Annotated in this window: 53 protein-coding genes and 1 other RNA gene (2 of these 54 running past the window's edge); 11 read left to right on the top strand and 43 right to left on the bottom strand. The window is 49.3% G+C overall.

Annotation, left to right across the window (positions count from 1 at the left end; genetic code table 11):
• The 20 genes from argJ to rsmI form a co-directional block, all read right to left on the bottom strand.
• Positions 1 to 593: the 5' end (the start) of a bifunctional glutamate N-acetyltransferase/amino-acid acetyltransferase ArgJ gene (gene argJ, locus F5I99_RS04345; protein ID WP_151053823.1), read on the bottom strand. Its footprint begins 628 nt before the window's first position; 593 of the gene's 1,221 nt are visible here — the first part of the coding sequence; its start codon is at positions 591 to 593; its stop codon lies beyond the left edge, outside the window.
• Positions 594 to 620: 27 nt separating this feature from the next.
• Positions 621 to 3,368, bottom strand: a complete 2,748-nt coding sequence (gene secA, locus F5I99_RS04340; RefSeq protein ID WP_151053822.1) for a preprotein translocase subunit SecA — start codon at positions 3,366 to 3,368, stop codon at positions 621 to 623.
• Positions 3,369 to 3,578: 210 nt separating this feature from the next.
• On the bottom strand, positions 3,579 to 4,493 hold the full coding sequence (lpxC, locus tag F5I99_RS04335) for a UDP-3-O-acyl-N-acetylglucosamine deacetylase (RefSeq protein WP_151053821.1): 915 nt from the start codon (positions 4,491 to 4,493) through the stop codon (positions 3,579 to 3,581).
• An 87-nt stretch (positions 4,494 to 4,580) separates the two neighbouring features.
• On the bottom strand, positions 4,581 to 5,741 hold the full coding sequence (ftsZ, locus tag F5I99_RS04330) for a cell division protein FtsZ (RefSeq protein ID WP_151053820.1): 1,161 nt from the start codon (positions 5,739 to 5,741) through the stop codon (positions 4,581 to 4,583).
• A gap of 61 nt (positions 5,742 to 5,802) precedes the next feature.
• Entirely contained in the window at positions 5,803 to 7,071 is a 1,269-nt protein-coding gene (gene ftsA, locus F5I99_RS04325) for a cell division protein FtsA (protein WP_151053819.1), read from the bottom strand.
• Positions 7,061 to 7,876, bottom strand: a complete 816-nt coding sequence (locus F5I99_RS04320) for a cell division protein FtsQ/DivIB (RefSeq protein WP_151053818.1) — start codon at positions 7,874 to 7,876, stop codon at positions 7,061 to 7,063. Before F5I99_RS04320 ends, ftsA begins: the two co-directional genes overlap by 11 nt.
• Positions 7,877 to 7,878: 2 nt before the next feature.
• Positions 7,879 to 8,838 (bottom strand): D-alanine--D-alanine ligase, encoded by a 960-nt coding sequence (locus tag F5I99_RS04315; protein ID WP_151053817.1) that lies wholly within the window; start codon positions 8,836 to 8,838, stop codon positions 7,879 to 7,881.
• Entirely contained in the window at positions 8,835 to 10,283 is a 1,449-nt protein-coding gene (gene murC, locus F5I99_RS04310; RefSeq protein ID WP_151053816.1) for a UDP-N-acetylmuramate--L-alanine ligase, read from the bottom strand. The genes F5I99_RS04315 and murC overlap by 4 nt, the downstream gene beginning before the upstream one ends.
• A complete protein-coding gene (gene murG / locus F5I99_RS04305) occupies positions 10,280 to 11,365 on the bottom strand; it encodes an undecaprenyldiphospho-muramoylpentapeptide beta-N-acetylglucosaminyltransferase (RefSeq protein ID WP_151053815.1) in 1,086 nt (361 codons plus the stop codon). The genes murC and murG overlap by 4 nt, the downstream gene beginning before the upstream one ends.
• Entirely contained in the window at positions 11,362 to 12,585 is a 1,224-nt protein-coding gene (gene ftsW, locus F5I99_RS04300) for a putative lipid II flippase FtsW (RefSeq protein WP_225307548.1), read from the bottom strand. The genes murG and ftsW overlap by 4 nt, the downstream gene beginning before the upstream one ends.
• Positions 12,582 to 13,928 carry a UDP-N-acetylmuramoyl-L-alanine--D-glutamate ligase gene (gene murD / locus F5I99_RS04295; RefSeq protein ID WP_325063020.1) on the bottom strand — a complete coding sequence of 449 codons (1,347 nt, stop codon included), beginning with the start codon at positions 13,926 to 13,928 and terminating at the stop codon, positions 12,582 to 12,584. The genes ftsW and murD overlap by 4 nt, the downstream gene beginning before the upstream one ends.
• An 18-nt stretch (positions 13,929 to 13,946) precedes the next feature.
• On the bottom strand, positions 13,947 to 15,029 hold the full coding sequence (mraY, locus tag F5I99_RS04290; protein ID WP_151053813.1) for a phospho-N-acetylmuramoyl-pentapeptide-transferase: 1,083 nt from the start codon (positions 15,027 to 15,029) through the stop codon (positions 13,947 to 13,949).
• Positions 15,029 to 16,411 (bottom strand): UDP-N-acetylmuramoyl-tripeptide--D-alanyl-D-alanine ligase, encoded by a 1,383-nt coding sequence (locus F5I99_RS04285; RefSeq protein ID WP_151053812.1) that lies wholly within the window; start codon positions 16,409 to 16,411, stop codon positions 15,029 to 15,031. The genes mraY and F5I99_RS04285 overlap by 1 nt, the downstream gene beginning before the upstream one ends.
• Complete coding sequence (locus F5I99_RS04280; protein WP_151053811.1) at positions 16,405 to 17,904, bottom strand: UDP-N-acetylmuramoyl-L-alanyl-D-glutamate--2,6-diaminopimelate ligase; 1,500 nt, start codon at positions 17,902 to 17,904, stop codon at positions 16,405 to 16,407. The genes F5I99_RS04285 and F5I99_RS04280 overlap by 7 nt, the downstream gene beginning before the upstream one ends.
• Positions 17,901 to 19,610 carry a peptidoglycan D,D-transpeptidase FtsI family protein gene (locus F5I99_RS04275; protein WP_151053810.1) on the bottom strand — a complete coding sequence of 570 codons (1,710 nt, stop codon included), beginning with the start codon at positions 19,608 to 19,610 and terminating at the stop codon, positions 17,901 to 17,903. The genes F5I99_RS04280 and F5I99_RS04275 overlap by 4 nt, the downstream gene beginning before the upstream one ends.
• A complete protein-coding gene (gene ftsL, locus F5I99_RS04270) occupies positions 19,594 to 19,929 on the bottom strand; it encodes a cell division protein FtsL (RefSeq protein ID WP_225307547.1) in 336 nt (111 codons plus the stop codon). The genes F5I99_RS04275 and ftsL overlap by 17 nt, the downstream gene beginning before the upstream one ends.
• A gap of 23 nt (positions 19,930 to 19,952) precedes the next feature.
• The gene (rsmH, locus tag F5I99_RS04265) at positions 19,953 to 20,891 is read right to left on the bottom strand and encodes a 16S rRNA (cytosine(1402)-N(4))-methyltransferase RsmH (protein ID WP_151053809.1); all 939 of its coding nucleotides are present in this window, start codon (positions 20,889 to 20,891) and stop codon (positions 19,953 to 19,955) included.
• Between the two features lie 36 nt (positions 20,892 to 20,927).
• Complete coding sequence (gene mraZ / locus F5I99_RS04260; protein ID WP_151053808.1) at positions 20,928 to 21,380, bottom strand: division/cell wall cluster transcriptional repressor MraZ; 453 nt, start codon at positions 21,378 to 21,380, stop codon at positions 20,928 to 20,930.
• A gap of 271 nt (positions 21,381 to 21,651) precedes the next feature.
• Positions 21,652 to 22,006, bottom strand: an RNA gene (gene rnpB, locus F5I99_RS04255) — RNase P RNA component class A.
• 38 nt (positions 22,007 to 22,044) lie between these two features.
• Positions 22,045 to 22,884 carry a 16S rRNA (cytidine(1402)-2'-O)-methyltransferase gene (gene rsmI, locus F5I99_RS04250; RefSeq protein WP_151053807.1) on the bottom strand — a complete coding sequence of 280 codons (840 nt, stop codon included), beginning with the start codon at positions 22,882 to 22,884 and terminating at the stop codon, positions 22,045 to 22,047.
• Positions 22,885 to 22,917: 33 nt separating this feature from the next.
• On the opposite strand from rsmI, the gene F5I99_RS04245 reads away from it, so the two are divergent.
• The 4 genes from F5I99_RS04245 to F5I99_RS04230 are packed head-to-tail and all read left to right on the top strand — an operon-like array spanning position 22,918 to position 26,252.
• On the top strand, positions 22,918 to 24,717 hold the full coding sequence (locus F5I99_RS04245) for a penicillin-binding protein activator (RefSeq protein ID WP_151053806.1): 1,800 nt from the start codon (positions 22,918 to 22,920) through the stop codon (positions 24,715 to 24,717).
• A 3-nt stretch (positions 24,718 to 24,720) separates the two neighbouring features.
• Complete coding sequence (locus F5I99_RS04240; protein ID WP_151053805.1) at positions 24,721 to 25,071, top strand: YraN family protein; 351 nt, start codon at positions 24,721 to 24,723, stop codon at positions 25,069 to 25,071.
• 23 nt (positions 25,072 to 25,094) lie between these two features.
• Positions 25,095 to 25,682 carry an SIS domain-containing protein gene (locus F5I99_RS04235; RefSeq protein WP_151053804.1) on the top strand — a complete coding sequence of 196 codons (588 nt, stop codon included), beginning with the start codon at positions 25,095 to 25,097 and terminating at the stop codon, positions 25,680 to 25,682.
• Positions 25,683 to 25,685: 3 nt separating this feature from the next.
• Positions 25,686 to 26,252, top strand: coding sequence for a BON domain-containing protein (locus tag F5I99_RS04230; protein ID WP_151053803.1), 567 nt, complete (start codon positions 25,686 to 25,688; stop codon positions 26,250 to 26,252).
• A gap of 54 nt (positions 26,253 to 26,306) precedes the next feature.
• On the opposite strand, the gene F5I99_RS04225 is transcribed toward F5I99_RS04230, so the two are convergent.
• From F5I99_RS04225 to glcC, 15 genes are all read right to left on the bottom strand, one after another.
• Entirely contained in the window at positions 26,307 to 26,759 is a 453-nt protein-coding gene (locus F5I99_RS04225; protein WP_325063010.1) for a ClpXP protease specificity-enhancing factor, read from the bottom strand.
• Positions 26,760 to 26,791: 32 nt separating this feature from the next.
• Positions 26,792 to 27,424, bottom strand: coding sequence for a glutathione S-transferase N-terminal domain-containing protein (locus F5I99_RS04220; protein WP_151053802.1), 633 nt, complete (start codon positions 27,422 to 27,424; stop codon positions 26,792 to 26,794).
• Between the two features lie 90 nt (positions 27,425 to 27,514).
• Positions 27,515 to 28,291, bottom strand: coding sequence for a cytochrome c1 (locus F5I99_RS04215; RefSeq protein ID WP_151053801.1), 777 nt, complete (start codon positions 28,289 to 28,291; stop codon positions 27,515 to 27,517).
• Positions 28,291 to 29,547, bottom strand: coding sequence for a cytochrome b (locus F5I99_RS04210; RefSeq protein ID WP_151053800.1), 1,257 nt, complete (start codon positions 29,545 to 29,547; stop codon positions 28,291 to 28,293). The genes F5I99_RS04215 and F5I99_RS04210 overlap by 1 nt, the downstream gene beginning before the upstream one ends.
• Positions 29,547 to 30,143 (bottom strand): ubiquinol-cytochrome c reductase iron-sulfur subunit, encoded by a 597-nt coding sequence (gene petA / locus F5I99_RS04205; protein WP_151053799.1) that lies wholly within the window; start codon positions 30,141 to 30,143, stop codon positions 29,547 to 29,549. Before petA ends, F5I99_RS04210 begins: the two co-directional genes overlap by 1 nt.
• A gap of 238 nt (positions 30,144 to 30,381) precedes the next feature.
• Positions 30,382 to 30,774 (bottom strand): 30S ribosomal protein S9, encoded by a 393-nt coding sequence (gene rpsI, locus F5I99_RS04200; protein ID WP_151053798.1) that lies wholly within the window; start codon positions 30,772 to 30,774, stop codon positions 30,382 to 30,384.
• Positions 30,775 to 30,787: 13 nt separating this feature from the next.
• Positions 30,788 to 31,219 (bottom strand): 50S ribosomal protein L13, encoded by a 432-nt coding sequence (gene rplM, locus F5I99_RS04195; protein ID WP_151053797.1) that lies wholly within the window; start codon positions 31,217 to 31,219, stop codon positions 30,788 to 30,790.
• A gap of 233 nt (positions 31,220 to 31,452) precedes the next feature.
• Positions 31,453 to 32,436 carry an acrylyl-CoA reductase (NADPH) gene (gene acuI, locus F5I99_RS04190; RefSeq protein WP_151053796.1) on the bottom strand — a complete coding sequence of 328 codons (984 nt, stop codon included), beginning with the start codon at positions 32,434 to 32,436 and terminating at the stop codon, positions 31,453 to 31,455.
• A gap of 68 nt (positions 32,437 to 32,504) precedes the next feature.
• Entirely contained in the window at positions 32,505 to 33,611 is a 1,107-nt protein-coding gene (zapE, locus tag F5I99_RS04185; protein ID WP_151053795.1) for a cell division protein ZapE, read from the bottom strand.
• Positions 33,612 to 33,706: 95 nt separating this feature from the next.
• Positions 33,707 to 34,594: a LysR family transcriptional regulator gene (locus F5I99_RS04180; RefSeq protein ID WP_151053794.1), complete on the bottom strand. Its 888-nt coding sequence runs from the start codon at positions 34,592 to 34,594 to the stop codon at positions 33,707 to 33,709.
• Between the two features lie 42 nt (positions 34,595 to 34,636).
• Entirely contained in the window at positions 34,637 to 36,301 is a 1,665-nt protein-coding gene (locus F5I99_RS04175) for a GMC family oxidoreductase (protein WP_151053793.1), read from the bottom strand.
• Between the two features lie 14 nt (positions 36,302 to 36,315).
• Complete coding sequence (locus tag F5I99_RS04170) at positions 36,316 to 37,815, bottom strand: CoA-acylating methylmalonate-semialdehyde dehydrogenase (protein ID WP_151053792.1); 1,500 nt, start codon at positions 37,813 to 37,815, stop codon at positions 36,316 to 36,318.
• Between the two features lie 155 nt (positions 37,816 to 37,970).
• Positions 37,971 to 38,687 (bottom strand): LrgB family protein, encoded by a 717-nt coding sequence (locus tag F5I99_RS04165; RefSeq protein WP_325063009.1) that lies wholly within the window; start codon positions 38,685 to 38,687, stop codon positions 37,971 to 37,973.
• Positions 38,674 to 39,045 (bottom strand): CidA/LrgA family protein, encoded by a 372-nt coding sequence (locus tag F5I99_RS04160; RefSeq protein ID WP_151053790.1) that lies wholly within the window; start codon positions 39,043 to 39,045, stop codon positions 38,674 to 38,676. Before F5I99_RS04160 ends, F5I99_RS04165 begins: the two co-directional genes overlap by 14 nt.
• Before the next feature lie 33 nt (positions 39,046 to 39,078).
• Positions 39,079 to 39,834, bottom strand: a complete 756-nt coding sequence (gene glcC, locus F5I99_RS04155; protein WP_151053789.1) for a transcriptional regulator GlcC — start codon at positions 39,832 to 39,834, stop codon at positions 39,079 to 39,081.
• A 262-nt stretch (positions 39,835 to 40,096) separates the two neighbouring features.
• Between glcC and glcD the strand changes: the two genes are divergently transcribed.
• The 7 genes from glcD to F5I99_RS04120 all read left to right on the top strand — a co-directional run bounded on the left by glcD (position 40,097) and on the right by F5I99_RS04120 (position 47,778).
• Entirely contained in the window at positions 40,097 to 41,596 is a 1,500-nt protein-coding gene (gene glcD / locus F5I99_RS04150) for a glycolate oxidase subunit GlcD (RefSeq protein WP_151053788.1), read from the top strand.
• Positions 41,596 to 42,705, top strand: a complete 1,110-nt coding sequence (glcE, locus tag F5I99_RS04145; protein WP_151053787.1) for a glycolate oxidase subunit GlcE — start codon at positions 41,596 to 41,598, stop codon at positions 42,703 to 42,705. The genes glcD and glcE overlap by 1 nt, the downstream gene beginning before the upstream one ends.
• Positions 42,706 to 42,723: 18 nt before the next feature.
• Positions 42,724 to 43,941, top strand: coding sequence for a glycolate oxidase subunit GlcF (gene glcF, locus F5I99_RS04140; RefSeq protein ID WP_151053786.1), 1,218 nt, complete (start codon positions 42,724 to 42,726; stop codon positions 43,939 to 43,941).
• Between the two features lie 34 nt (positions 43,942 to 43,975).
• A complete protein-coding gene (locus F5I99_RS04135) occupies positions 43,976 to 44,383 on the top strand; it encodes a GlcG/HbpS family heme-binding protein (protein WP_151053785.1) in 408 nt (135 codons plus the stop codon).
• Positions 44,384 to 44,733: 350 nt separating this feature from the next.
• Positions 44,734 to 46,230, top strand: a complete 1,497-nt coding sequence (locus F5I99_RS04130) for an alanine/glycine:cation symporter family protein (protein WP_151053784.1) — start codon at positions 44,734 to 44,736, stop codon at positions 46,228 to 46,230.
• 167 nt (positions 46,231 to 46,397) lie between these two features.
• Positions 46,398 to 46,928 carry an OmpA family protein gene (locus tag F5I99_RS04125; protein ID WP_225307546.1) on the top strand — a complete coding sequence of 177 codons (531 nt, stop codon included), beginning with the start codon at positions 46,398 to 46,400 and terminating at the stop codon, positions 46,926 to 46,928.
• A gap of 103 nt (positions 46,929 to 47,031) precedes the next feature.
• The gene (locus F5I99_RS04120) at positions 47,032 to 47,778 is read left to right on the top strand and encodes a M14 family zinc carboxypeptidase (protein WP_191905949.1); all 747 of its coding nucleotides are present in this window, start codon (positions 47,032 to 47,034) and stop codon (positions 47,776 to 47,778) included.
• Here F5I99_RS04120 and F5I99_RS04115 read toward each other — a convergent pair.
• The 8 genes from F5I99_RS04115 to F5I99_RS04080 all read right to left on the bottom strand — a co-directional run.
• Positions 47,747 to 49,177, bottom strand: coding sequence for a L,D-transpeptidase family protein (locus F5I99_RS04115; protein ID WP_151053781.1), 1,431 nt, complete (start codon positions 49,175 to 49,177; stop codon positions 47,747 to 47,749). The genes F5I99_RS04120 and F5I99_RS04115 overlap by 32 nt on opposite strands.
• A gap of 112 nt (positions 49,178 to 49,289) precedes the next feature.
• Positions 49,290 to 49,751 carry a hypothetical protein gene (locus tag F5I99_RS04110; RefSeq protein ID WP_151053780.1) on the bottom strand — a complete coding sequence of 154 codons (462 nt, stop codon included), beginning with the start codon at positions 49,749 to 49,751 and terminating at the stop codon, positions 49,290 to 49,292.
• Between the two features lie 70 nt (positions 49,752 to 49,821).
• A complete protein-coding gene (locus F5I99_RS04105; protein ID WP_151053779.1) occupies positions 49,822 to 52,896 on the bottom strand; it encodes a BspA family leucine-rich repeat surface protein in 3,075 nt (1,024 codons plus the stop codon).
• A gap of 141 nt (positions 52,897 to 53,037) precedes the next feature.
• Positions 53,038 to 53,391 (bottom strand): DUF4870 family protein, encoded by a 354-nt coding sequence (locus tag F5I99_RS04100; protein ID WP_151053778.1) that lies wholly within the window; start codon positions 53,389 to 53,391, stop codon positions 53,038 to 53,040.
• Positions 53,392 to 53,552: 161 nt separating this feature from the next.
• Positions 53,553 to 53,819, bottom strand: a complete 267-nt coding sequence (locus F5I99_RS04095; RefSeq protein WP_151053777.1) for a PAAR domain-containing protein — start codon at positions 53,817 to 53,819, stop codon at positions 53,553 to 53,555.
• Between the two features lie 68 nt (positions 53,820 to 53,887).
• Positions 53,888 to 54,922 carry a hypothetical protein gene (locus tag F5I99_RS04090; protein ID WP_151053776.1) on the bottom strand — a complete coding sequence of 345 codons (1,035 nt, stop codon included), beginning with the start codon at positions 54,920 to 54,922 and terminating at the stop codon, positions 53,888 to 53,890.
• A gap of 100 nt (positions 54,923 to 55,022) precedes the next feature.
• The gene (locus F5I99_RS04085; protein WP_151053775.1) at positions 55,023 to 56,117 is read right to left on the bottom strand and encodes a hypothetical protein; all 1,095 of its coding nucleotides are present in this window, start codon (positions 56,115 to 56,117) and stop codon (positions 55,023 to 55,025) included.
• Positions 56,053 to 57,671, bottom strand: partial view of a hypothetical protein gene (locus F5I99_RS04080; protein ID WP_151053774.1) — the 3' portion only. Its footprint extends 328 nt past the window's final position; the window shows 1,619 of its 1,947 coding nt (coding positions 329-1,947); the start codon falls outside the window, past its right edge — the gene reads right to left on this strand; its stop codon occupies positions 56,053 to 56,055. Before F5I99_RS04080 ends, F5I99_RS04085 begins: the two co-directional genes overlap by 65 nt.

The following is a 57,671-nucleotide window of genomic DNA, read 5'->3' as shown; positions in this document are numbered from 1 at the left end:
GTAGCGACATAGCCCAGCATGGTGGCCATATTGGGCATGATCATACCTGAGCCTTTGGAAATGCCGGTGATAGTGATCAGCTTGCCCTGATGTTCGATCTGTACACTATGACCTTTTGCACGGGTATCTGTGGTCATAATCCCCAGTGCCGCTTCCATCCAGTGGTCTTCATCAAGATCATCCAGCGCCGCATCCAGCGCTGAAACCACCTTGGCGACGGGCAGAAGTTCACCGATAACACCCGTGGAGAAAGGCAACACAGACTCCGTATCCACCTGAGTCTTTTCTGCCAAAGCAGTACAACAGGCTTTAGCAGCGTCTAAACCCGCCGCTCCGGTACCTGCATTGGCGTTACCCGTATTCACCAGCATGTAGCGTGGCGATACACCACCGGCAAGATGCTTTTTTGCCAACAGCACAGGAGCCGCACAGAACTGATTACGAGTAAAAACACCCGCAATTGTAGCGTCTACCGGAATTTCCATAATCACAATGTCTTTGCGTCCCGGCTTTTTGATTCCGGCGGAAGCGATACCCAGACGAAACCCTTTTACCGGATGCAACTGCAACGTTTGTTCAGCACCTACTGCCATGCTACCTTCCTCTGTTATGCGCTGGTGTTAAATTTTACCATGGCATTGTTTGTATTTTTTACCTGAGCCGCAGGGACAGGGCTCATTGCGACCCACTTTGGGCACATCACGCACGAAAGGCTCCTGTTTGTCACCCTCGGCATTTGCTGCAGCAGTTTCTTGTTCACTTTCAGCCTGCATGGCATTGCTTTGAGAGTGCTCAAAGCTCATTTTCTGACGCTCGGCCGCTTCGCGGCGTTGACGTTCAATGGCTTCAACATCCTCAGGCTCGCGCACTTTTACGTGGCTGATAATGCGTACTACATCTTTTTTGATATTCTCAAGCAATGCCTGGAATAACTGAAAGGATTCACGCTTGTATTCCTGCTTTGGATTCTTCTGCGCATAACCCCGCAGGTGAATACCCTGGCGTAGCAAATCCATGGTTTGCAGATGTTCTTTCCACAGGGTATCCAATACCTGCAACATGACCTGTTTCTCAAACAGACGCATAGTTTCAGCACCGACTAACTGCTCTTTCTCAGCATATTTCTCGCTGATTGCGGTATGGATTTTATCGCGCAATGGCTCTTCATGCAGTTGGGTATCTTCATCCAGCCATTGCTGAACTGGCAGCTCGATGGAGAAATCCGTCTGCAAAGCTTTTTCCAGACCGGCGACATCCCAGGTTTCTGCCAGACTTTCCGGCGCAATGAAATCACTGATCGTGGTATCAATCACCTCGGACCGTATCGCATTGATAGTATCCGAAATATCATTAGTCGCCATCAGGTCATTGCGCTGTTCATAGATTACCCGGCGCTGATCGTTGGCCACATCATCGTATTCAAGTAAGCTTTTACGTATATCAAAATTACGCCCTTCAACTTTTCGCTGGGCTTTTTCGATCGCATTACTGACCATTTTGTGTTCGATGGCTTCTCCCTTATCCATACCCAATGCCTGCATGAACTGGCGGATACGGTCAGAGGCAAAAATACGCATCAGATCATCTTCCATCGACAGGAAGAAGCGTGAGGAACCCGGATCACCCTGACGCCCGGCGCGACCACGTAGCTGGTTATCGATACGACGGGATTCATGCCGTTCGGTACCGATGATATGCAAGCCACCAGCAGCGACCACCTGCTCATGACGCTGTTGCCAATCGGCCTTGGCGGCACTGATCTGCTCCTCTGTCGGATTTTCCAGTGCATCCAGCTCTACTTCAAGCTTCCCCCCCAGCATGATATCGGTACCACGACCGGCCATATTGGTGGCAATGGTAATGGCACCTGGGCAGCCAGCATTAGCAATAATACCGGCTTCACGCCCGTGGTTTTTGGCATTCAAAACATTATGGGTGATCTTCTCTTGTATCAGCATCTTGGACAAAACTTCAGATGAGCCAACTGACGCTGTACCCACCAGAACGGGTTGCCCTTTCTCCTGGCAGTGTCGGATCTCCTTAACGATGGCGCTGAACTTTTCTTCGATGGTCAGGTAGACCAGGTCATTATAATCGGTTCTCTGTACCGGCTGATTGGTCGGAATGACAACCACATCAAGGCCATAAATCTGACGCAACTCAAAGGCTTCCGTATCAGCCGTACCGGTCATCCCGGACAGTTTTTCATACAACCTGAAATAGTTCTGGAAAGTAGTCGAGGCCAGCGTCTGGCTTTCCAGTTGAATTTTGACACCTTCTTTGGCTTCAACAGCCTGGTGCAGGCCTTCAGACCAGCGACGACCCGGCATGATACGACCAGTGTGTTCGTCAACTATCACCACCTGCTGATCCTGGACGATATAGTCTTTATCGCGTTCAAACAGGTAATGTGCACGCAGCCCGGCCAACACATGGTGCAATAAGTTCAGATTACCTGATGCATAGAGACTCTCCTCTTCCTGCAACAAGCCCTCTTCACGTAGCAGATCTTCCACTAGCTGGTGACCGGCTTCGGTTAGTTCAACTGTGCGGTTTTTTTCATCCACCACAAAGTGTTCATCAATGATCTGGGTGTCGTCTTTAACATCAACCTCGCCAAAAAACTGCTTTAGCTTGGGAATAATTTTATTGATATGTGCGTACAGGGCCGAGCTGTCTTCAGCTGGACCTGAAATAATCAGTGGTGTTCGGGCCTCATCGATGAGGATGGAGTCCACTTCATCGACGATGGCAAAATTGAAGCCACGTTGTACCTTGTCTTCAACACTGAACGCCATATTGTCGCGCAAATAGTCGAAACCGAACTCGTTGTTGGTACCGTAAGTGATGTCACAAGCATAGGCTCCACGTTTACCCTCATTACCCTGACCAGAAACAATCACGCCAACACTTAACCCCAGCGCCTCATAAAGCGGACGCATCCACTCGGCATCGCGGCTGGCAAGATAGTCGTTTACGGTAACGACATGCACTCCCTTACCACTGATGGCATTAAGGTAAGCAGGCAGTGTTGCCACCAGCGTTTTACCTTCACCGGTTTTCATCTCCGCCACTTTACCTTCGTGCAGGGAGATACCACCGATCATTTGTACATCAAAATGACGCAGACCCATCACCCGGCGAGAGACTTCTCGCACTGTGGCGAAAGCTTCTGGCAGCAGTTTGGTCAGAGATTCACCCGCTTCAAACCGCTGCCGATAGGCAGTGGATAGCGCCTTAAGCTCATCATCACTAAGCTGTTCCATCTGCACTTCCAGTGCATTGATGTCCTTAACGACTCGCCCCATACGTTTGAGTTCACGATCGTTTTTGCTTCCGAAGGCCTTTTTCAACAGTGATGTGAGCATAATTCAACTTTTACCGTTAATTGGATGTTATTCGCGCAATGTCCATCGCGGAAAGAGCACATTATTCTACAGTGATTCTTGTAGATAGTTGAGTTTCCAGACGCATTGTTCAACCCCTACAGGACGATATAAATAAAAAAAGCCGGGCGAGAACCGGCTTTCTGCTGTTATTTTGCTTTTAGTGGGTTAAAAACACCCGAAAAACCAGAATCAAACAGCGGCTGCCGGGCGCAAAAATGCTATGGGAGATGCCTGCTCCAGCGATTCAAAAGTGACTATTTCGTAGGCATCTTCAGTTTGCAACAGTTTTCTGAGCAGAAGATTGTTCAGGTGATGACCTGATTTATATCCGTAGTATTCGCCGATCAGACTTTTACCCAACAAATACAGATCCCCAACCGCATCAAGAATCTTGTGCTTAACAAACTCGTTTTCGTAGCGCAAACCGTCTTCGTTCAGCACCCGATAGTCATCCACGACGATAGCATTATCAAAGCTTCCACCCAGTGCCAGGTTCTGAGAACGCAGGAACTCGATATCACGCATAAACCCAAAGGTTCTGGCACGACTAACCTCACGAACGAACGAGGTGCTGGAAAAATCCAGACTGGCTTCCAGGTGACGATCCGTAAATGCCGGATGGTCAAACTCGATACGAAAACCCACTTTGTAACCTTCGTAAGGTTTGAAGCTGGCTGTTTTGCCGTCCACTTCAACACTAACCGGCTTTTTGATACGCACAAACTGCTTGGCCGCATTTTGCTCTGCAATACCGGCTGACTCGATCAGAAACACGAAGGGTGCGGCACTGCCATCCATGATCGGCACTTCTTCAGCAGTCAGATCGACGTATAGATTATCGATCCCCAGCCCGGCAAGCGCCGACATCAGATGTTCAACCGTGGCAACACGAACACCGTCTACCGATAGATTGGTAGATAATACGGTATCGACCACATGGGTCGCGAAACCCGGAATTTCGACAACAGGGTCCTGATCTACACGCCGGAAAACGATACCGGTATTGACCGGTGCTGGTCTTAGGGTCAAATAGACTTTCCGACCACTATGCAGGCCGATACCTGTCGCCCGTATACTCGTTTTCAGTGTGCGTTGTTTAATCATTACAGTTCGCCGGATAACAACATAAATAAATGAGAATGATAACAGACTCACCCCATTTCAGGCAATCGGCCCATAAGGCCGCCACCCTCAATCCGCCTGACGTCGCAGGAAGGTTGGTATATCCAGCTCACCATAATCCTTGCGCTTACCTGTCTCTTTATCATGGCTGTCCGGCTTATCCAGCAGTGCCTCTTGCTTCTGGCGACGCAACACTGACGGCAGTTCAATTTCTTCCTGACGCAGATCGGCTTTAGGGGCTTCAGTAGCCACCAACTTGAACTCTTTCTCTTTAGGACGATCAAGGCCTGTTGCGACAACCGTCACACGTAGCTCATCCACCATGTCCGGATCAATCACCGTTCCGATCACAATAGTTGCATCCGCATCTGCACATTCTTCAATAATTTCACCGATTTCACTGTACTCACCCAGACTCAGATCCAGGCCAGCGGTGATATTCACCAGGATGCCACGCGCACCACGCAGGTCAATATCTTCCAGCAGCGGACTCATGATGGCAGAACGTGCCGCTTCCTGAGCACGCTTATCACCTTTGGCTATGCCCGTACCCATCATCGCCATGCCCATTTCAGACATTACGGTTTTGACATCGGCAAAGTCGACGTTAACCATACCGGTACAAGTGATCAGATCGGAAATGCCCTTCACCGCCCCTTTCAGCACGTCATTGGCGGTATTGAAGGCATTGATCAGACTGGTATTCTTACCCAGAACCGCAATCAGCTTCTCATTCGGGATGATGATCAATGAATCCACATTTTCACGTAGTTCACGTATGCCTTCCTCAGCGATAGCCATGCGCTTGCGACCTTCAAAACGGAAAGGCCGGGTCACCACAGCGACCGTCAGAATACCCATTTCACGGGCAATCTGCGCCACGATCGGCGCTGCACCGGTACCCGTACCACCGCCCATACCGGCGGTAATAAACACCATATCAGCACCTTTAAGGCTTTCAGCAATCCTGTCTCGATCTTCAAGGGCCGCTTTGCGTCCGATTTCCGGATTAGCACCAGCCCCCAATCCCTTAGTCAAACCACCACCAATATGCAGGGCTGCACGCGTTGCCAAACGCTCCAGTGCCTGGGCATCAGTATTGGCGCAGATGAACTCAACCCCACCGAGATCATCAGACACCATGTGTTGAACGGCGTTACCGCCACCCCCACCGACACCAATGACTTTAATGACGGCTTCCTGAGGTACATTATCAATTAATTCAAACATTTTTTTCCTCCCCTGACATGCCTGCTTTTACCTTCCGGTCATGCCACGCTTAACGATTCATTCAGAAGTGACGCTTAAACCAGTCTTTTACTCGACTCACCAGATCACCGACCTGTGGACGCTGCAGACGTTTTTCGCGCATTTCCGGTACAATTTCTTTTGCTGTTGGTTTCTGCTCCGCTTTTGCATAGTGCAGTAACCCGATTCCGGTTGCGTAAATCGGGTTCTTAAGCAGCGATTCCATACCCCGGACGCCTTGCGGAAGTGCCAGCCTTACTGGCATATGGAAGATCTCTTCCGCCAGTTCAACAGCCCCTTCCATTTTCGATGTACCCCCGGTCAGCACGATACCTGCAGCGATCAGGTCTTCAAAACCTGAGCGTCGCAACTCGGCCTGCACCAAGGCAAACAACTCTTCATAACGCGGCTCGACCACTTCAGCCAGTGACTGCCTGGACAGATCTCTGGCGGGCCGATCGCCCACACTGGGCACCTTGATGGTTTCATCAGGGCGAGCCAACTGTGCCAAGGCACAGGCATATTTAATCTTGATTTTTTCGGCATGCTGCGTCGGTGTACGCAGCGCCATGGCAATATCATTGGTAACCTGATCACCCGCAATAGGAATAACGGCGGTATGACGGATTGACCCATCAGTGAATACGGCAATATCCGTAGTCCCCCCGCCGATATCGACGATGCAGACTCCCAGATCTTTTTCATCTTCTGCGAGTACAGCATAGCTGGAGGCCAGTTGTTCAAGCACGATGGCATCGACTTCCAATCCACAACGACGGATACATTTATCAATATTTTGAATCGCATTGGACGCACCGGTAACCAGATGCACCTTGGCTTCCAGACGTACTCCAGACATCCCCAGAGGCTCTTTAATGCCTTCTTGCGTATCGATCAGGTACTCTTGCGGCAAAATATGCAAAATCCGCTGATCGGCTGGTATGGCTACAGCGCGCGCAGCGTCTATCACACGTTCCAAATCATATTCAGAGACTTCACGATCCCTCACCGCAACGATTCCGTGAGAGTTCAGACTGCTGATGTGATTACCGGCAATTCCCACCGTCACTGAATGAATCTTGCATCCTGCCATTAATTCAGCTTCTTCAACTGCACGCTGTATCGCACTAACAGTCGATTCAATATTTACCACCACGCCACGCTTCATACCGTGAGAAGGCTGTGAACCCACACCGACTATCTCAATACCGCCGTCAGCACAGACTTCACCTACCAGACACACCACTTTAGATGTACCTATATCCAGTGCAACGATCATACTGTGATCTGATGTCGCTCTTTTATCCTGCATCGCCTAGCCTCTCTTCGGTGCGCCATCTGACAGCCACACCGTTGGTGTATCTTATGTCAACCTGTTCAATTTTATCCGCCGACTGACTGAGCTCAGCTTCATAGATGCTGATAAAGCGCCTGAGTCTGGGCATCAACTGCTCTCGTCCAGCAATAACCTGTATGCCGTTATCCAACTCCAGATTCCAGGCGCCACGGCTTTCCAGCGTCAGTCCTTTAATACGTATACCTGAATGGGCAAACAACACACTCAGATCATGATACTGTTCGATAATCGCCCGTGTTTCGTGAGCTGGCCCATTAAGTCGGGGTAAAAACTCATACCCGGCACTCATGTCCGGCCAGAAAATATCACCCTGATGATTCAGCAGTCCACGCTCACCCCAGCGCGCCACAGGTACCTGTTCTGCAATGGCCACGTGTATAGCCGCTGGCCACTGACGCCTGACCTCAGCCATGTGTACCCAGGGGTTAGCCAGGGTCGCATCACGTAAACTGCGAAGATCCAGCGATAAGATGGGTGCCTTAACCTCCGTTGCCAGGTAGCTGGCTAATACCTGGCCATCCAGATACCGTAACTGCCCGCTGATGCTGACTGCATTAACCGGTTTATCCAGCCAGGCCAATGCCTTGCCTGCCAACCCAACCAACAGCACAACAAACATCAACAGCATTGCCAATAACACAACCCGCTTGACGGCCTGAGGCTCAATCGGTTGCTCCGGCTGGCGTTGCACGGCCACAGCACCCCGTACCGGCACAACCGGTTCTGGATCTTGCTTAAGCCAGGGCAACGACAGATTCATCTTTAGCTCTCCCGGTCCAGTTTTGCCGTGCGTAGAATTTCTACCACTAATTCGGAGAAACTCATGCCCGCCTGTTTCGCTGCCATAGGCACCAGACTATGGTCTGTCATGCCCGGCAGAGTGTTCACTTCCAGCAACAGAAATTCACCATCGGCATTCATCATCACATCAACCCGACCCCAGCCACGACACCCAACAGCACTGAAAGCTTTTACAGCCAATGTCTGCAGTGCCTGGTGCTGCGCATCTGAAAGTCCATGTTCAAACAAATAACGGGTATCGGATGCTTCGTATTTGGCATTAAAATCGTAAAAGTCGTGCGAGGTCTCTAACTTGATGACAGGCAGGGCCGTATCACGTAAGACAGCCAGGGTATATTCGGCTCCCTGCACCCACTGTTCAGCAATCACCAGATTGTCATAGCGGGCTGCTTCAGCATAAGCTGCCTGCAGCTGTGCCAAATCCTTAACACGGCTCATACCAATACTGGAGCCTTCATGCACAGGCTTGACCATCATCGGAAAGCCCAGTTTGTCGGCCACCGCCTGCAAGTCAGCGTCTGCGTTCAGTTCAGCAAAGGGTGGCGTTGGAAAACCGGCTCCCAGCCATAACTGCTTGCAACGTAGCTTATCCATTCCTAGCGCTGAGGCGGCCACACCACTACCGGTATAAGGCTTCTTCAGCATTTCCAGCAAGCCCTGCAAGGTGCCATCTTCGCCGCCCCGGCCATGCAGAATCAAAAAGGCACGATCAAACTCGGCGTCAAGTAATTGTGCAACCGGATCAGCCCCGTTGGCACACAGATCGATAGCAAAAGCATCGACGCCAGCCTGACATAAACCTTTCAATACTTCGGCGCCACTACGCAGTGAGATACTGCGTTCAGCGGAATCTCCGCCCATCAGCACAGCAACTCGCCCAAAAGTCTGTTTCTCAACGGCGGTTATTTCAAATGCTTTCATTCCGGCACCTCACCGTCACGGCTTAGATTCAGTTTGCTTAGCGTATGCGCCAGGGTAGTGATATCCCCGGCCCCCTGGGTCAACAACAGATCACCGGGACGCAACAATGTGCTCAGCAGCTCAGGAAGATCTTCTGTTGACTCCACAAACACCGGCTCTTCACCACGTTGACGGATGGAGCGGCAGAGGCTGCGGGTATCTGCACCAGGAATTGGCTGTTCACCAGCGGCATAGACCTCTAGCATCAGTAGCAGATCTGTTTCTGACAACACCCGGGCAAAATCTTCATAGAGATCACGCGTACGGGTGTAACGGTGTGGTTGATACACCATCACCAGTCTCCGGTCAGGCCAACCGTCGCGAATGGCTTGAATGACCGCTTCAACTTCGCGGGGGTGGTGACCATAATCATCCACCAGAGTTACATTGCCACCGGTGACAGGTACTTCGCCTAAAGTCTGGAAACGACGACCGACACCTTCAAATTTTTCCAATGCCCGACAGATGGAGGCATCTGCCAAGCCTTCATCGGTGGCCACAGCAATACAGGCCAAGGCATTGAGTACATTATGGCGACCCGGCATATTCAGAGTGACATTCAGTGGTTCATGACCGCTAGGGCGCTCGACTCGGAAACGGGTTTGCAAACCTGCCATATGCAGATCAACGGCTCTGAAATCAGCCCCTTCATTAAAACCGTAGGTCAGTATTGGACGACTTACCTGTGGCAGAATTTCGACAACCACCGGATCATCAATACACATCACTGCCAACCCGTAAAAGGGTAAATTGTGCAAAAAGTTAACAAACGTCTGCTTGAGCACATTAAAGTCGCCACCATAGGTATCCATATGGTCAGCATCGATATTGGTGACGATTGCCACCATAGGCTGCAAGTGTAGAAAGGACGCATCACTCTCATCAGCTTCTGCCACCAGGTAACGACTGCCACCTAACTGTGCATTGGTGCCAGCACTATTTAGCCGCCCACCTATGACAAAGGTCGGATCCAGACCAGCTTCAGCCATCACCGATGCCAACAGACTGGTTGTGGTAGTCTTACCGTGCGTGCCAGCTACCGCGATGCCATGGCGATAGCGCATCAGCTCTGCCAGCATTTCAGCGCGGCGAACGACAGGAATACGCGACTGGCGTGCGGCTATCAGTTCCGGGTTATCCTCAGCTACAGCGGTAGAAATCACCACCACATCCGCCATTTCTACATTACTTTGCTGATGACCTATACAGATTCGAGCACCGAGAGATGCCAGGCGATCGGTCACAACCGAGTCGCGGATATCCGAACCACTGATTACATATCCCTGATTCAGCAATACTTCGGCGATTCCACACATGCCCACACCGCCGATGCCAACAAAGTGGATTTGACGGATACGACGCATTTCAGGCACTTCATACACGCCCATCGCATCATGTTTACTCATGCCATTACCTCCAGACACGCTTCGGCTAACTGCTTTCCAGCTTCCGGCTTGCCCTGATTACGTGCCAGTTGCGCCATTTTTAACAAACGCTCACGCTGATTGAGATTATTCAGCAACTGATGCAAAGCATCACTGCTCAGGTCTGATTGCTGCACCAGTTCAGCCGCTCCACATCTAGCTAAAAACTGTGCATTTGCTGTCTGGTGATCGTCTACCGCAAAAGGAAAAGGCACCAGAATCGCAGCCACTCCAGCAATAGCCAGCTCACTCACGGTCAGAGCTCCAGATCGGCATAACACCAGATCAGCCCAGCCAAAGGCTTCATTCATTTGTTCAATAAAAGGCACCACCCGCGCCTCTACTCCGAGTGACTCATAGTGTTCAAGCGTTTCTTTGTAATGGGTTTGCCCTGTCTGATGCCATACGTCCGGACGCGCTTCTGCAGGCATCCTGGCCAGCACTTCGGGTAGACGTTCATTAATAGCTTTGGCACCCAGGCTGCCACCCACCACCAGCAGACGTATTGGCCCTGTGCGGTCTCGCATCCGTTCAATCGGCACGGGCAATTCAAGGATCGGGCCTCTTACCGGGTTGCCAATGGTATCTTTAGCCTGGCACTGTTCGAAGGCACCCGGGAAAGCCTGTAATACACGTGTTGCAAAGCGTGCAAGCACCTTATTGGTCATCCCCGGAATAGCATTTTGTTCGTGAATGACGACCGGTATACCCATCAGCTTTGCAGCCAACCCTCCCGGGCCAGACGCAAACCCCCCCATACCCAAAACGGCATCTGGCTTCACACGCTTGATCACAACTCTGGCTGCCAACACGGCTTTAAGCAGCTTGAAGGGTGCTGTCAGTATCCGCAGCACCCCTTTACCCCGCAAACCAGACACAGGAATACAGTTCAGTTTGATACCTGCTGCAGGTACCACGCGAGCTTCAATACCGTTTTCTGTTCCCAACCATTCGATATGCACACCTTGAGCACGCAACAGGTCTGCTGTTGCCAGCGCTGGAAAGACATGACCACCGGTACCCCCAGCCATCACCAGCAGAGTTTTTGTCTTTTCAGTACTCATGCGACGGCCCTCCTGACTGCTTTATGTGGGCTCGGCTTGCCGGGTGACGATACCCCAGTCACCGCCGCGCGCTTCAATTCATAATCAATACGTAACACGATTGCGATCATGATGGATGAAGCCAGCAAACTACTGCCGCCATAACTCAATAAGGGTAGCGTCAGCCCTTTGGTTGGTAATGCGCCAACATTCACACCGATATTGATCAGCGCTTGTCCGGCAAAGATGAATGCACAGCCATAACAGACATAGCCCATAAAGAATTGCTGCTGTTTTTCGGCTCGGCGTCCGGTAATAAAAATCCGCAACACCAAAAAACAGTAGAGGGCAATGACTACCAAGGCTCCCATCAATCCCAGCTCTTCGGCCAGAATTGAATAGATAAAATCTGTGTGAGCTTCTGGAAGATAAAACAGCTTTTGTATGCTATTTCCAAGACCCGTGCCAAACCATTCACCACGGCCAAATGCGATCTGTGCCTGAGATAGCTGATATCCGGCACCAAATGGATCCGCCCAGGGATCCAGGAAGGTTTTCAGACGCTGCACACGATAGGGCTGTGTCACCGCCAACAGGCCAGCCATTAATATTCCCACCAGCAGCAAACTGACAAATTGAATAAGACGCATGCCACTGAGAAACACCATTCCCATGACTGTACACATGAGCACTACCGTGGCACCAAAATCAGGCTGACTGATGAGCAACCCGACATAGATGGACAAGGGCAATATCGGCTTAATAACCCCCGACCAGGTTGTGCGCACTTCAGACAACCGCCTGACCAGATAGCCACTGATGTAGATCACCATAAAAATTTTGGCCAGTTCGGAAACCTGTAGATTAAAGAAGCCCAGACTGATCCAGCGGCGCGCACCATTGACTTCACGGCCAATACCCGGAATCAACACCAGCAACAATGAAATGCCCCCAATCGCCAGCAAGGGCACGCTGTACTTTTGCCAAAACGCTAGCGGTATAGCCGAGACAATTGCCAGAGTGATGAACGCCATAACTACAAAAACGCCATGGCGCATAATAAAGAAATAAGCTGAACCAAAATCCCGTGCAGCCACATCCATGGAGGCGGAAGCAATCATGACGAAGCCTGTCAGCATCAATGTGACTGCGCTGAGAATTAAAAACGGATCAAATGACAATTTGCCCGGTGGCATATCCAGCACGGCAGGCCAACTGAGTTTCAGTGACAGTCCATTCATACCAGACCCTCCACTAGCTCAATAAAACGATCACCACGTGCTTCATAACCTCTAAACATATCAAAACTGGCACAAGCCGGAGATAACAGCACCTGATCACCCGGCTGCGCGAGTTCGGCCGCCAGCGTAACGGCGTTCTCCAGAGATTCTGCGTACTGAAGCGGTAAGCCCTGCAAATCACCGGCAATGAGACCTGCATCACGACCTATCAGCAGTACCTGACGAGCAAAGCGCGCCAACGGTGCTTTGAGCTCAGCAAAGTTCTGCTCTTTACCCACACCACCCAGAATAATAAGTAATTTATGTTCATCGCCCAACACTGACCCCAGCCCCTGCACAGCCGCCAGCGTAGCACCCACGTTGGTACCCTTGGAGTCATTGATATAACCAACACCCTGCTTCTCGGCCACCCATTGGCAGCGATGTCTGAGCCCTTGGAACTTTTTAGCGGCCTGCAACATAGCCTCCAGTGGCAGACCTGCTGCTGCACCCAAACTTAGCGCAGCCAGGACATTAACTACGTTATGCTCACCCTGCACTTTCAGATCAGCCACTGGCATCAACGGCTGTAATCCCTGGAATAGCCAGGGTTGATCGGCTTCTAGTGCAATACCGTACTGTCCCAGATCAGGGGCTGACAGGCCGAAGCTGGTCTGCTTCATCCCTTGAACCATTAGCGGAACAGTCAAGGGATCATCGCGATTCACGATACAATGGCGACAGCCTCGATAAATACGGTGCTTGGCCAGATAGTAGCCTTGCATATCCGTATAACGGTCAAGATGATCTGGACTGATATTCAACACTGTGGCAGCAATGGCTTTGAGTTCATGCGTGGTTTCCAGTTGAAAACTGGACAACTCCAACACATAGAGTTCAGCGGCAGGCTGCTGAAGCAGATCCAGTACCGGCGTGCCGATATTACCGCCCACGGCCACATTGATACCGGCCGCTTCAGCCATCTTACCGACCAGCGTAGTAACAGTACTCTTGGCATTAGACCCGGTGATCGCCACGATAGGTGCTGATACCTCTCTACAAAAGAGATCGATATCACCAATCACCCGGCAGCCCTGCTGTATAGCGTACTCTATTGCAGCTGATGATTTGGCCACACCCGGGCTAAGGATCAATTCGTCAGCGCTGGCTAGAAACTCAGGATCCAGCTCACCCGTATACAACTTTATTTGGGGGAACTCATTATAAAAATCTGCCGCCAATGGCGGTTTTTCACGCGTATCAACGACAGCAAACGGCCAGCCTTTGGCCGCCATATAACGGGCACAGGCATACCCGGTCTGTCCCAGACCGATAATAATGCGCAGTGTATCCGTTGCTATCATTGACACTTCATTCTCCAGTTAACGCAGTTTCAGGGTCGCCAGGCCAATCAGCACCAGCACCACACTAATAATCCAAAAACGCACAATCACACGGGGTTCCGGCCAGCCTTTCAATTCAAAGTGGTGATGAATAGGCGCCATTCGGAAGATACGTCGTCCGGTCAGCTTGTAGGATGCCACTTGCAAAATGACCGATACAGTTTCCATCACAAACACACCGCCCATAATCACAAGCACCAGTTCCTGGCGCACAATGACCGCTACAACACCGAGCACAGCCCCCAAAGACAGTGCTCCGACATCCCCCATAAATACCTGAGCGGGGTAGGTGTTAAACCATAAAAACCCAAGACCTGCCCCGACGATCGCGCCACAAATAATAATCAGCTCACCGGCACCCGCCACATAGGGAATGTGCAGATAGTTGGCAAACTGCACATGGCCACCGAGATAAGCAAACACTGCCAGCGCCCCAGCCACCATCACCGTTGGCATAATCGCCAGACCATCCAAGCCATCTGTCAGGTTCACGGCGTTGGAGCTACCCACGATGACGAAGTAGGTAAACACGATGAAGAAAATCCCCATCTCTATGACGATGTCCTTGAAAAACGGCACAATAAGCTGCGTTTCAACCGGACTCTGTGTGGTGATGTACAGCAAGGCTGCCGCTCCAATTCCACCCACGGACTGCCATAAATACTTCCAGCGTGCAGGCAATCCGCGCGGATCTTTTTCAATCACTTTGCGCCAATCATCTACCCAGCCCACGGCGCCGAAGACAAACAGCACATAAAGCGTAATCCACACATAACGGTTAGAAAGATCAGCCCAAAGCAAAGTGCTGACCGCAATTGCCAACAGGATTAATGCGCCACCCATGGTGGGTGTACCTGACTTACTCAGATGTGACTGTGGTCCATCAGTCCTGACCGCCTGGCCTATCTGCCGGCTGCGCAACTGATTGATCAGGTAAGGTCCCAACAACAACGAAATAGCCAGTGCCGTTAACACCCCAAGAATGCCTCGCAGGGTGATATAGCCAAATACTGAGAAACCAGAGTAGAACTGTGTCAGGTACTCTGTTAGCAACAACAACATTAAGGAGTCTCTCCATTTTGTAGAGTAGTCACTACTCTATCCATTGCCGCGCTGCGTGAGCCTTTGACGAGTAACGTAACCGGCTCGCTCAGCATCTGTTTCAGTGCTTCAATCAAGGCACCCTGATTTTCAAAATGCATGGCATTCAAACCAGCCAGCTTCGCTGCCTCAACGGCATGACGCATCAGTGGGCCTGTTGCGTACAGACCATCCAGTGAAGCATCAGCGGCATACTGACCAATTTGGCTATGCAGCTCGATTTCATCTATCCCCAGCTCAGCCATATCACCCAGTACCAGCACACGTTTTCCCTGACGGGTGGCCAGATAATCAATCGCGGCCTGCATGGCCTGGGGGTTGGCGTTGTAACTATCATCAATAATCAGTGCAGATTGCAGTGCTATCGGCTTCATACGGCCGTTCATGGCATCACAAGCTTCCAATCCTGACTTAGCGGCCTGCAATGGCAAACCCGTAGCAATCCATGCCGCCGCTGCCGCTGCCGCATTGGCCACATTGTGTTTACCAAGTAGTTTGAGCTGAACTTTGATTGAGTCCTGCTGATAATGCAGTCGAAAATGCCAGGCGCCCAACTCATTTTCAGCCAGATCACTAACCCAGATGTCGGCTGCATCATTAACAACAGAAAACGTCAGGTAGGAGCGCAGTCGATTATCCAGCTTTTCCTGCCAGAAACTGGCGTGATCATCATCCAGATTAATGATGCCGGTATCCTCATCTGTCAGCGCATTGAATATTTCTGACTTAGCACGAACTACGCCATCCAAACCACCAAATCCTTCGATATGTGCTGCGCAGGCGTTGTTGAGCAGCGCCACCTGTGGTTGTGCCAAATGGACGGTATAGTCAATTTCACCTTCGGCACTGGCTCCCAGCTCAACCACGGCATATTGGTGTTCTGCATTCAAGCGCAGCAGGGTTAACGGAACGCCGATGTGATTATTCAGATTACCCTGTGTAAACAATGTGGGGCCAAGTTGACTGAACATGCTGGCCAACAGCTCTTTCACCGTGGTCTTGCCACTGCTGCCGGTCACTGCGATCAATTTTCCACTGAAACGATTGCGGTTGAGTGCGGCCAACCGCCCTAGCGCTATCAAGGTATCCTCAACCACTAACTGCGGCAATGCGTCATCTAGGTGATGATCGGTAACGGCAGCCAGGGCCCCTTGTTGCCGGGCTTGTGTTATAAAATCATGGGCATCAAAACGCTCACCTTTCAGACAGACAAACAGATCACCCGGTTGAATCTGACGGGTATCCGTACAAATGCGAATTATCTGACTTTGTGGATCAGTAACACCCTCAAGCCTGGCTTCAGTTGCTGTCGCCGCAATATTCAGCGTCCACTCACCTAGCATGCAGCCCTCCTGCTTTTCAGCACATCTCTGGCCACAGCCTGATCACTGAAAGGTCGGCGTTCACCCTGTACTTCCTGGTAATCCTCATGTCCTTTACCGGCAATCAACACGATATCCTCTGCGCTGGCCTGCTCTATGGCGATGGCTATCGCTGCTGCACGGTCGGCTTCAACCTGCGGGTGATGCAAGGCACTGACACCTGACAAGACTTGCTCAATAATTTTATGGGGTTCTTCGAAGCGGGGATTATCACTGGTGATAATCAATTGATCCGCCAAACTGCTAGCCACCTGAGCCATCAGAGGACGTTTGCCCTGATCACGATCGCCGCCACAACCAAATACACAAATGATTCGACTAGCGGTTTTACGATGCTCATTCAGTGCAGACAGAGTTTGCAGCAACGCATCCGGTGTATGGGCATAGTCAACCAGCACTAAAGGCTCGCCCGCTGAAGACACTTTTTCCATGCGTCCGCATACAGCTGAAACCTGCGTTAGCGCCCAACTGATACGACACGCGTCATAACCGGACAGTCCCAATGAAGCCGCTGTCAACAATAGGTTGCTCAGGTTAAAGCGTCCGATCAACGAGGAACTGGCACTGATTTCTCCCCAAGGAGACGCAACAGCAAAACTCATGCCTTCATCATGCAACTCGGAGGTTTTCACCCACAAATCAGCTGACTGATCCAGCAATGAATACGTAATCACTTTATGCCCTTTAGCTTTACTTTGTTCAGCCAGCTCACAACCAAAGGCATCATCCAGATTCAGAATCTGCTCACTACCTGCTTGTTCAAATAAACGCCGTTTAGAATCGGCATAAGCAGCCATACTCTGATGGTAATCAAGATGATCACGGGTAAGATTGGTAAAACCAACCTGACGAAACTGCACACCGGCCGTACGTGCCTGATCCAGTGCATGACTAGACACCTCCATGACGACAGTATCCGCACCCGCTTGCTGATAGCTAGCCAACAACTGATGTACACTGAGCACATCAGGGGTTGTGTGGGTAGAGCGATCCAAAGAGCTGAGGAATCCATTACCAATAGTGCCGACAATCGCGGCTTTTTCGCCCAGTTGATTCAGTGCCTGTGCAATAAAGTGGCTGCAAGACGTTTTACCATTAGTGCCGGTGACCCCTATGACCTTGATTGCTTCTGACGGACACTGGTAATAACGACTGATCACTTCACCTGCCACTTGATTGAGGTTAGCTACCGGAAAAACCCAGTCAGCATAGGCATCAAGGCCGGAGTGATATTCAGAGGCATGCATAATAACGGCAGAGGCACCGGCACTGATGGCCGGAATCACAAAGTCCACACCCTTATGCTGAGTGCCGGAACGCGCAATATAGAGATCGCCGGCACGTACATCCCGATTATCCAGAACCACATTGCGAATCAACAAATAATCAGGCACACCCGGGCAATCCGGTAACAGGCTTTTCAAACTCGGGAGGTCTGAGCGTACATTTTTCATCGTTCAGCCACCTGTCGTATTTGTTCCGGCCAACTGTCCGGATCCAGATTCAACAGCCTTAAGGCGCCAGCGGCTACCCTAGCAAACACCGGAGCAGCAACTTCTCCGCCATAGATTTCCCGACCTTTCGGGTTATCCACCATCACAACAATCGCCAGGCGCGGATCTGAAACTGGTGCGATACCCGCAAAAACTGTAGTGTATTCTTCGCGATTGTAACCACTGCCACCGATACGATGGACCGTTCCGGTCTTACCGGCAACGCGATAACCTTCAACAGCAGCACGACGTGCAGTACCCCGTGGTCCGATAACTGTTTCCATCATCTGTAACACGTGGTTACCGACACCCTGCGGCATCACTCGAGTACCAACATCGGTGTCTCTTTTCAGCAGTGATACTGGGTGAAAAATGCCATCTGACGCAAAGGGTATATACGCCTGAGCTAATTGCAGCGGTGTAACCGATAAACCATACCCATAAGCCAGGGTGGCACGTTCTACTAACTGGCTCTCTCTGAGATCAGGCAGATAGCCTGTACGCTCACCAGGAAAACCGGTCATGCTCATCTGCCCTATGCCAAAGTTATGCATAAGCCGAGTCAAGCGGTCATGCTCCATCTCCAGCACCAGTTTCACTACACCCACATTACTGGACTTGGTGATAATACCGGTGAGATCCAGATCACCATAATCACGTGTGTCTTTGATCGTGGCATTGCTCACGCGCAGCGTTCCTGGAGAGGTATGTATGACCGTTTCAGGTGTATAGCGTCCCGTCATCAAGGCGGCGGCAATGGTCATGGGCTTAACTGTAGATCCTGGCTCGAATAAGTCGGTCATAGCCCGGTTTCTAAGAGCAGCAGCCTCGAGGTGACTGCGGTCATTCGGGTTATAGGATGGCTGATTTGCCATCGCCAGCACTTCACCGGTCTGTGTATCCAGTATCACAATAGAGCCCGAATCAGCCTGGTGCGCTTCAACAACAGCTTTGAGCTCACGATAAGCCATATATTGCAGACGCAGATCGATACTCAGCTGTAACTCATCCCCCTGATGCGCATCACTGATTGACCGGATATGTCGGATAGTCCGGCCCACACGATCCCGCATCACCAGCTTACTGCCAGACTCACCACTGAGCCAGTCATCGAAAGCCAGCTCCATGCCCTCCTGACCATCTCCATCTACATTGGTGAAGCCTACCAAATGGGCCGTCACTTCACCTGCAGGATAAAAACGCCGATATTCCCGATCAACATTAATACCCGGAATACCCAGTAAACGGACGGATTCAGCCACCTCTGGGGTAACCTGTCGACGCAGATACATAAAGCGGCGCTCGGCATTATTGCCAAAGCGCTCTATCAAACTATCCTGAGAAATGTCCAGCAGCTGACTGAGACGGTTAATATAGGGGTGCTGCAAATCGATTAATTTCGGGTCTGCCCAGATATTGGCCACCGGGGCACTGACAGCCAACGGCTCGCCATTGCGATCGGTAATCAAGCCGCGATGCGCCGGAATCAACATGGTGCGGATAGAACGGGCGTCCCCCTGATTTTGCAAAAAAGCCTGATCTGTCCAGTAGAGTGAAACCAGTTTCGCCAGAACACCGGCCACAGCAAGGCCCAGCAGGAAGAAAACCACCCACATGCGCCAGCTTCTGGCTGCCAAAGTCTGTGTCTGCTCAGTTTCGCTGCTCATTCCTGATTATCTCAATTTCATCCATTTCGGGAACCCGCATTTGCAAACGAGTTTCTGCTTCACTTTCAATACGTCCATGTCCACCCCAAGTACTTTGTTCCAGTAACAACTGTCCCCATTCCACCTGCAACTCATCCCATTGATGCACCAGCACTTGGTGATCATTAAACAGCCGACGATAGTCATAAGCTGCCTTGATGACTATGAGTGCCGACACCAGTATCGCCAGTATCAACACCAGTAAAATAACCAAGGGCCGATACAACTCTGTATGACCGATGTAGCCTTTACCTTCGTCTTCGTCCCTGGTATTGCCCATGACACTCAACACCCTATTCAGCTTCAGGCGCACTTCTCAGCCACTCGCATCACCGCACTGCGGGCACGGGGGTTAGCCTCAACCTCGGCCGCACTGGCTTTGACTGCTTTGCCAATACCGTTCAATCGCTGATTAAGCATGGATTGGGTAAATGGCAACCCGGCTGGGAGATGCTCATCTCCTTTCACATGCTTACGGATAAAGCGTTTTACGATACGATCCTCCAGTGAATGAAAACTGATCACCACTAGACGCCCCTTTGGTGCCAGTACATCTAGAGACTGATCCAGACAGGTCTCAATCTCTTCCAACTCACGATTAATATGGATGCGAATACCCTGAAATGCTCGAGTCGCAGGGTTTTTCCCCTTTTCCCAGCGTGGATTGGCAGCGGTAATAATGCTGGCAAGACGCGCCGTGGTTGTAATTGGAGATGAAGCCCGTTCTGCCACTACAGCCTTGGCCATTCGACGGGAAAAACGCTCTTCACCATAATGAAACAACACATCAGCAATTTCGGCCTCTGTGGCACGGTTAATCCACTCAGCGGCACTCTCACCGGCGGCTGTATTCATGCGCATATCCAGCGGGCCATCGTTCTGGAAACTGAACCCTCTTGAGGGATCATCCAACTGTGGCGAACTCACACCCAGATCCAGCAACACACCGGTCACTTGTGCTGTCATGCCACGTGCAGCAACCAACGCAGCCAACTCATTAAAAGAACCATGGGCAATACTAAAGCGGGGATCATCACCAAAGCGCCGCTGAGCTTCTGCCACAGCCAAGGGATCTTTATCGATTGCCAGTAAACGCCCCTGATCACTCAGGCATGACAAAATACGCGCCGAATGGCCTCCACGCCCAAACGTGCCATCAATATAGAAACCATCAGGGTCCGTCACCAATTCGGTGACAGCTTCTTCAAGTAACACGGTAATATGGCTGAATTCCTGACTCATCTAAGATCCTGTAAACCTGTATTGAGGATTGTGGCGTTAAAGCGACAAATCCAGCATTTCTGGTGGCAGGGTATCTTCGCCAACCTCGTCAAGGTATTCATCTCGAGTGGCGCTCCACTGTGTTTCATCCCATATTTCAAACTTGCGTCCCTGACCCAATAACACAATTTTTTTATCCAAACCTGCGTATTCCCGCAAGCTTGCTGGTAACAGTAAGCGGCCATTACCATCTAATTCCAGATCAGTAGCATGCCCGATCAGTAAGCGCTGAATTCGACGAGCCACCTTATTAAAGCTGGGCAAAGCCTCGATCCGAGCCTGAATATCTTCCCACTCAGGTAAGGGATAAAGCAGCAAGCAACGGGACTCGGTGTCGATCGTGGCGACCATCTGGTTATTGCAATGCGACGCTATCATTTCGCGATAACGTGCCGGAATCGCCATGCGACCCTTAACATCCAGATTGATCGGATTGACTCCGCGGAACATTATGCCCACTGAATTCCCCAAATTTAACCACTTTGAACCACTTTTACCCACTATTGCACACTATAGTGAGTAACCCCAGGCAATGCAAGGCACAAGCCAGGGTCGAAACCGCATGAAAAGTGATTACAAACGCCGATCAATGAAGGGCATCAAAAGAATTATTAGCGAATCAATTAATTAAAGAGAAACAAACAGATAGACTGTATACATATACAGTTAAAAGATTTTTTACAGATTATAATATTCGACAGAAAAGTCGTAAGCAGGCAAGTGTGGGAGTCTGCCTGTAAGCCGGGTTTTGTCGGGGACAATCATTCATCTGGGATACATGTCACCATGCACCTCAAGCGACCTACCCGGATCCAGTGCGGGCCACACCTTAAGGATCCCTATTTGGTCTTGCTCTGAGTGGGGTTTTCCATCGCCGTGGAGTGTTGCCACCCACGCGGTGCGCTCTTACCGCACCATTTCAACCTTACCGTGACTCCGAAAAGCCCTTAGGCGGTATACTTTCTGTTGCACTTTCCGTCGGCTCACGCCGCCCAGACGTTATCTGGCACTCTGCCCTGTAGAGCCCGGACTTTCCTCCCTCCTGCAAGCAGGACAGCGATTGCCCGGCAGACTCCCGCGCGCAGAATAACAGGAAACCCAGCAAGTGCAAGCATTACCGTTGCAGCAACGCCTCATACAGGCTCTTTTTATGCACACCAGTAATCTGCGCAGCCAGAGCAGCGGCTTTTTTAGGCGGTAATTCCTCCGCAAGCAACCTGACAATTTCCAGACTTCGGGCATCCGGCCCCTCTTTATCGGCCTGGGGAGCACTAGCACCATGCACTAGCACCACGAACTCGCCTTTTTGTTGATTGGCATCAGACTGCATCCAGAGCAACAACTCTGCCAGACTTCCATGCTTTATGGTTTCAAAGGTTTTGGTAATCTCACGCGCAACTACCGCTTCGCGATCTGCGCCAAAGACCTCAATCATGGCCTGCAGGGAATCCAGGATACGGTGGGTTGATTCGTAAAAAATCAGTGTGCAGCTGTACTCCACCAACGCAGCAAGGCTTTTTAGACGCGCCTGCTGTTTTGCAGGTAAAAAACCGATGAACATAAAGCGGTCTGATGGCAGGCCCGCCGCACTCAAGGCGGCAATAAAGGCACAACAGCCAGGCACTGGTGATACAGTATAACCCGCCTCGCGCACGCGCCTGACCAGAGAAAACCCGGGATCCGAAATCAAAGGGGTTCCCGCATCAGACACCAACGCAATCGTCTTACCAGCTGATAAATGGCGTATAATCAGATCTGCACGGGCATTTTCATTGTGATCATGGACTGAAATCAGTGTCGATTTAATGTTAAAGTAGGCTAGCAGTCGCCCTGTATGACGGGTATCCTCAGCAGCAATGAGATCCGCCTTGCTCAGCAACTCGATAGCACGAGGCGAAAGATCACCCAGATTGCCAATAGGCGTTGCAATAACATATAAAACCGGTTCAGCCATGAAGGTTATTCTCTTTTAAGGATTAATGAGTTTATGACAAAGCAACTAGGCCTGCTTTTATGCCTAATACTGACTTTACTGCTGCTCTCGGCCTGCGGTACCAGACCAACAACAACCCTACCCTCCGTAGCCGATAATGCAGATGTACAGCAGCTACTGACATCCGCACAGCGTGCAGGCCCCGAACAGGCAGCCACACTGAAACTTGAAGCGGCACGACTGCTTGTCGATGATCAGCAAATCGACACAGCCGCGAGTATACTGGAAAGTATCGACAAACGCAGACTTCCGCCACAATTGGGACTGGATGTTGCCAGCCTGCAGGCCAAACTGTCATTACAAAGCAACAGCCCCGACAGAGCACTGGGCTACCTGGATTTTCGTCTGCTGCCACCACAACTGACAAGTGAGCAAGTCATACAGCTTAACCAATTACGTGCCGAAGCCTTTGCTCAGCAAGAAAACTATATCAACGCCGCACGAGAATTGATCTCCGCCAGCCAGATGACAACTGAGCAGCACATCCGCCAGTCACTGCATACGCAGATCTGGAGCTTATTGATATCTGCCAGCAACGCTCAATTAAACAGTGCAGCAGAAAATAGAGGCAACAACTACTTAGACCAGGGCTGGTTTGAGCGAGCTTTGGCAATCCAAGGCATAACCGACTTCAGCGAACAACAGGAAAAACTGTTCGACTGGCAACTGCTCTGGGAGCAACATCCTGCGGCAGAATTGCCACCGCAGGATCCAAATGCCCTGATTGCCACAGAGTTATCGCCCATACAGCTACCATCGGCAGGCATTCAACGTACAGCCTTACTCCTGCCTATGACCGGCGAACTGGCAAATATCGCTAGCATTATCACCGAAGGCTACGTTACAGCAATGCAAGCGGCTGGCTCTACAGACGCAGAGTTGGTGTTACTCGACAGTACTGAAATCCACACACCGGAACAGCTGTTTTATTCAGCCAGAACACAAGGTGCCAACTTTATTGTCGGCCCATTGGATCGCAACTTTGTTAATCAGTTAGCCGACTATCCAGAGCATCCGATAACAATACTGGCATTGAACCCAGCCCTTGAGGGCAGTAACCCTCCACTGCAGCTTGACCTATCCAGTGATCATGAAGCCCATGCATTAGTCCAGAAAGCGGTGGAAATGGGTTATCTGAATGCCATGATCATTCACAGCGATACTCGTTCCGGACAACGCTTTGAACAACTGATTCGTGAAGAATATGAGCAACGCGGTGGCTTTATCAGCGCCAGCCTCAACTTCAATGCCACGCAAAGCAACAGCGAACAGATCAAACAACTGTTGCTTCAGGACCCTGAAATAGCCCGCACTATGCCAAATCGCTCTCGCAGTGGCATGAGTGTTAATGTCAGCCATGAAACCGACGTTATTTTCATGGCTACAGAAGCTGCTGATGCGCGCTTGATCCGTCCGATGTTAATGTACCACTTTGCCGGAGCCATTCCGGTCATGGCCACATCTCAGGTGTATGAAGGTAATGCCAGCGCGTCCAGAGATACCGACCTCAATGGTATCACCTTTGTGGATCTGCCTTGGCGGATTGCCGAACCCAGCCCTACGCGCCTCACCCTGCTTGAGCTACGTGACAATGCAGACACAGACCTTGGCAAACTCTATGCACTAGGTGCTGATGCTTATCTGATCAGCCAAAATCTGCCTCTATTACTTACTCAGGGCGGCATACTCAGCGGAGAAACCGGCAATCTGCAACTCGGCCCCAACCGCAGACTGATCAGAGCATTGGCTTGGGCAGAATTTGTAAATGGAGAACCTCAACTCATTACGGAGTAACTCATGGACAGACAAGCTATCGGCAAGGAAGCCGAACGTAATGCAGAAACCTGGTTAACAGCCCAGGGATTGCATCTGATACAGCGCAATCTGCGCTGTCGCCTAGGTGAAATTGACCTGATCATGGCTGATGGTCAGCACTTGGTTTTTATTGAAGTCAGGCACAGAAAGCACAGTCTTTACGGCGGTGCCGCCGTTTCAGTTGACTGGCGCAAACAGCGTAAACTACTTCAGGCTGCACGTTTCTTTCTGGCCGGAAATCCTGGCTGGGCCAAGCATCCCTGTCGCTTTGACGTCATTGCATTTGAGGGCAATAACGAACCTTTGTGGTATCGTAACGCCTTTCAGAACTGAAGCCATCAAGCTGGAACCGTACCATGGAACTTGAAGACCGCATTATCCGCCAGTTTCATCAATCGATGGAAGTCAACGCTCAGACGATCGAGCAATTTACACCGGTCATCGCAGCAGCCAGTGAACTGATTCTCCAGTGCCTGATCACTGAGCACAAAATACTCAGTGCTGGCAATGGTGCATCTGGTGCACTGGCACAGCATTTCGGCACCCTGTTAATTAACCGCTTTCGTCAGGAACGCCCCGGGTTGCCAGTGGTCACATTGAATGCCGACAGTGCCGCTATCAGCGCCATCGCCGAAGACAGTGGCTTTGCTGATATTTATTCAAAACAGATCCGGGCAATAGGCATGCCGGGGGACATATTATTGGCAATATCAGCCAATGGTCGCTCAGCCAGTCTGGTACAGGCCATTCAGGCAGCCCATGATCGTGAGATGAGCGTCATAGCCCTTACGGGGGGAGATGGTGGTAATATGACTGCACTACTCAGGCCAGATGAAACTGAAATCTGCGTTCCCAGCACTGATGAAGCCTTAGTACATCATGCTCAACTGCTGGTGCTACACAGTTTAACTGACTTGATTGACTTTCAACTTTTTGGAGCCTGATCGATGAAAAAGCTAATTTTCACCCTATTCATATCTGTATTCATTCTTAGCGGCTGCGCAAACCTAGTCAGTTCAGCACGCGAAACACCTATTGAAGAGAATGAGGGACGCCGCACAATAGGTAGCTATATCGAAGACAACAGCATTGAATTTAAAGCCAAGGTAAATATCAATAAAGGCTCGCAAGCCCTGTCTCAGTCCAATATCAACGTCACCAGCTTTAACGGCCAAGTGCTTCTGACCGGTCAGGTACCGGATGAAAGCACTAAAGCAGAAGCCACGGACGTGGTAAAACAACTCCGTGAAGTGCGCAAAATACACAATGAATTAGAAATTTCCGGACCGACATCCATGATGATTCGTGCCAATGACACCTACTTAACCGGACGCGTCAAGGCTCAACTGCTGGCTGACAAGAGTACCAATGGCATGCGCATCAAAGTCATCTCTGAAAATGGTACTGTGTTTTTGATGGGATTGGTCACAAACCAGGAAGGCGATCTCGCTGTGGAGGTCGTTCGTAATATAGTCGGCGTCAACCGTATAGTGAAAGTATTCGAATACATCTGAAAACCTATACAGCAGCCAAGACTTAGTCTATGGCTGCTGTAGGTTAAACAGGACTTACTTAACCACCTTAAGTGTTGTTCTAGACTTGCTGCCCGCGCCTTTTTTACTGCTCACAGAGACTGGGCCACTTGGTGTGGGTGGTGAATCTTCTGGTGGCTGCTGCTCAGCCAGCTGCATTAACTCCTCTGCACCCGGTTCCATGCCAAACCCCATCCCTTGGCCATTCTCCCTGGCATAAATGGCCAGGACAGCCGCCAGCGGGACAAAGATATTCATTGGCACACCACCAAAACGCGCATTGAAAGACACACCGTCCTGATCAATGGACAACTGCTGCACAGCAGAATAGCTGATATTCAGCACCAACTGATCATCCAGCGTGAATTGTTCAGGAACCATTACACCCTGCACTCTAGCATCCACAGCCAGATAGGGCGTGAGATCATTATCCGTAATCCACTGGTGCAACGCACTCAGCAAGTAGGAACGGCTCGGCGTCATGGTCATGAAAAATCAACACCTCTGGTAATTTGGTTTTATCAGTCCCGCATCTCTTTTTCAGCTTCAGACAAACTTGCCTGAAAAGATTCACGCTCAAAGATACGCTTCATGTACGACATTAAGGGGCCACACTGCGCCTGGGGCAACTCAATACCCATCACCGGCAAGCGCCACAACAACGGAGCTATACAGCAATCCACCAAGGTGAATTCATCACTCATAAAGTAAGGCTTTTCGGTGAAGATTGGCGAAATCGAAACTAAACTGTCGCGCAACTCTTTACGGCAATACTCTATCTGCTCAGGGTCAGCTGTACCGGTCAGAATCGTATCGGCATAGCCACACCAATCTCGCTGAATTCGATAGATATAAAGCCGACTATCTGCACGGGCAACCGGGTATACTGGCAACAGTGGTGGATGAGGGAAACGCTCATCGAGGTACTCCATCATCACACCCGGTTCATACAACACAAGATCTCTGTCCAGCAAAGTAGGCAAAGTGTTGTACGGATTCAGCCCTGCTACATCCTCAGGCATATCATCAATTTTGCAGTCCACAATATCGACTGCTACACCCTTCTCAGCCAGTACAATACGTACACGATGGCTGTAATGGTCATCACCATCTGAAAAGAAAGTCATGGAAGAACGTTTTGCTACCACTCCCATTGAGGTACCTCTTTGTTACAGGGATCAAAAAACAAAAAGCTACGCGACCAAAACGGCCGCGTAGCTGACGTAACTTGAATAAACTCAAGCTTAATGTATATCTCTCCAGTACTCACGCTTCAGCAGGTAAGCAACGAAGGTGAAAATAACCAGGAAGATCAGCACATAAGTACCGATACGGTGTGCCTGGAGTTTAGATGGCTCACCCACATAGGTCATGAAGTTAGTCAGGTCATATATAGCCTGATCAAACTCTGCAGTAGTCATACTGCCTGTTCCTGGCTGAACCTGCAAACACTGACCACTGCGATTACCTGTCAGCGGATCCAATGTACCGGTAAAACCACCATGCGCCAAAAGCTCTTCATGGGTGCAATGGTTTACAACTACACCCCGAAGATCTTCCAACACATTGGGCATACCTACATCCGGAAAAACGGGGTTATTGACACCAAATGGCGCTGCGTCATCGCGATAGAAGGTACGCAGATAGTTATATATCCACTCACCACCACGAAGCCGTGCTGTTAGTGACAAATCAGGCGGCGCTATACCAAACCAAGTTGCAGCGTCAACCTTATCCATGGAGATAGTCATCTGATCATTAACACCATGATCACCCAGAATCAGATACTCTTCCATTAGATCGTCTGGAATACCAATATCAGCACCAGTCCGGGTAAAGCGCTGAAATTCCATTGAATGACAACCCATGCAACGGTTAACAAACAGCCCCATACCACGCTGCAGGGATTCCTGATCTTTAAGATCAGCCTTGAATGCGTCCATAGGGTAGGTTGCCCCACCAGCCGCTAAAGCCACAGCTGGCAAACACACCATCAATAATGCAAATAGATATTTTTTCATCAGCCTGTCACCCTTTGCGGAACCGGTTTAGTGCTTTCCATTCTGGTGTAGAAAGGCATCAGAAGGAAATAAGCGAAATACAGCACTGTACAGATCTGAGCTACGGTGGTCCGTGCATCAGTAGCCGGAAGCACACCCAACACACTCAAAATTATGAAACTGATAGCCAGAATTGCCAGGAATATTTTGCTTATCCAGCCTTTGTAACGTATGGATTTTACCGGGCTACGATCCAGCCAAGGCAGGACAAAGAGTATGGCTATTGCCGCACCCATAACAATAACACCCCAGAGTTTCGCATCCAGGCCAAACAAACTGAAGGTCACGGCACGCAACATCGCGTAGAAAGCAGTGAAGTACCAGACCGGCGCGATATGGTTCGGTGTTTTCAGCGCGTTTGCAGCCTCAAAGTTTGGCTTTTCAATGAGGTAGCCACCGCCTTCAGGGAACCAGAACACCACCACAGAGAATACGAACAGGAATACACCCACACCCACCAGATCTTTGACAGAATAATAGGGGTGGAAAGGAATACCGTCTTTAGGGATGCCGTTTTCGTCAAGGTGATCCTTGATTTCAATACCATCCGGGTTGTTTGAACCCACTTCGTGCAGCGCAATGATATGCAGAACAACCAGTGCCAATAGTACAATCGGCAGAGCGACCACGTGCAGAGCAAAGAAACGATTCAGGGTAATGCCTGAGATCAGGTAGTCACCACGAATCCACTGCTGCAGATCAGGACCTATGGCTGGAATCGCGCCAAACAGCGAGATAATAACCTGAGCACCCCAATAAGACATCTGCCCCCAAGGCAACAGATAGCCCATAAACGCTTCAGCCATCAACGCCAGATAGATCGTCATACCGAAGATCCACACCAACTCACGCGGCTTTCTGTATGATCCATACATCATGCCACGGAACATGTGCAGATATACAACCACAAAAAAGGCGGATGCACCGGTTGAATGCATATAACGCAGCAACCAGCCGTATTCCACATCACGCATGATATATTCTATTGATGCAAACGCACCCTCCGCAGAAGGGTTGAAGCTCATCGTCAACCAGATTCCGGTTACTATCTGGTTAACCAGCACCAACAGTGCCAATGAACCAAAAAAGTACCAGAAGTTAAAATTCTTCGGAGCATAATATTTGGAAAGATGATCTTCCCACATAGCCGTTGCAGGGAAACGATCATCGATCCATCCCATCAAGCCCGGATTACCTTTATTACGATGACCAGCCATTATACATCCTCCGGATCTATACCAATTATCAGGGTGTTGTCATCCAGATACGCATGAGGCGGGATAACCAGATTGGTCGGAGCTGGCTGTGAGCGGAACACACGACCGGAAAGATCGAAACGCGAACCGTGACACGGGCAGAAGTAACCACCCAGCCAGTTCTCACCCAGATCAGCAGGCGCAACATCCGGACGGTAAGTAGGGGAACAGCCGAGGTGAGTACAAATACCGATCAGCACAGAGTATTCCGGACGCAATGCACGCTCAGGTGTCTTGGGAATATAATCCGGCTGTTCCGAACGATTTGACTCAGGATCAGCAAGACGGTCATTCAACGACGCCAAGCGACCCATCGCTTCGTCAGTGCGGCGAACAATCCAAACCGGACGTCCACGCCACTCGACAATCATCTGCTGACCTGGTTCCAGCTTGCTCACGTCAGCGCGCACAGGTGCACCTGCCGCTCTGGCTTTAGCACTCGGATTCCAGGACGCTACAAACGGCACGGCCACCCCAACAGCACCCACTGCGCCCAATGCAGATGTGGCACCCAAGAGAAGCCGACGCCGACCTTTATTCACGCCGTCATTGCTCATTAATTTTATCTCCACTCATTCAGCCTTGCCGAGCAAAAATTGCTCAATTCAGCCGCCAGTCATTAAACCCAAGAATCGAATTCTTCAAATGGCGCAAATATTAAAGAAAATACCCAATTTATACAAGGTAAAAACCTACCGACCTTATGCCTATTATTTATTACAATGTCCTGAAACACAAAAAACCCGGACTGCTCTGGACAGGCCGGGTTTTCTAAACAACCGGAGTTGCCGAAACTTAACGCTTGGAGAACTGTGGACGTTTACGTGCTTTACGCAGACCCACTTTCTTACGCTCAACCATGCGTGAATCACGGGTAACAAAACCAGCTTCACGCAGCACTGGGCGCAGCGTTTCATCATATTCCATCAGTGCACGGGTGATACCATGACGGATCGCACCAGCCTGACCGAATCCACCGCCACCAGCAACAGTGACGTACAGATCAAACTTATCTTTGTTACCAGTCAATTCCAGCGGCTGCATCACAATCATGCGCGCGGTTTCACGACCAAAGTAGTTTTCCATGGTGCGCTGGTTAATAGTGACTTTACCTGTACCTGGGCGCAAAAATACACGCGCAGTAGAGGTTTTACGACGGCCTGTGCCGTAATACTGAGTAGTAGACATATTCGCCTTCCCCTTAGATATTCAGTTCTTTAGGTTGCTGAGCCTGATGCGGATGTTCTTTACCGGCATAGACTTTCAGCTTGGAGTACATAGAGCGACCCAGCGGACCTTTAGGCAACATACCCTTTACAGCCAACTCAATAGTACGCTCTGGGAAGGTCTGGATCATCTTATTGAAGTTAGCTTCTTTAAGACCACCCGGGAATCCAGTATGACGGTAGTACATTTTGTCATTACGCTTGTTGCCGGTTACATGAACCTTATCAGCATTAACAACAACGATGTAATCACCGGTATCAACGTGCGGTGTAAATTCCGGCTTATGCTTGCCACGCAGACGGCGCGCAATTTCAGTTGCCAGACGACCCAGGGTTTTACCCTCTGCATCAACAACATACCAGTCGCGTTTAACTTCGGCTGGCTTAGTGCTAACAGTAGTTTTCATTGGTAGTTTCACCTTAACTCGTTAAGCCTCGACCCGCCACAGCGGTTCCGACTTACCTTATAGTTATTCGTTGCCAGCCGCAGCTGACAACCTTCGCATACCCGCTATTTACGGGAGGCGAAATTATACTGGGGTTTTCTCAAAAAAACGAGCTTATTTGATAATTTTTTAACCAAACGGGAGCCGATTTGAATTATCATCCAAATCGACCAGCCTGCATCGGTTCAGCGCCTTTAACTGGATAGATTTACCAGCACCCGACCGCGCACCCGACCATCCATCAAATCCTTAGCCGTTTCAATAACCTGATCTAGCTTAATCTCTTGCCCAATAGCTTCAAAATCAGCCGGTTTCAACAACTGCGTCAAGCGAGACCAAGCTTCAACTCGATCATCCAATGGCCGCATGACACTATCAATACCTGCCAGCGTAATCCCGCGCAAAATAAAAGGCGCTACACTGGATGGGAAATCCATGCCCTGCGCCAGCCCACAGGCAGCCACCACGCCACCGTAACGTGTTTGCGCACAGGCATTGGCAAGCGTATGGCTGCCAGCTGAATCGACCACTGCTGCCCAACGCTCTTTCTGCAAAGGTTTACCCGGCTCACTCAGATCGGAACGTGGAATAATCTCTGCAGCGCCCAGGTCTGCCAGATAGGCAGACTCCTCTGGACGACCGGTTGATGCCACCACCCGGTAACCCAATCGACTCAAAAGCTTCACAGCAAAACTACCCACACCACCATTAGCACCGGTAACCAGCACATCACCCGCCGCTGGCTTAACGCCATTCTTTTCCAGCGCCATAACACACAGCATAGCGGTATAGCCTGCGGTGCCTGCTGTCATGACTTCACGAGCACTCAAACCCTCAGGCAGGGGAATCAGCCATTCACTTTTCAAGCGCGCTTTTTCAGCCAGGCCACCCCAATGCACTTCACCGACACCCCAGCCATTCAACACTACCTGATCGCCCGGTGAAAAGCGCTCAGAATCACTTTCCAGTACCCTACCAACCAAATCGATACCCGGCACCAGTGGAAACTTACGTACCACGGGCCCCTTACCGGTAATAGCCAAACCGTCCTTATAGTTAAGCGTGCTGTATTCCACTTTGACCAACACATCACCATCAGGTAGCTGCGACTCATCCACCTGGCTCAATGTGGCGTGGTATCCCTGATCGTCTTTATCGATGACCACTGCGTTAAACATACAACCTCCACTTACCCTGATATTCGGGTGATTTATTATTTTGTCACATCAGTATTTAACCCTTCACATCAAGCCCGGTGCGCTTTTGCCAAATACTCATGCGACTGCATTTCCAGCAAACGGCTTTTGGTCCGATCTATTTCAAAGGATAGACGCCCTTCAGTATAAATATCATGAATACTCACTTCGGCTGACAGGATCAATTTGACGCCACTGTCATAAAACTCATCCACCAGATTGATGAACCGCCGTGCAGCATCATCGTTCTGACGCCCCAGTTGTGGCACGTTGCTGACTATAACTTCATGGTATATCTTGCCGATTTCAATATAGTCATTCTGTGACCTTGGCCCCTCACATAACTCTTTAAAATCAAACCAGATCACATCTTCACACACCCGGCGACAACGGATATGACGACCATTAACCTCAACCAGCTGATCACTCCTGGCCTCATGAACATCCGGCGCCAGATTCTCAAAGCTCCGATTCAAACTGATATCGGCTTCCTCATCCAAGGGGTAGTGATACAACTCAGCCTGCTCAAGCACACGCAATCGATAGTCGATGCCACCATCTACATTGACTACTTCGGTGTATTTATTCAACAAGTCGATAGCGGGCAGAAAACGCGCACGTTGCAAGCCATCTTTATACAGCCCATCCGGCACAATATTGGAGGTTGCTACCAACGAAACACCATTAGCAAACAACTGCTCAAACAAACCACCCAGGATCATGGCATCGGTGATGTCTGATACAAAAAACTCATCAAAACAAATAATGCGTGATTCATCAGCAAACTTTTTGCCTATCTCTACCAGGGGATTTTTGGTGCCCTCGAGCTGTTTCAATTCCTGATGTACGCGCTGCATAAAGCGGTGAAAGTGGGTACGGGTCTTCTGCTCAAACGGCAAACTCTCATAAAAGGTATCCATTAGATAGGTCTTGCCACGCCCGACCCCACCCCAGAAATACAACCCTTTCAGGGGCTCTCTCTGCTCTTTGCGAATCATGCCTGAGAGACGTCGAATCATACTGGGTACCGGTGCATTTACCGATTCGATCAACTCGTCGTAAAGGCGCTGCAGATGTTTGACAGCCATTTCCTGCGTAGCGTCATAGGAAAAATCCTCGCGCAGCAGATCTTTTTGGTAACGCTCTAAGGGTGTCATAAACGCTTAAGCCTCAGTCTTATCGTGACAAGCGCAAAACTTTACTGTGCGACAGAGCAACATGCAATAATCCATTGGCTATAGAGCTGATAGCTTCAACCCCAAACAGCACGGACAATATCCATTGCGGCTTGAACAGGAGGTTCGGCAATACGATCCTTTCGGCACACGAATCCTAAAGACGCATCGATACTGACTTTATCCGCAATCACGATACCCTGCTCATGCGCCGCCCTTAACGCCAGCGTATCACGGGCAAGCGCTAATGCCACGCCAGAGCGCACCAAGTCCATCATCGATGACTCAACATCCACTTTTGCCACTATATTAGGCTCTATCGACAACTCAGCAAACACACGACTCAAAAGACGATGGTGAGCCGAATCAGAGGGAGTTGCGATCCAAGGCAAGCTCGCCAACCCTCGCCAATCCTTACCCTTGACTAAACTACGCCAACTGGGCGGTGCGATAACTCGATAATTAAAATCAGCCAACCTATGCACACAAAACCGACTTTGTAGCTCATGCAACCCAGGAAACCCCAGGGTAAACGCAACATCCAGTGTACCCAGCTCAATTTCACGCAGGATTGAACCTGAAATCCCCTGACGAAGCTCGTAGGACAAGCCCGGATGATGATTAGCCATAAGCCTCAGAAATGATCCAAGCCTGAGAAATTCAGGATCAACAATTGTACCAATTTTCAATTCACCATGAATCACGCCTCGAAGGCCTGAAGCTGCGGAGTTAAATGCAGTCAATGAGTCCAGGGCCTGCTCTGCCGATGAAAGCAAACGACGCCCTTCATCGGTTAACTGCATACCACGTGGCGTTCGTTTGAATAACACCAGTCCTAGTGACAGTTGCAATTTTTTTAACTGCAGGCTGAGTGCCGGCTGCGTAATACACAAGCGCTCAGCCGCTCGAGTTAGATTTCCTTCCTGTGCAATTGTCACAAACGCTTTGATTAACGCATAGTCCATATCGCTTACAGCCTGCAAAGTTTTGCATTGGGTGTGGTGCCGCTATTCAGAATTGATAATCCATCTAGCCGCTTTTTCCGCTATCATCAATGTGGGTGAGTTTGTATTACCACTGGTAATCACTGGCATAATACTGGCATCAACAACTCTCAAACCCTGCACCCCCTTCACCCTTAAATGTGAATCAACCACAGCCATAGGATCATCATCACGCCCCATCTTCACAGTACCGACTGGATGAAAAATAGTGGTCGCAATATCACCTGCAAGCTTGGCTAACTCATCATCTGTCTGGTATTGCATACCGGGACGCCACTCTTCCGGTTCATACTTCTGCAGGGCTGGTTGTGCAACAATTTCACGGATTTGCCGCAGACTTTGCGCGGCGATTTTTCGATCTTCATCCGTACTAAGGTAGTTCGGGGCAATAACAGGCGGCGCATCAAACTTATTTGAACGAATCCGAACATGACCGCGACTGGTTGGATTGAGATTACAAACGCTTGCAGTAAACGCTGGGAAGGGGTGCAAGTCTTCACCAAAAGCATCCAGACTCAATGGCTGCACATGATACTCAAGGTTGGCATGGGGCTGATCAGGATCAGACTTAGTGAAAGCACCTAACTGACTGGGGGACATGCTCATCGGACCTGAACGCTTAAGTATATACTCCAGCCCTATTGCGGCCTTACCCAGCAAGCTGTTAGCCATGGTATTAAGTGTTTTTACGCCCTTGACTTTGAATACCGCACGAATTTGCAAATGGTCTTGCAGGTTTTCCCCCACGCCAGGGGCATCAACGCACACGTCAATACCATGCTGACGCAATAGATCTGCCGGACCTATACCAGACAACTGCAGCAATTGCGCAGAACCGATCGCACCGGCAGACAGGATCACTTCTTTATTGGCTCGAACCGTAATTGCATCACCGCCCCGGCGAATGATCGCACCAACACAACGAGGTTGGTCGCCGTCGACCGGCGTCTCAAAAACCAGCCGCTCAACCTGGGACTCTGTCCAAATGCTAAGATTGGAACGCTGCTTTACGGGTCTTAAAAAAGCCTTTGAAGTATTCCAGCGCCAACCCTTAGATTGATTCACATCGAAGTACCCGACCCCTTGATTATCACCTTGATTAAAGTCGTCTGTTCTGGGTACGCCGAATTGAACAGCAGCCTCTGCAAAACTTTCCAGCACGTCCCAGCGCAAGCGCTGCTTTTCAACCCGCCACTCCCCCCCGTGGCCATGCAGTTGTGAAAAACGTTTACCGCTGGCCAAGATTGGGTCCTGCCCTTCATCCAATCGATAGTGATGTTCATGCTTGATAAAATCCGCAAGGCAGCTTTCCCAATTCCATGCATCATCACCGCTAAGCTCAGCCCAGTGGTCATAATCCCGCGCCTGACCACGCATGTAGATCATGCCATTAATTGAAGAGCATCCACCGAGGGTTTTACCGCGAGGATAACGCAAGGAACGTCCATTGAGCCCGGCATCTGGCTCTGTCTGAAACAACCAATCTGTTCTGGGATTTCCAATGCAGTAAAGATACCCCACTGGAATATGAATCCAATGGTAGTTGTCTTTCTTGCCAGCTTCGATCAGCAGCACACTTTTGGTCGGGTCCTGGCTCAGCCGGTTTGCCAACAGACAACCGGCTGAGCCAGCACCAATAACAATATAATCATAGGGATCACGAGGCATAGCGATCTCCTGGCTTAATTAGATACAGGCATAGTGAATTCGGCACCGCTAGCAATACTTTCCGGCCAGCGCTGCATGATGGATTTTTGCCTGGTGTAGAAACGAACACCTTCTTCACCATAGGCATGCATGTCACCAAACAAACTTTTCTTCCAGCCACCAAAACCATGCCATGCCATAGGTACAGGTATTGGCACATTCACACCAACCATACCCACTTGTACCAGACGACCAAACTCTCGCGCTACATTACCGTCACGCGTGAACAACGAAACGCCATTACCAAACTCATGACGATTAATTAAATCCAACCCGTCGGCAAAACTAGCAACACGCAGACAGACTAAAACCGGACCAAAAATCTCCTCTTTATAAATGCGCATCTCTGGCGTGACCTTGTCGAAAAGCGTACCCCCTAACCAATAACCCTTCTCATGTCCCGCCACGGTATAACCGCGACCATCGACCAGAAGTTCAGCACCCTCTTCAACACCCTGAGCGATATAGTCACTAATACGCTGATGCGCTTGAGCCGTAACAATTGGCCCCATTTCCGCATCCAGTTCCAGACCATTTTTGACTTTTAGCTGCCGGGTTCTTTCAATCAGTTTCGGAATAATCAGATCCCCAGAATCACCGACAAACAGTGCAACCGAAATAGCCATGCAACGCTCACCGGCAGAACCGAAAGCAGCCCCCATCAGTGCATCGATGGTTTTATCCAGGTCGGCATCAGGCATGATCAACATATGGTTTTTAGCACCACCCAGTGCCTGAACTCGTTTACCAAAGTGTGCTCCACGCTCATAAATATAGTTTGCAACAGGGGTGGAGCCAACAAACGATAATGCCTGGACATCCTCATGCTCAATCAACGCATCAACGGCCTCTTTATCGCCCTGAATAACATTAAACACACCCTCAGGGAAACCGGCTTGCTGCATCAGATCAGCATACATCAAAGCAGGCGTAGGATCAGTCGGAGACGGTTTGAGTACAAAGGTATTGCCTGCAGCAATAGCTACAGGAAACATCCACATAGGCACCATGACCGGGAAGTTAAAGGGAGTAATGCCGGCAACTACCCCCAAGGGCTGTCGCATTGTCCAGTTGTCAATTCCGGTTGAGACTTGCTCGGTGTAATCCCCTTTTAGCAACTGAGGGATACCACAGGCAAACTCAATAATATCGATGCCACGCTCCACTTCACCACAGGCATCGGTAAACACTTTTCCGTGTTCAGCGGTAATCGCTTTAGCCAATGCCTCTTTGTTCTCGTTGACCAACTGTAAAAAGCGGTTCATTAAACGAGCTCGACGCAAGGGAGGCATGGCAGCCCAAGCAGGAAAGGCACTTCGTGCCGCTGCAACGGCACTATCAACATCAGCTTTTGAAGCCAGTTTCACCTCACCGGTTTGCTCACCCGTAGCCGGGTTAAAGACCGGTTGTGTACGTGCGGATTCCCCCATCACGCGCTGACCCGCTATATAATGCTCTATAGTTATTATTGTCATGTTTCGAACTCCGCTCTTGTATATTCACTGTCATTGGACACTTGGGGATCACCCCCTCTTACTGCTGAAATGTCGCAAATAGCAGCAGTTAAATCCAATGAGAATATCAAAACAGCATTATTACGATTTATTATATTAGTAACAATTGAATAGTGTCATAACCCTAAAATGCGCACAATAAGGGGAATCAATAACGAACTCACCACCCCAGTCAAGCCCATGGCCAGCCCGGCAAACGCACCCGCTATGGAGCTGATTTGCATCGCATAAGCGGTACCGAAACCATGTGCAGCCAACCCCAGCGCAAAGCCTTTTGCGGTTTGCGACTCAACTCTTAACACGCGAAACACCAGCGGAGCCAGTAAACAACCGATAATACCGGTTAACAGCGCCAGCCCGGCAGACAAGGACGGATAGCCGCCAATCTGTTCCGAAATACCTATGGCGATTGGTGAGGTGACCGACTTGGGAGCCAGCGACAGTAGCAACCTGTCAGGGCCACCCAGTACCAGGCCAATACCCAACGCAGTGACAGCCGCCGTTACACTGCCAACCAAACAGGACAGCAATACCGGCAGGAGCAGCTTACGAATACGCGCCATATGATCATAGAGGGGAATAGCCAAGGCCACGGTAGCCGGGCCGAGTAAAAAATGAATAAACTGAGCGCCCTCAAAATAGGTGTCGTAATCTGTCCCAGTTAACAGTAACAATGAAATAATCAGCGCCATAGCCACAAAAACCGGGTGCAGCAAAGCGGTACCGCCTGCTTTACGATTCAGCCAAGTTGCCACTAAAAATGCAATCAAGGTCACCACAATCCAGAACAAGGGACGGGCGGCAAAGTATACCCAGAAATTATCTATCTCCATGTTCACCTCGACGACGCGACTTCTTATAGGTCTCCATGCTCTGCATCATCCATGCGGTCAGTATCAGCGTGATCAACGTACTCCCTAACAGCGATGACAACACCACCAACCAGTGTGCAGCCAACAACTCTGCAAACACCATTAAGCCCACCCCTGCTGGAATAAACAGCAGGGATAAATGACGGATCAAACCCTCGGCTGGCAAGCGCAGCGTGTTCGGCACCTTGCCATAGACCAGTAGCCCCAGCCAAAGAATCAACATGCCGGCTACGGGACCGGGTATTGGTGCTCCCAGAAACACCATCAACCACTCTCCGAGCAACTGACATAACAGCAGAATCAACATACCCTGAATCATAGAAAAACCTGTTTATTAATTACTTTGTTCAAATTACCAGCCATTCAATCGCATGGAAGCACGCAGCAGACGCTGCTCTTCCACTTCAATATCCTGAAGTTCATCACGAATACCCTGAATATGCTCGACGGCCGCCCGGCGAGCTTGCTCGGGCAGACGATCCACCACCGCATGAAATAATCGGGCATGCTGTCGGTCGATCTGTCGCTTTTGCACCGGACGGTGGTAAAGGTTGTTCAGCGAGGCAAACACTGAACTGATGAGTAAATCAGTCAGGGATTGCAGGGTATGCACCAATACAGGGTTGTGTGACGCTTCGCACACGGCCAAATGAAATGCATGATCAACACGAGCGTGCTCACGCAACTCCACCGGCTCATCCGACTGAGTCAACGCCACCATCTCTTCATAGCGACGGCGAATCATGATGAAGTCGGCGTCTGTACCACGCATGGCGGCAAGACGCGCCGACTCCCCTTCCAGCAGCGCTCGCACCTCCAGCAGATCATAGAGGGTACGTGGGTGCTCACTGAACAAATGCATCAGGGGCGTAGAAGGCTCTGGCATCATTTTGGCAACATAGGAACCACGTCCATGCTCAGTCAGGATAATGCCGCGGGCACGCAACAACTTCAGCCCTTCTCGAAGCGCCGAGCGGGAAAAACCCAATTTTTCTGACAGTTGCCGCTCTGAGGGCAATCGCTGCCCTGGTTTAAGCACCCCATCCAGAATCAATGTTTCAATCCGATCGGCCACTACATCGGCAATTTGCCGCATCTCTTCTACCATTAACTCTCTACCCGCTAGACTTCACTGCAAACCACCCCGGACAAACTGGTAGGACCAGTCTGAAAACTCAACACAGGACCACGTCCACATCAGCAATAATACCTTGCAGTGTCATATTTCTGGATAGATTTTACCAATTACTATAAAAATAACTGGTATGACCAGTAGAGTTAAAGGTTGACCTATCTGCTTACAGCTACCAAGATCAATGCATTAATAATTCATAATAACCAAGCCATACCCTCAACACAGGACAGGATTGATGAACATACTCCATGATGAGCGCCTTGATGGTGTGCTGCCCATGCCGGATCGCACAGCATTACTGCACAAGCTCAACATTCGCTTGCCCGACCTACATGTTTTACACCGTGAGGAAGAACTCAAACCTTACGAGTGCGATGGTTTGGCAGCCTATCGAACCACCCCTTTGCTGGTCGTCCTGCCGGAAACCCTGGAGCAGGTTCAGGTCATCATGCAAACCTGTAATGAGTTAAAAGTACCTGTAGTTGCCCGTGGTGCTGGCACCGGCCTATCGGGTGGTGCCCTGCCACTGGAGCAGGGTGTACTGCTGGTTATGGCTAAATTCAACCGTATCCTTGAAGTGAACCCGGAAGGACGCTTTGCACGGGTACAACCGGGGGTGCGCAACCTGGCCATCTCTGAAGCCAGCGCCATGCACAGCCTGTATTACGCACCGGATCCCTCTTCACAAATCGCCTGCTCTATTGGTGGCAATGTGGCGGAGAATGCCGGAGGTGTTCACTGCCTGAAATACGGTCTGACCGTACATAACCTGATCAGCGTCGACATTATCACCGTGGAAGGTGAGTTTATGACGCTAGGCAGTGATGCGCTGGATTCACCCGGTTTTGATCTGATGGCCTTGTTCACGGGTTCTGAAGGCATGCTGGGTATCGTCGTCGAAGTCAAAGTTAAACTGCTACCCAAACCTCAGGTCGCCCGTGTGCTCATGGCCAGTTTCGACGATGTTGAAAAAGCCGGGCTGGCGGTAGGTAATATTATTGCTGCCGGCATTATTCCCGGCGGCCTGGAAATGATGGACAACCTGGCCATACGCGCCGCCGAAGACTTCATCCACGCGGGCTATCCGGTGGAAGCTGAAGCGATACTGCTATGCGAACTCGACGGCGTTGAATCCGATGTAGATGAAGAAAGCGCCCGTGTTCAGGAAGTGCTGCAGCAATCTGGCGCGACGGCGGTACAAACCGCTAAAGACGAAGCCGAGCGCCAGCGCTTCTGGGCTGGTCGAAAAAATGCCTTTCCCGCCGTGGGTCGTATTTCCCCGGATTATTACTGCATGGATGGCACCATTCCACGGCGTGAATTACCTGGTGTATTGAAAGGCATTGCCGAACTGTCTGAACGCTACGACCTTAGGGTTGCCAATGTTTTTCATGCCGGCGATGGCAACATGCACCCACTGATACTGTTTGATGCAGATGTGCCCGGTGGTCTGGAGAAAGCCGAAGCACTGGGTGGACAAATTCTGGAGCTCTGCGTCAAAGTCGGCGGCTCCATTACCGGTGAGCATGGCGTCGGTCGAGAAAAGATCAACCAGATGTGTTCACAATTCAATGACGATGAACTGGAACTCTTCCATGCGGTAAAAGCCGCATTTGATCCGGATCGCCTGCTCAATCCAGGCAAAAATATCCCGACACTGCACCGCTGTGCCGAATTTGGTGCCATGCATATACACCATGGTGAACTACCCTTCCCAGAACTGGAGCGCTTCTGATGTCTGCTGCCAACCCTCAAACCGATCAACAGACTCACCACCGCCCGGGAGAACGGCCTGTCAGCCAGACCGAAGCGGCACTGCTGGAGCAGGTCTGTGAGGCGCTACATGAAGCCACACCACTGCAAATTCAGGGTGGCAACTCTAAACATTTTCTCGGTCGGAAAACCCAGGGAGAGGTGCTGGATATTACCGCGCATCAGGGTGTTGTCAGCTATGACCCGACTGAACTGGTCATTACGGTTCGTGCGGGTACATCCATGCAGCAGTTGGAAACCCTGCTAGCTGAGCAAGGGCAAATTCTGGGATGTGAGCCCCCTCACCTGGGTGATAATGCTACAGTCGGTGGCATGGTCGCTACAGGCCTGTCGGGCCCGCGCCGCCCCTGGTCAGGCTCGGTACGTGATTTTGTGCTGGGCACCAAAGTGATCACCGGGCATGGCAAACTGCTGCGCTTTGGCGGTGAAGTAATGAAGAACGTCGCCGGTTATGACTTGTCCCGCCTTATGGCTGGCAGCTTCGGTTGCCTGGGCATACTGACCGAAGTTTCCATGAAAGTCCTGCCAAAGCCACGCAATGAATACCACCTGAGCATCCCTTGTAATCAGGCAGAAGCTTTGCAAAAACTGAGCCTTTGGGGACAGCAACCCCTGCCAATTACGGCCGCCTGTCACTATCAGGAGCAACTCTATCTGCGCCTGGAAGGCGGTGAAGCCTCAGTGAAAAACTTTGCTGACAGTCTACAGGGCCAGGAAATCGATCCTGAATTCTGGACGCAGCTCAGAGAACAGCAACTGGCGTTTTTTCAGGACTCTCGTCCACTTTGGCGACTATCCCTGCCCGCGAATGCCCCGCAACTGAACCTTGAAGGTGATAGCCTGATCGATTGGGGCGGTGCTCAACGCTGGCTTAAAACCGACCAGCCGGAAGCGGCATTGCGTGAAGCGGCGGAAAACGCCGGGGGCCATGCTACTTGCTACACCCCGGACATCACTGACCAGCCATTGCATCCGCTACAACCTTTACTGATTCGCTATCATCAGCAACTCAAGGCGCAATTGGATCCGAAAGGCATCTTTAACCCCGGACGCATGTACAGCGACTATTAAGCAGTAGAGAGAAATACTATGCAAACCAACCTGTCTGAAGACGCTAAGAAACTGCCCCGCGCCCAAGAGGCTGAAGATATCCTGCGCAGTTGTGTGCACTGTGGTTTCTGTACCGCCACCTGCCCCACTTACCAACTGCTTGGCGATGAACTGGATGGTCCGCGTGGGCGCATCTATCTGATGAAGAGCTTCTTTGAAGGCGGCGAAGTCACCCGTGAAACCCAGGCTCATCTGGACCGCTGCCTGACCTGTCGCAACTGTGAAACCACCTGCCCATCAGGGGTTAATTACCATGCTCTGCTGGACATAGGTCGTGCGGCTATCGAAGACAAGGTAGGACGCCCTTTCAGTGAGAAACTGGTACGCAGCGCTTTGCGCAAGGTTATCCCTAATCCACAGATATTTGACCCATTGATGAAAACCGGCCAGTTGTTCAGGCCAATATTACCAGCGGCTCTGAAGCAAAAAATCCCGGCACGCAGCATCAAGGCAAAACCACGCCCTGATAATCAACAGGTCCGAAAAATGCTGATTCTGGAGGGCTGCGTTCAACCTTCACTGTCACCCAACACCAATGCAGCGACCGCTCGTGTTTTAGATAAACTGGGCATTCAGGTCATAACGGCCAAAGAGGCGGGTTGCTGTGGCGCCGTGGACTACCATCTGAATGCACATGAAGCCGGACTGGTGCGGGCACGACAGAATATTGATGCCTGGTGGCCGATGATCGAAGCCGGTGCTGAAGCCATCATTCAGACAGCCAGCGGTTGTGGCGCATTTGTAAAAGATTATGGCCATCTGCTCAAAGATGACCCTGCCTACGCTGATAAAGCCGAAAAAATCAGCGCGCTGAACAAGGACCTGGTGGAAATACTGGCCAATGAAGATCTTGGCACGCTTCGCCTGAATAGTGATCAAAAACTGGCGTTTCATTGTCCCTGTACCCTGCAGCACGCACTCAAACTCAACGGCGCGGTTGAAGGCGTATTACGCCAACTCGGATTTACATTGACCGCTGTACCCGATGCCCATTTGTGCTGTGGTTCAGCTGGCACCTATTCGGTCACCCAACCCGAGCTTTCCATTCAACTCAGAGATAACAAACTAAACGCATTGGAAAGCGGCAAGCCTGATATGATCGTCACCGCCAATATCGGCTGCCAGACCCATCTCAATGGCGCTGGACGCACGGAAGTCCGTCACTGGATTGAAATTGTTGAAGAAGCACTCAACTAATAATTGACAAGAAAAATACTACAGGAGATCACCCATGTACACAAAACAGGCACTTACACTGTCAGAAGCCAACCAATTGATCGACGCTGCCCTCATCGAAGCCAAACAAAATGGCTGGGCTGTGGCTGTCGCCGTTGTTGATGACGGGGGTCACCTGCTGTCTATGCAGCGTATGGAAGACTGCGCACCAGTCGGTGCCTATATCGCCGTCGAAAAAGCACGTACCGCTGCATTGGGTCGGCGTGAAACCAAAATTTATGAAGATATGATTAATGGCGGTCGCAATGCCTTTCTGTCAGCACCCGTCATCAGCGCCACCTTAGAAGGTGGTGTGCCGGTGATTCAAGAAGGACAGGTCATAGCAGCCGTGGGGGTTTCCGGGGTAAAACCCGATCAGGATGCCCAGGTTGCCAAAGCCGGTGTAGCTGGACTGCAGGGCTAAGCAAGCCTTCTAACTGGAAAAGCCGTTCTCAACCGGCTTTTCCTCCCAGCACTTCTCTACCTATCTCAACTTCCGCACCAAGCCATCCCAAAATACAAAAAATATTTAATTTCAATGAATTATAATTAGCAGCAGAAATTATATCTGAAAATAAATTTATAATAGATTTATTAACTTAAATAATTGAGTATTTCGAAGTTAAACACTACCACATAGATAGATATTAGCTTTTTGTTACTGCAGAATACCCTCCCTTAGTGCCGAAGCCTAATAGTTATAAGAAAAGCGCAAGGCTATAACTTCATGCGCATCGGCAGAGGCTAACAACAATAACGAACCGGAATCTCATCATGGAAACACTGGTTAATACGCTTAACGGTTTTATCTGGAGCGATGCTCTGATCTTTCTGTGCCTTGGTGCAGGCCTTTTTTATTCCATTCTGACGCGATTTGCGCAGGTACGCCATTTCAAAGAGATGTGGCGGCTACTGTTTAACTCCAATGAGTCTGACAAAGGTATCTCTTCATTTCAGGCACTGGCCGTGTCACTATCCGGCCGCGTAGGGGTCGGTAACATTGCCGGTGTTGCTGCTGCTATAGGCTTTGGTGGTCCTGGTGCTATTTTCTGGATGTGGGTCGTTGCCTTTCTGGGCGCAAGTACCGCCTATGCCGAATCAACACTGGGCCAGATCTATAAAGTTAATGATAATGGCCAGTACCGCGGTGGTCCGGCTTACTACTTTGAACGCTGCCTGGGCTGGAAATGGCTAGGTATACTCTTTGCCATTTCATCCATTATTGCCTGCGGTGTCTTCCTGCCGGGTATCCAGGCGAATGCGGTCGGTAACGCCGTTACACAAGTCTTTGGTGAAGGGCAGATAGTGTCCAGCAGCTTTGGCGAAGTCGGCAGCACCAAACTGATTGCACTGGCAATTATTCTCATCGTGCTGGCCTTCATTATCTTTGGTGGCATCAAGCGCATCGCACACTTTACTCAGTTTGTCGTACCTTTTATGGCACTGGGCTACATCATCATGGCGATGATCATTATCTTCCTCAACCTGGATAAAGTACCTGGAGTATTTGGACTGATACTCTCTGACGCCTTTACCGCCCAAGCAGGTTTTGGTGCAGCTATAGGTTGGGGTGTAAAACGCGGCATCTACTCCAACGAAGCAGGTCAGGGTACAGGCCCTCATGCAGCTGCAGCAGCGGAAGTGGAGCACCCAGCTCAGCAGGGTCTGGTACAAGCCTTCTCGGTATATGTCGATACGCTGTTTATCTGCACAGCCACTGCGCTAATGATCCTGATCACCCAACAGTACAATGTGCAGGGCTCTCTGGAAGCGGGTCAGTTCATCGTTCAGAACGTTGCAGCCGGTACTGAAATTGGCTCACCTGCCTTTACACAACTGGCACTGCAGAGTGTATTCGGTGGCGTAGGCCCTGTCTTTGTTGGTTTGGCACTGTTTTTCTTTGCCTTCACCACCATTCTGGCTTACTACTACATTGCCGAAACCAATGTGGCTTACTTGCGTCGTGCGCTGAAATTAGACATCCCACTGACTATCGTCAAGCTGGTGATCATGTTTATGGTGGCCTATGGCACCGTCAACACTGCCGGATACATCTGGGGTCTAGGTGATGTCGGCGTCGGCCTGATGGCTTGGATTAACATTCTCGGTATTTTGACGATCTTCTTCGTCTCCAAACCCACCATGCGGGCACTGCGTGACTATGAAGAGCAACAAAAAACCGGTGGTCCTATCACCTTTGATCCAGTAAAACTGGGCATCAAAAACGCCACTTTCTGGGAAGAACGTCTAAAAAAGCAGCAATCTGAATAAATCAGTTCTGCAGAGCGAACTCTCAAGCCCGGCATCGTCCGGGCTTTTTTATGTGCGCGGTCCGTAACACTATATTTAGTGGATTTTTTCAGCAAATCCACTTACCATCACACGCTATGGATGCATGCGATTTGGAACGCGTCTTAAATAAGTATTCGGAGGATCAAATGGATTTTAATCTAAAAAAAGCAATCACTATTGGCTGTACTTGTTTTTTCTTGGCAGGCTGTGCCGCAAACCAATCTCAGGTAGAGTCAGGTCACCGCTCTTCGCAAGTAATAGAATCCATTAACCAGGTTTCACAGACCCTGGTAACCTCACCTCACCTGCAAATGCTACAACAAAGTGACTCCAGCTTGCGGATTGAATTTCCCGATATTCAAGCTTTCAGCTTTGATGGAGCAAGCTTAAGCCAGGAACTGCAACTGGCGCTCACAGATATTGCCGACGCGTTAATTGCCCAACCGATTTTGAATGCTGAAGTTGTTGGCCATACCGACAATATCGGTAATGCAGACTACAATCAGATACTCTCAGAAAATCGTGCTCACCAGGTTGCTGACTATTTAGTACAACAAGGTGTGCAGACGACACGGATTAAAGTCACAGGAATGGGGCCCTCTGCTCCAATAGCTGACAATAATACAGCCGAAGGTCGGGCAGCTAATCGCAGAGTCGAACTCATTATCTCTGAATAAGCCATCCTAGCTGCACGCAGTAGACACCAGTCTGTCCCCTAAGACTGGTGTCTATGCTTCAATACTGAGAGTAACACTCATGTTATTTTACAGATACAGGCTCATGTTCAGCCTGATACTGCTTCCTGTTGTTCTGTCAGGATGTAGCCTGATCACGTCTAAACCTATCTGCCCTGAAAACACGAAAAGCATCGAGCAGGGAATTGCTGGCTACTCAACTAACGGCCAGCCTATACACTATACCCGCATCGGTTGCGGCCCTCAGACCACCCTGGTTTATGGTGCAATTCACGGCAATGAACCCGCCAGTGCCACGTTGACGGAGCTGTTAATCGAAAAGCTCGAACAACTGCCAGATAACTGGTTCTACCACCACCGGGTTATTGCGATTCCAATTGTCAATCCGGATGGCCTGCACGCCAATACACGCGCAAATGCCAGAGGCGTGGATCCGAACCGAAACTTTCCAACCCAAAACCGGATTAATAATCATCAGTTCGGCATGCGCGCCTTATCAGAGCCTGAATCCCAGACGCTGGTAAATATCACGAAGAGCTTCCCTCCCGACAGAATACTATCCATCCACCAACCACTGGCCTGTATTGATCATGATGGTCCCGCCATTCAAGTCAGTCGAGCCATTGCTCGCCATACCGACCTACCCATCTGTAACCTGGGTGCCCGCCCAGGCTCTCACGGCAGCTATGCAGGTGTAGAGCGGCACATCCCCATCGTCACATTTGAAATGCGTTCTCAGGATCACCTCTTGAAACCCGGCCAGATCTGGCAACTGTATGGCAAAGCCATTTTGGCAGGGATTACCTATCCGCAAGCCCCGCCTGATCTTTGAAAAAATTCTGCATCGGAGCATCCAGCCCATAAATATCAGGCCGAAAATGCAACCCCATTTCCGCATCGGCCTCAACAGTCCAGTAAGCTAACAACACTGGGACGGGCTGGTCTAAAAACAACTCCTGCGTGGTACCGCTATTCAATAACGCTTCCAATATGTCTGCAGCATCCGTACGGCTTACAGTCAGCAACTGATGCGCCAAGGCTGGAGCCTCCTGCAGCCTGATACAGCCTGAACTCAATGCGCGCATATTCTGACTGAAATAACCTTGGCTGGGGGTATCATGCAGAAAAATAGCCTCATTATTCGGAAAACGCACCACAATGCGCCCCAGCTCATTTTGTGTGCCTGGCGCCTGACGCAACAGGATACTCCCGGGGTTGCGCCAGTTAATTGAAGCGGGATTCAGTGGGCGCCCATCGAAATCTAACACTTGTATCTGATTATCTTCCAGAAAACTCAGGCTTTGACGTATCTGCGGTAACATATCCTCACGGTAAACGGTGGGTGGCACCGTCCAGGATGGATTAACCGTGATATGCGTAATCTCGCTCCACATCAGCGGTGTCTGACGGTCCGTCCGCCCTATTTGAGAAGACTGCTGCACAACAGGCTGGGAACCTCCATCATATAACGCCAATTCGGCTCCAGCGATATCCACCAGTAATAGCTGATCGGTGACCCTATGGCTCATGCGCCGGAATCGCTCCAGGTTTATCTGTATTTTCAGCTGTTGATCGCCAGACAGTGTTTCAGGTGAAACGGACTTTACCGGGCTTACCGGACAGCTCATCAATAACTGATCGGTTTCTAAAAAAGTGTTTTCAGCCGATATTTTATCCAGTGCGATCATTAACAATGGCGGTTTCAGCGAAAACTGATAAGCCGCCCTAATCTGTTGATAAGGAAGATACTGAGGCCGAGCCAACTCGAAAGCCTCCGCTGGATCATCAACACCTGACAGTGCCATATTCAGTATTCGGTTCTGATCGACAATCACTGATTCCTTACCTTCTGGATAGGTAAGATAAGATTCAATGTCAGCTTGTCGTGTCAGGCCATAATGCAAATCGGTTAACGCCAACAGGTAGCTAACAGCGATTTCATAGCGTTGCTCTTCAGTGAGTTCCCATCCAGCATTCACACCTGTTTCAAGTGATGCCAGCAGTGCTACCCGATAGCTATCGGGATTCAAGCCGTCATAGAGTAATTGCTGATACTGATCGTCCAGTTGCCGCATAAAATGCGCATCATTCCAGACACTTGATGGCGTCAATCGTAAAAACTCACGTACATACACATCTTCTGGTTTGTCAGCTATGGCTGTAGGCACGCCTACAAGCATTACACACAGGGATAACCACAAAGCTCGAATCACGACTCCATTCAACGGCATGCTGACTTCCTTTACAACTTTACATGGGTGACAAGAATAGAGAGTGCGATTTAATGGTTTAGATGTCGGATTAGCCGTTGGCTGGAATCCGACAAATCTAGTATCAAAACGCTTAGTGATTCAATTGCTTTTCCGAGACATCAACAAGTTGAATCCGAAACAGTTGGAATTCACTTTGCTCTTTGGGTGACAATAATGGCAAGAGCTCCAGTTCTTTTCCTTCAGGTATTTCATCGTCTATTATCTCCAATTGACTATGTAAGGACTCATTAAACTGTTTCATGAGTTTCTCTGCGCGCTGACTTTGAGCCAACTGCAAAATAGACATAATTATAAAGCACGCTGTCACAATAGGACCAGGATAAATCAAAAAAAACTGAACAAATGTTACACCTATTCTTTTATCTACCATTATTTCATCTGGACCAAACATAATAACTAACACCTCAATAACGCAGACAATTAACAATAGTACTTGCAACCAACCCAGCACGGTATAAAAACGTGACTTGCCATTCAACCCAGGTAGCATAATATCTACAGGCAAATCTGAAATGGTATATTTATCTTGCATAATCCCTTCCTTTGATTACATATTTTATGCGACATTATCAATAGTACGATTAAACTAAATTCTCCCCCCTTTACTCTTCAGCCATTGATACCAGCCGTACAAATTTACGCTGTGTACTCGGGCCTTCCTGCCACACCATTCCACCAATAAATGAGACATACCATGCCCCTCCGTATCCATAGGAATCTGGTGAAGACGTCCAATATTCAGATGAGGTAGGTATGTTAGGGAATACATCTGTATTGATTGCCGGGCTTGTATAATCAAAAATCGACGAGCTACAAGAGGTAAAATTTTCGCTCATTCCATATTGATCTGTATTTGAACAATAAACCAACGTCCGCAACTCTGAAACATTTGGCAAACGCCAACCTTGCTCATTTAATTCTCGCGCCTCTGTTAAGGTAAAGCCAATCGCCGATCCTTCACAGGTATCACCGGTCCATACCTGACCAATCGAACAACGCTGCCAGATCAGCTCAGTGACTCTATCCATTACTGTGCCATCGTCATTAATCACATAGCGCTCTTCAAATATATTCCAGCTTGGCAGCCATTCATCTGTATAGTCTTCGCGAATAAAGTTTCTAGGCATTACAGAAATATTCGGAAGTACCCAGTTACTCAAATCTTGATCAAGCGATACGGCCTCATAAAACATGCGATCCATATTAGTAACCTTAGAGACACTCCAGTGACTGATATTCTGATTAAATGACGAGGCTTTATAAAACATTTCCTTCATCTCTTTAACTTCAGAAACATCCCAGTTACTAATATCCTGATTAAAGGAACTCGCTTGTGCAAACAGGGCTGACAGGTTTGTTAAATTTGAAACATCCCAGTCACCAATATACTGATTAAATGACTCAGCTCTAAAAAACATACCATAAATATTAAAAAGCTTTGATATATTCCAGGCTCCAACATCTTGATTGAAAGACTCTGCTCCAGCAAACATACCTCGCATGATCTCAACATTAGATACATCCCAGCGGCCAATGTCCTGATTGAAGGAAGCGGCAAAAGCAAACATACCATCCATGTCTTCCACATTGGATACATCCCAGCGGCCTATATCCTGGTTAAACGATCTTGCTTCTGCAAACATGCCCCACATGCTTGTGACCTTAGATACATCCCAAGCACCGATATCTTTATTAAAGGACGTTGCCCCAAAGAACATCCAATTCATATCAGTAACATTGGATACATCCCAACTGCCAATAGCACCATTAAAAGATGCAGCACCCGAAAACATCCTTCTTACATCGGTTACATTAGATACATTCCAAGCGTCTAAATCCTGATTAAAGGAACGTGCATCTGAGAACATAAATGCCATAACATTCACACTTGACACATCCCACGATCCAATATCTTGATTGAATGATATCGCATTATTAAACATACTAGCCATATTAGTTACGTTGGATACATCCCATCCACCAACATCTTGATTGAATGACAATGCTCTCCAGAATAAACTACCCATGTCAGTGACATTGGATACATTCCAAGCACCTATATCCTGATCAAACTCTGTTGCCCAAAAAAACATACCCTGCATATTAGTTACATTTGAAACGTCCCAATTACCGATATCTTGATTAAAAGACCTGGCATTAGCAAACATCGAGGTCATACTGGTAACGTTTGATACATCCCAGTTGCCAATATCCTGATTAAAAGATGAAGCAGAACTAAACATAGAGTTCATATTGGTAACATTTGATACATTCCAACCACTGATATCCTGGTTGAAAGCTTCTGCACTATCAAACATGGCGCCCATGTCTGTCACATTAGATACATTCCAATCACCTATGTCATGATTGAAATGCAAAGTTCCCCCAAATAAACCAACTATATCAGTAACATTGGACACATCCCAACCACTAACATCTTGATTAAACTCCGAGGCATACCAGAATAATCCTTCCATGTTAGTCACATTGGAAACGTCCCACTGAGCGATATCCTGGTTAAAGCTTTCAGCGCCCTCAAACATACCTTCCATAGTGGTGACATTGGAAACATCCCAATAGCCAATATCTTCGTTAAATCCAGTCAACTCACTGAATAAAAATGACATATCAGTTACTTGAGAGGTGTCTATATTGTATAAAGAGTCGCCGAAGGTATATAAAATTCCATTTTCTTCAATTGAAAAGCTACTATTTTTAGCGGCTTCTCTGAGCTGCTCTTCAGTAACTGTCAGGTATTTTGGTGAATTTTCTTCATCAGCCAAGCCAGATTCAGTCTCAGTCAATAGCTGTTCATATTCATAATTTAAATTACAAGCAGGTGGATGATACCTCAGGGTTTCATCTTGGTTATATTCAATCCATCCGGCCCCCTTCATCACTGATAAAACCTCAATAGATAGCCACTCATTTGAGATTTTTCCTTTAGTGATGTCTTTTATCAAGTCTTTATAATCACCAGGCAAGTGAAGATTATTTCGGTCGCACTGCGTTCTCTCACCATAGGTGCGCACTAAGGAATCGAAACTCTCTAATAATACCTGATGATTGTTAGCTAACTGATCAAACTCTTCATCTGTTGTACATTGAGAGGAAACAATGTTATATCCCGCTGGCGTTATCAGTAGATCATCTGCGTAAAAACTTAACCACCCATCAATAATCCCGGAAGCCACAAAGCTATAAAATTCAGTTATTGCTGTTTTGCTATCCATACCATGTTTTTTTTGCAGCACGTCAATCAGATCCGAACGTATCAAACAACCTGTTTTTTCCCAGGTTTGGCGCAGTTCTGGATATTCAAGAAAAAAACTCTCATCAAATTCTGCAAAATATTGTTCAATAACTGGCCCAGCTTGATCGATGTGGTTGATGATGTTTGGTGGTTGAATTTGACAGATATCAGCAGGCAGTAACACCCAGTTTTCCCAACTGAAAGCACGGTCATCATTGAGCACTGCTTGAATAAATTGCTCAGTTTCGTCAACCGAAAATCCAGCTGCAATTGCTTTTTCTTGCGTAGATGAGTCTACAACACAGCCCTGCCTCCCCAAAAAGTGAATGAAATTTTGTTCAAAGTCTGAGTGAGAGGCAGCGTGCAGTACAGGTGTCAGTAGTGATGCCAGCAGGATAATCAAGGTGCGTTTCAGTTTTTGCATGGATTAATTCCCTTTAAAAATCAGTTTATTCACCAAAGCTAAATCCATTCGCTTTTAAAATCAGAACGAATAAAACCTGCTGGCATACTGGTTACATTTGGTTCCGACCAATAATCGACCGGAAATGATTACTGGCTACTTCTAAAACATCCAACCAGTCGGATTTGGATGTGCTTGTTTCTGGTCAAGTGACTTCATACCTTTGACACAGCGGACAATAAGCCAAACCACCCAGAACAAAAGAATCAAAAATCCGATAAGCACGAACATCAATAGTAAACCTACCAGCACATATAGCATTCCAATCCAGAACGTCCTGATTTGAAACTGATAGTGGGTTTTCAGCCAGTCAGGAGCGTCTTTTCTGTTAATGTATGCCATTACAACGCCGACTAGTCCCGTGATACCGACAATCATGCTGACTAGATAGAGGATATAGACGATCTTTGCCGTTCCCTCGGTGGTTGGTTTTTCTTGCGCTACTACTTCATTCATAGGTTTTTTCCTTTTTGGGTTTGTGAATCATGACTACGCCTAACATTGCTATCTAGTGCAATGAACCATAATGCCTTTGCAGCATGAATACGAAATGCTGATAACTTGGCATCAAGCTCTGATAATTTGAATCGATCATTAACCTACCTTCCTGTAATTGCCTACGACTGTACCTTTGCCGTGGAGGAACCAGTAATAATCACTCCACCATGATCAGTTTTAGAGCCCACATAGGCCACGGCGCGTCCATCGATAAAAGCTGTGGATGAGCCTTCGATAATCGTGGCACCACAGGCGGTTTTATCACCCACACAGGCTATCGGACGACCATCATCGGTGGAATTGCCCGCTACCTGCGTAATTGCAGTGGTGCCGTGTTTATGTTTTGGACATTGGTGTAAATCACCTAAGCGAGCGACGGGTTTCATATTGCATGCTCCTTGCTAATAAATTTTAAGCTCAAAAAAATTCCATAAAATGAGTTATTGAAACTACCTTAGTCTGTAAGGATGTCAGCTACTTTCCATTCCCGGGAAGGGGTTTTGTAAAACAGCAGCGGCATTGCTGAATAGCGTTCAGAATCTGGATATTGCCAAGTGACGGGATGAGGAAGAATACGAACCAAGCGCCCCTCACCCATAAACTCTACATGATGATCCAGATTATCGGGGATTTTTAACGGGTTAAGCGTTCTTCCATCAGGACGGACAGGCACTATACGTTCTTCAATAGCCATGCGCTCTACATAGTCCATGGCTGTTTGGCCCACACCCGTCGTAATCGCTCCTTGACGCCACACGGGTTCAAGCTCTTGGAAAAATGAATCAAACTCTTCATTGTAAATATAGCTATACATCCGCTCATACGCGGCTACCAGCTCCGCCCGCATCTGTGGTGTATCCTCCAGCTCCACCGCATCCAACCAATGAAACGCCGGAAAACGATCCGGGGTGGTAAAGCTTACGGTGAGGGGTTCGGTGGGCAAAGGGGTACCTATGCCATTCACTATCACATGCGGATTGGATTGTCTTACTCTGCCATCGGTAGATAGATTTTCCGTTTCATAGACATGCTCCTGTCCTTGCGGATTCTTCAAGTTACCCTGCAGTGCATTATTTTCAGAATCATAGCTAATATCCATCAGCGTAATACGTTCACGTTCACGTTCACGCGTTGTTAGATTCATACTTTCAATAGCAATACGCGCAAAAAAAGTATCATGTAATTCACTGATCACTTGATTCGTTTCCGGATCGAAACCAGCAATGGGGGCATAATTGAAAGTTATCGTATTCTCACCTGTACGCATCAAATGGTTTATGGGTAATGAGTAACTTTTGGGGCTCGCATTTGTTTCTTTCTTCACATTCAAGCCATTGACTTGCAAGTCATACACGGCACCCCGTATATGACTTATCAGGTAGTAACTGCGTTCCATGGTGTATATCTCCTGCTCTGTTGCATAAGCAACAGATGACAGGAGTATGCCTACAAACATAAGCAAGGCGATGCTAGCTCTGTTACAGCGCATAACAATCGCCTAAGCGTGGGAGAGGTTTCATATTCATCGCTCCTTGCGCATTAACGTAATAATCTTAACTTTGCCGTTTAATCAGTCATTATGAACATCGTCAATCTGTAAGGATTCTTGCTACTTTCCACTCCCTGGATGGGGTTTTGTAAAACAGTAACTGCATGCGCGAATATCTATCGGAATCAGGGTATTGCCATGTTACTGGCGCTGGTTGAATTCGAACCAAGCGACCTTCACCCATAAACTCCACATGATGATCCAGATTATCGGGGATTTTTAACGGGTTCAGAATTTGACCATTGGGTCTTACTCGCACGTTACGGTTTTCAATATCCAGGCGCTCTACAAAGTCCATGGCTGTTTGGCCTACACCCATCGTAATCGCCGCATGACGCCACACAGGTTCAAGCTCTTGGAGAAATGAATCAAACTCTTCATTGTAAATATAGCTATACATCCGCTCATACGCGGCTACCAGCTCCGCCCGCATCTGTGGTGTATCCTCCAGCTCCACCGCATCCAACCAATGAAACGCCGGAAAACGATCCGGGGTGGTAAAGCTTACGGTGAGGGGTTCGGTGGGCAAAGGGGTACCTATGCCATTCACTATCACATGCGGATTGGATTGTCTTACTCTGCCATCGGTAGATAGATTTTCCGTTTCATAGACATGCTCCTGTCCTTGCGGATTCTTCAAGTTACCCTGCAGTGCATTATTTTCAGAATCATAGCTAATATCCATCAGCGTAATACGTTCACGTTCACGCGTTGTTAGATTCATACTTTCAATAGCAATACGCGCAAAAAAAGTATCATGTAATTCACTGATCACTTGATTCGTTTCCGGATCGAAACCAGCAATGGGGGCATAATTGAAAGTTATCGTATTCTCACCTGTACGCATCAAATGGTTTATGGGTAATGAGTAACTTTTGGGGCTCGCATTTGTTTCTTTCTTCACATTCAAGCCATTGACTTGCAAGTCATACACGGCACCCCGTATATGACTTATCAGGTAGTAACTGCGTTCCATGGTGTATGTCTCCTGCTCTGTAGCCTGCTCTGTACTTAAGGCCGTTAAAGACCAACCACCCAATGCCAATACCAACAGGGCCAGGGCTAGCCCTTTAAAAATCGTCCCAAGGTGGACTCTCCTCGGTAACCTCTGCAACGGTGGGTTTAAGTATTTCATAGGTCTCTCCATCCTGACTGTTGGTTGATGCCTGTTCGGCATGTCTTGCCCGCATCTCCTCGACTACTTTCTGCGACTGCAGAATTTGCCTTTGGATTGGATCAAGTTCAAGATTTTCTGTTGCTGTTGCAGACGTATCGCCTCCCCAACCTTCATTTTCTTCAGACTCCGCCTCCTCAGTTGTAGCTGGTTCATCATCGTATTCAACCTCTGCATACGCCTCCACACTGACCTTGAGACCCTCGAAGTAAAAGCGTTTTTTGCGCTGCTTATCGATAGTTTTCACTTCCCATGTCCAGGCGGTATGTAACGTACCGTTAACCCCCACACGTCCGCTAACCAGCCAGTATTTTACGCCGAGATGGACTTTTATTTCCGCTTCGCCGACGATTTTTAAGGTCCCTGTAAACTCATGCTGGAGCTGATTCAGTTGTTCTTCCAGGTCTTCCTGAGTGGTCACGGTGATCGTCGTCGCTTGGGTCGAGACGTTATGCTCAACATTACCCTCGGCGGCCAAAGTCAGGTTCATTTCAACCGTGCCATCGACCGTTTCCCCATTCGCCGCTTTAAAGCGCAGCTCGGCAATTTCGCGGGCGACTCGACCACTTTTAAACACCCCTCTGACCAGCAGGTCCACTAGGTCTATTTTGCCCTCGACACCAATGGTCAGGCTTGTGTTGATCCCATTGCTTGTTCCTGTGACCCAGGCTAGCTCTAAATAGGGTGTATTTTGTTTTCGGCGGAGTTCTATTGCACAGAAATCGACCTTTAGCGTCTTATACAACGTGATACTGGAGGTAAAATCATTGCTTCTCATCAGACTCTCCGGGGTGTCATCTGATCCTTGTGAGCTACCCGATGGGTCACTACTGCCATGAGAAACAGCTTGACTCAATTGGTTGAACATTGAACCGATCAGACCTAAAAAACCGGGTTCACGTTCAGCCGTGCTCATATCAACTGAGCGCTCATGACTGTCACCATAAGCGCTTTTTTCGGCGTTGGCGCTGATTTCATATTGCGCAATCTTACCGGTAAGACTGCCTTCTGCACTAACTTCACCGCTGATCCCATTCAGGCTGAAAATGGTTTTTGCACCGACTGAAATTGAACCCTCGACACCCATTTGCGGTAAAATCCCCACCTGCAACGCCTGTCTCATGTCTGTTGAGGCCGCACATTGACGTGGAGAAAAGCTGGCTCTATCCAAACCACTGAGGAAGCGAGGCAGGCTTAAGATACGATCTACAATAGCTAAAGGTATGACGATGGCGTCAGGCAATACGCTGCGTAATAAATCCAAGACGCCTGTCGATTGATTTAGATAGACTTTATGGGTTTCGCTGTTATCAGACTGTTGCAGAGTGTCCGTACCCGAACGCTCAATTTGAATCGCTGGTAAGTACTGCCGCTCTTCGGCAGTTTTATACTCACTTCGACAAGCACTACCCTTCCAATCCACATTAACTTCAGCGTAGTATTCATTGCCTTCTTGACTATCCGCAATTAACCAAAGGGTTTTGGGCTTATCACTCGAGGGGCGATTGGGCCATT

It is taken from the genome of Nitrincola iocasae (assembly GCF_008727795.1).
Lineage (GTDB): Bacteria > Pseudomonadota > Gammaproteobacteria > Pseudomonadales > Balneatricaceae > Nitrincola > Nitrincola iocasae.
This window is presented reverse-complemented; position numbering and strand designations above follow the sequence as displayed.

Excerpts from the sequence above, each read along its gene's own strand:
- F5I99_RS04275 (WP_151053810.1), bottom strand. The coding sequence starts at position 19,610 with ATGAGCAGCGAAACTGAGCAGACACAGACTTTGGCAGCCAGAAGCTGG.
- rsmI (WP_151053807.1), bottom strand. The coding sequence starts at position 22,884 with ATGGCTGAACCGGTTTTATATGTTATTGCAACGCCTATTGGCAATCTG.
- ftsW (WP_225307548.1), bottom strand. The coding sequence starts at position 12,585 with ATGAATGGACTGTCACTGAAACTCAGTTGGCCTGCCGTGCTGGATATG.
- F5I99_RS04245 (WP_151053806.1), top strand. The coding sequence starts at position 22,918 with ATGACAAAGCAACTAGGCCTGCTTTTATGCCTAATACTGACTTTACTG.
- F5I99_RS04225 (WP_325063010.1), bottom strand. The coding sequence starts at position 26,759 with ATGACCATGACGCCGAGCCGTTCCTACTTGCTGAGTGCGTTGCACCAG.
- acuI (WP_151053796.1), bottom strand. The coding sequence starts at position 32,436 with ATGTTTAACGCAGTGGTCATCGATAAAGACGATCAGGGATACCACGCC.
- F5I99_RS04135 (WP_151053785.1), top strand. The coding sequence starts at position 43,976 with ATGTACACAAAACAGGCACTTACACTGTCAGAAGCCAACCAATTGATC.
- F5I99_RS04090 (WP_151053776.1), bottom strand. The coding sequence starts at position 54,922 with ATGCGCTGTAACAGAGCTAGCATCGCCTTGCTTATGTTTGTAGGCATA.
- lpxC (WP_151053821.1), bottom strand. The coding sequence starts at position 4,493 with ATGATTAAACAACGCACACTGAAAACGAGTATACGGGCGACAGGTATC.
- F5I99_RS04280 (WP_151053811.1), bottom strand. The coding sequence starts at position 17,904 with ATGAAAAATGTACGCTCAGACCTCCCGAGTTTGAAAAGCCTGTTACCG.
- mraY (WP_151053813.1), bottom strand. The coding sequence starts at position 15,029 with ATGTTGTTGTTGCTAACAGAGTACCTGACACAGTTCTACTCTGGTTTC.
- rpsI (WP_151053798.1), bottom strand. The coding sequence starts at position 30,774 with ATGTCTACTACTCAGTATTACGGCACAGGCCGTCGTAAAACCTCTACT.
- murG (WP_151053815.1), bottom strand. The coding sequence starts at position 11,365 with ATGAGTACTGAAAAGACAAAAACTCTGCTGGTGATGGCTGGGGGTACC.
- zapE (WP_151053795.1), bottom strand. The coding sequence starts at position 33,611 with ATGACACCCTTAGAGCGTTACCAAAAAGATCTGCTGCGCGAGGATTTT.
- rsmH (WP_151053809.1), bottom strand. The coding sequence starts at position 20,891 with ATGAGTCAGGAATTCAGCCATATTACCGTGTTACTTGAAGAAGCTGTC.
- ftsL (WP_225307547.1), bottom strand. The coding sequence starts at position 19,929 with ATGGGCAATACCAGGGACGAAGACGAAGGTAAAGGCTACATCGGTCAT.
- F5I99_RS04100 (WP_151053778.1), bottom strand. The coding sequence starts at position 53,391 with ATGAATGAAGTAGTAGCGCAAGAAAAACCAACCACCGAGGGAACGGCA.
- F5I99_RS04180 (WP_151053794.1), bottom strand. The coding sequence starts at position 34,594 with ATGGACTATGCGTTAATCAAAGCGTTTGTGACAATTGCACAGGAAGGA.
- F5I99_RS04175 (WP_151053793.1), bottom strand. The coding sequence starts at position 36,301 with ATGCCTCGTGATCCCTATGATTATATTGTTATTGGTGCTGGCTCAGCC.
- rplM (WP_151053797.1), bottom strand. The coding sequence starts at position 31,219 with ATGAAAACTACTGTTAGCACTAAGCCAGCCGAAGTTAAACGCGACTGG.
- F5I99_RS04220 (WP_151053802.1), bottom strand. The coding sequence starts at position 27,424 with ATGGGAGTGGTAGCAAAACGTTCTTCCATGACTTTCTTTTCAGATGGT.
- F5I99_RS04240 (WP_151053805.1), top strand. The coding sequence starts at position 24,721 with ATGGACAGACAAGCTATCGGCAAGGAAGCCGAACGTAATGCAGAAACC.
- F5I99_RS04085 (WP_151053775.1), bottom strand. The coding sequence starts at position 56,117 with ATGAAATACTTAAACCCACCGTTGCAGAGGTTACCGAGGAGAGTCCAC.
- F5I99_RS04115 (WP_151053781.1), bottom strand. The coding sequence starts at position 49,177 with ATGCCGTTGAATGGAGTCGTGATTCGAGCTTTGTGGTTATCCCTGTGT.
- F5I99_RS04285 (WP_151053812.1), bottom strand. The coding sequence starts at position 16,411 with ATGCTAGGTGAGTGGACGCTGAATATTGCGGCGACAGCAACTGAAGCC.
- F5I99_RS04130 (WP_151053784.1), top strand. The coding sequence starts at position 44,734 with ATGGAAACACTGGTTAATACGCTTAACGGTTTTATCTGGAGCGATGCT.
- F5I99_RS04125 (WP_225307546.1), top strand. The coding sequence starts at position 46,398 with ATGGATTTTAATCTAAAAAAAGCAATCACTATTGGCTGTACTTGTTTT.
- F5I99_RS04110 (WP_151053780.1), bottom strand. The coding sequence starts at position 49,751 with ATGCAAGATAAATATACCATTTCAGATTTGCCTGTAGATATTATGCTA.
- petA (WP_151053799.1), bottom strand. The coding sequence starts at position 30,143 with ATGAGCAATGACGGCGTGAATAAAGGTCGGCGTCGGCTTCTCTTGGGT.
- F5I99_RS04235 (WP_151053804.1), top strand. The coding sequence starts at position 25,095 with ATGGAACTTGAAGACCGCATTATCCGCCAGTTTCATCAATCGATGGAA.
- F5I99_RS04320 (WP_151053818.1), bottom strand. The coding sequence starts at position 7,876 with ATGAATCTGTCGTTGCCCTGGCTTAAGCAAGATCCAGAACCGGTTGTG.
- F5I99_RS04165 (WP_325063009.1), bottom strand. The coding sequence starts at position 38,687 with ATGGAGATAGATAATTTCTGGGTATACTTTGCCGCCCGTCCCTTGTTC.
- F5I99_RS04160 (WP_151053790.1), bottom strand. The coding sequence starts at position 39,045 with ATGATTCAGGGTATGTTGATTCTGCTGTTATGTCAGTTGCTCGGAGAG.
- ftsZ (WP_151053820.1), bottom strand. The coding sequence starts at position 5,741 with ATGTTTGAATTAATTGATAATGTACCTCAGGAAGCCGTCATTAAAGTC.
- F5I99_RS04170 (WP_151053792.1), bottom strand. The coding sequence starts at position 37,815 with ATGACAATAATAACTATAGAGCATTATATAGCGGGTCAGCGCGTGATG.
- F5I99_RS04230 (WP_151053803.1), top strand. The coding sequence starts at position 25,686 with ATGAAAAAGCTAATTTTCACCCTATTCATATCTGTATTCATTCTTAGC.
- F5I99_RS04315 (WP_151053817.1), bottom strand. The coding sequence starts at position 8,838 with ATGAAAGCATTTGAAATAACCGCCGTTGAGAAACAGACTTTTGGGCGA.
- F5I99_RS04105 (WP_151053779.1), bottom strand. The coding sequence starts at position 52,896 with ATGCAAAAACTGAAACGCACCTTGATTATCCTGCTGGCATCACTACTG.
- glcF (WP_151053786.1), top strand. The coding sequence starts at position 42,724 with ATGCAAACCAACCTGTCTGAAGACGCTAAGAAACTGCCCCGCGCCCAA.
- F5I99_RS04210 (WP_151053800.1), bottom strand. The coding sequence starts at position 29,547 with ATGGCTGGTCATCGTAATAAAGGTAATCCGGGCTTGATGGGATGGATC.
- F5I99_RS04120 (WP_191905949.1), top strand. The coding sequence starts at position 47,032 with ATGTTCAGCCTGATACTGCTTCCTGTTGTTCTGTCAGGATGTAGCCTG.
- F5I99_RS04215 (WP_151053801.1), bottom strand. The coding sequence starts at position 28,291 with ATGAAAAAATATCTATTTGCATTATTGATGGTGTGTTTGCCAGCTGTG.
- glcC (WP_151053789.1), bottom strand. The coding sequence starts at position 39,834 with ATGGTAGAAGAGATGCGGCAAATTGCCGATGTAGTGGCCGATCGGATT.
- murC (WP_151053816.1), bottom strand. The coding sequence starts at position 10,283 with ATGAGTAAACATGATGCGATGGGCGTGTATGAAGTGCCTGAAATGCGT.
- secA (WP_151053822.1), bottom strand. The coding sequence starts at position 3,368 with ATGCTCACATCACTGTTGAAAAAGGCCTTCGGAAGCAAAAACGATCGT.
- F5I99_RS04095 (WP_151053777.1), bottom strand. The coding sequence starts at position 53,819 with ATGAAACCCGTCGCTCGCTTAGGTGATTTACACCAATGTCCAAAACAT.
- glcD (WP_151053788.1), top strand. The coding sequence starts at position 40,097 with ATGAACATACTCCATGATGAGCGCCTTGATGGTGTGCTGCCCATGCCG.
- glcE (WP_151053787.1), top strand. The coding sequence starts at position 41,596 with ATGTCTGCTGCCAACCCTCAAACCGATCAACAGACTCACCACCGCCCG.
- murD (WP_325063020.1), bottom strand. The coding sequence starts at position 13,928 with ATGATAGCAACGGATACACTGCGCATTATTATCGGTCTGGGACAGACC.
- ftsA (WP_151053819.1), bottom strand. The coding sequence starts at position 7,071 with ATGCAGGATAAAAGAGCGACATCAGATCACAGTATGATCGTTGCACTG.
- mraZ (WP_151053808.1), bottom strand. The coding sequence starts at position 21,380 with ATGTTCCGCGGAGTCAATCCGATCAATCTGGATGTTAAGGGTCGCATG.